This is a genomic window from Pontibacter sp. LHS1, assembly GCF_058932855.1.
Genome location: NZ_JBZYWF010000007.1, coordinates 229,513 through 286,548 on the forward strand (window position 1 = coordinate 229,513; position 57,036 = coordinate 286,548).

Genomic DNA, 57,036 nt, shown 5'->3' on the forward strand with positions numbered 1-57,036 from the left:
CCGAAACCACGCAAGGCGACACACAGGAAACCGGCATAGAAGGTAACGGCTATGTCATGCCTGAAGATACTGCCGGAATGGGTACTACGACTGGTACTACAACGGGTACTACTACTGGTACGACCACAGGTACGACCACAGGCACTACCACTGGAACCACAACCGGCACAACGACCGGCACGACAACTACTGGAGGTACGACTGGCGGAACAACTACTGGTGGTACTACAACTGGCGGAACCACTACGGGAACTACGACCGGTTCTACAACAGGAACGACTACAGGTACTACAACGGGTACTACTATTGGAACAACCACTGGAACTACAACCGGTACTACTACTGGAACAACCACTGGAACTACAACCGGTACTACGACTGGTACGACCACAGGCACTACGACCGGTACGACCACAGGTACTACGACCGGCACCACTACGGGTACTACAACCGGCACGACAACCGGTACGACTACTGGTGGTACCAATACAGGCACAACAACTGGTGGCACCACGACTGGCACAACCTCTGGTAGTACCACAGGCAATTAATTATAACCATATTCTGGTTGCGGCACTTTCTTTATTGCCGCAACCAGAATATAATTCCCACAATTCACTACAACTGATAACAGACTATGAAAAAAAAATGGACCTCACTAACTGCCGGCCTATGCCTGGGCGTAGCTTCTTTGCTGTTAACATCTTGCGGGAACGAGAATCAGCAATCTGTACCGGATAATCAATCTATTGAAACCCGGGACATTAACAGCGACTCGTTGGAAGACAACCGGGTTGAGAATGCCAGTGGTGGTACAGGCACAGATGCCTCCGGCACCACCACAACCGGCACTACAAGCGGTAGCACCACAGGGGGCACCACTATGTAAACAACTGTAATTCAAACAGGTATAAAACTCAACAAAAAAGCGGGAGGCTCATCAGGCTGTCTCCCGCTTTTTTTATATTACAATAGTAACACTTTCAAGCGGACAGAACGCTTCATACAATTTCAAGATTTTCCTGCAGGTATTCAGGAAACAAATAATCTTCTCGGTTCAGAGCTTGTGTAATAGGTTGCATAATAGTATACTTGACCCCTTGCTTCCTTAATTCGTATGAATACAGATTCATATAAAATGCGCTGACCATGAAGCAAGGCAAATCAAAAAAATCATACTTCTTACTTAACCTGATTCTTTTGCTTTTATCTTATATTTTCGCTCCTTCCCCGGTACAGGCCCAGTACCGACCGGAGACCGACTTACAAGAGCTTTTTCGTGATGTGCAGCTCCTGCCTGTTTTCCCGGATTCAAAGACCTTTGCCGATTGTGTGCCTTTGCAGGAACCAGCGCACGTTTTGCAGGCTTACCGAGAGCAACGTGCGCAGCCTGGCTTCGATTTAAAGGAGTTCGTACTGGAGCATTTTCTGTTACCGACGCAGCCTTCTTCTAATTTCACAACCGATACCAGCCTCTCCGTAACAGCGCATATACGACAGCTCTGGCCTGTGCTCACCCGCATGCCTGATGAAAGTGGCGGTTCGCTACTTCCACTCCCCCATGCCTATGTGGTACCGGGAGGCCGTTTTCAGGAAATCTACTACTGGGACAGCTTCTTCACCATGCTGGGGCTGCAGGTAAGCGGCGAAAAAGCCCTGATCCAGCACATGGTCGATAATTTCACGCACCTCATCCATACCACCGGTCATATACCGAACGGCAACCGCAGCTATTACCTCAGCCGCTCCCAACCACCCTTTTATGCGCTGATGCTACACCTGCTCACCCAGGAGATGGGCCCCGATGTGTTGGTGAAATATGCCTCCGCGCTTCGCAAAGAATATACTTTCTGGATGGACGGTGCCGAGCAGCTTAGCCCTGCCAACCCGACTCACCGACGGGTAGTGCTTCTGCCGGATGGTAGCATCCTCAACCGCTACTGGGACGACCAACCGGCTCCGCGCCCCGAAGCCTATAAAGAAGACGTGCATATCGCGCAGGAGTCCGGAAGGCAGCCGGAGGAGGTATACCGCCACATCAGAGCCGCCGCCGAGTCGGGCTGGGACTTCAGCAGCCGCTGGTTCGCTGACAAGCAAAATCTGAGCACGATCCATACCACCGACATTCTGCCTGTGGATCTCAACTCGCTCCTCTTCCACATGGAACTGACACTGGCGGAAATGGCCGAACTGGAGCGCAGCCCTGCTGAGGCGCGTCTGTTCCGCCAGAAAGCCAAGGCCCGGCGCAAAGCGGTGCTCCAGCACATGTGGCACGAGGCAGACGGCTTCTTCTACGATTATGATTTTGTGCAGGGCACCACGACCAACATCCCGACACTGGCTGCTGTTTACCCGCTTTACTTTTGCATGGCGAAGCGCCGCCAGGCTGCTGCCGTGGCCGAACGCCTGCAGAGCGATTTCCTGAGGGCAGGTGGACTAGCTACTACCTTGGTGCACACTGACCAGCAATGGGATGCGCCGAACGGCTGGGCACCGCTGCAGTGGATGAGTATACAGGCACTGCGCAACTATAAGCACGAAGAACTGGCCCGCACTGTCGCAACCCGTTGGATTACCCTCGGCACTGAAGTACACGAAAACACAGGCAAAATGGTGGAGAAGTATAACGTAGAAAACCTCGAACTCGAGGCAGGCGGCGGGGAATATCCTAACCAGGATGGCTTTGGGTGGACTAACGGCGTTTTCCTCAAACTGCTATCGCTATACCCTGAATTACGCCCTATCGCTGAACGACAGCCTGCTATGTTGCAAAGCCGTTAGGCTATACCTGATCTACAGCGCAACTACAGGATAGGTATAGCGTTTTGCAAATCAGGTATAGCTGGCACTTGCTATACCTGATTTGCAGATTGATCCGGAAACTGGCACTCAGTTTGCAACAGGAGCGTTATATCTATAAAATCGCTTATGATGCAGTTTAGACATATCCTTGTAGCTACCACTCTGTTGCTGAGCACTTTCACAGCTTTTGCGCAGGGCGAGACAGCCAACTGGTACTTCGGCAAAGGAGCCGGATTGGTTTTTAGAGGCGATAGCGTGACGGCTTTGCAACATAGCAGACTGCACACCGAAGAGGGCAGCGCTACAATTTCCGACAAAGAGGGTAATCTGCTGTTTTATACCAACGGCATTACTGTTTGGAACAAGCACCACCGCGTGATGCCAAATGGCAATGGGCTGATGGGCATGAAGTCCTCCACCCAATCTGCCCTGATCATACCCAAGCCCGCTTCTGACAGCATCTTCTACATCTTCACGACGGACATACAGGCGCAGTCCAATGGCTTGCGCTACACTGTGGTGAACATGAACAAAGACGAGGGAAACGGCGCCATCACCGCCCGCAACGTGTTCATGATCGCACCGGCTACCGAGAAGCTCACCGCCATACGCCATAGCAACAACCGCGACTGGTGGGTGATCGCACACCGCTGGAACAGCAATGCCTACATGGCCTATCTGGTGACGGCTGATGGTGTGAACATGGAACCGGTGATGAGCAACGTGGGCACGGTGCATGGCGGCGCCCACCGAAAAGCGATTGGCTACCTGGTACCTTCTCCTGATGGCACCCGTCTGGCAGCTGCCTTGTGGGATAGCGACAGCAATTTCGAAGTGCTCCGCTTCGACCGTAGTACGGGTGAGGTATCGGACCCAATCCTGTTAAAAGGCTATGAAGAAGCCTATGGCGTGTGCTTTTCTCCGGATGGGACTAAACTCTACGGCACCGCCAACGGCAAAGGCGGCGGAAAGGCACAGATCATCCAATTTGACCTGCAGGCTGGTGACGAAGCCGCCATTGCCAAGTCTGCTGTAATAGTAGGAACTTCCGGCAGTCCGCGCATCGGTGCTATACAAATGGGCCCGAATGGCAGGATGTATGTGGCCCGTCAGGACAATATTCATCTTGGTGTGATCAACAAACCAAACGCATTGGGCAAAGAGAGCGGCTATGTAGACATGGGACTACACCTCGGTGGACGCAAAAGCGACCTCGGTCTGCCAAACTTCCCGCAAGGTATACGGTCTGGTGCAGCAAGGTCTGCTAATGTGAAGTAAGGTATAAGATAGGGATTAACGGAGCCGGGCAGTTTGTCCGGCTTTTTTGTTTCGTACAAATAGCTGGCTCGGTAACGCATAAATTCTAAATTTGTAATACAATCGATTCTATACCTAAAGCTATACCGCCTTGGCAAAACGTTTCAGCGCTGAAAAGTATGTAGAGGGCATCCTGGCCGGTGACCGGGTCATGTTGAGTCGCGCCATCACACTCGTGGAAAGCCGCCTGGCGTCGGACCTGGAGTTGGCGCAGGACGTTATCAACCAGGTGCTGCCACATGCGGGCAAGTCGGTGCGCATAGGTATAACCGGTGTGCCGGGCGTGGGCAAAAGTACTTTCATTGAAGCTTTTGGCAATCACCTGATTCAGGAGCAGGGCAAAAAGCTGGCTGTGCTTGCCATTGACCCGACCTCACAGCGCACAGGCGGCAGCATACTCGGCGACAAGACCCGAATGGAGTCGCTCTCCATTAATCCGCAGGCTTTTATCCGCCCCTCTCCTGCCGGCAAGTCGCTGGGCGGTGTTACCCGCAGCACCCGCGAATCCATCATCCTATGCGAAGCAGCCGGTTTCGACGCCATCATTGTGGAAACGGTTGGGGTAGGCCAATCCGAAACAGCGGTTCATGCCATGGTCGATTTTTTCCTGCTGCTCATGCTGGCGGGTGCCGGCGACGAACTTCAAGGTATAAAGCGTGGCATCATGGAAATGGCTGATGCGATTGCTATTACCAAAGCCGATGGCGAGAACGCCATGAAAGCCAAAGCCGCTCGCGCCGAGTACCAGAACGCCCTGCACCTTTACCCGATGGCTGCCTCTGGCTGGTTGCCTAAAGTGTCTGTATGTTCGGCGATAGAGCAAACCGGCCTCGACACCATCTGGCAAACCATAACCGAGTATCTGGAGCTAACCCAGCAGAACGGCTTTTTTGAGAAAAAACGTCACGACCAAAACCTGCAGTGGATGTATGAAGCCATACGGCAAGGACTGGAGGATAATTTCTATGCACACCAGCAGGTGAAGGACCAGCTGCCAGGTATAGCCGATCAGGTAATGGAAGGCAGGAAGTCGGCTTTTGCAGCGGCGTCGGAGCTGCTGAAACTGGTGTAGCAAAAAAAAACAGCCGGCACATCACTGCACAGGCTGCTCTTCATCAATAAGTAAACTTATCGGGCCTCTTCTAAAGTAACTTTGGCCCACTTGCAGATACCCCCCAGCGGAGGGTTAAACTTGTATACATTTATTTTGACGGACTGCACAAATGGAAACCGCTCATAGATCTTGTCGATGATCCGGTGCCCCAGGTGCTCCAGCAGGCGGGCCGGGACTTTCATTTCTTCCAGCGCCAGTGCGTACAGCACTTCGTAATTTACTGTCTCACCCAGGTCGTCGCTTTCGGCGGCACGTCTGAGATCGGTTTCGATGAGCAGGTCAATGCCGTACTTATTGCCGATCTTCTGCTCCTCGTCGTAAAAACCGTGGAAGGCGAAGAATTCCATCCCCTCCAATGCAATCTGTCCCATTAGCCTCTGACTAACCTATCTCGTCGAAGAAAGAACCTGCTGGTTTCGGCTGGCGGCTCTGTGCCCAGTCAGCCAGGCTATTGCGCGAAGGCTCTGTCATAGGCGGCTGAATCTCTGGCTGGTCAGGTTTTACAGGCTGTATCTCAGGTATAGGCTGCTCAATTTCAGGACCAGGTATAGTACCCGGGTAGTCCGGCTTTGGCGGCTCGATCTCCGGAGATGGCACGTCTGGCACAGGAGTAACCGGGTTCGGTATTTCCGGGTGCGGCTGCGTTACGTCCGGAGCCGGATCGCCAAATGGCTCATAACCATTGCTGCTGGCAATGGCAGGTGTATTGTTAACAGCTGTGGCCGTAGCCTCAGGCAGTTGTATAGGTCTGTTTGTCGCTGTTTCCATATCTTTCAGGTTACGCAGCAGCTCGGGCTGTTCTACCCGAAGTTCCGCCGCTCTTGAAAGAATACTGGCTGTACTGGCTTTAGGTTTTGACTTTGTTTTCTCAGCTTTCTCCAGCGCCTCGTTAGCCAGATTGCGCAGGTCACGCACCATGCTCTCGAGGTAGGACTCCATGCGCTGATAGTCCTGCTCCAGGGCTTTTACTTCCTGCTGCATCTCGTTAACCATTTGCTCAGCTTGTTTCTTACTATCCTCCAGCACCATACGGGCCTGGTTGCGGGCAGTGTTCAAAAGCTGATCGGCTTGCAGCTGCGCCTCCCGGATCTTAAGCTCCGACGACTTGTTGGCCTGCTCCAGAATGGAGTTACCTGTGTCTTCGGCCGTTTTCAGTGTTTTGTATAAAGAAGATTCCACCTCGCGCAGCTTCTGCGTCTCGCGGTGAGCCGCCTCCAGCTTGTTGCGAAGGTCTTTGTTCTCATCGAGCAACTTTTCCCACTGCTGCGATAAGGTCAGCAAAAAAGCATTTACTTCGTCCTTGTCAAGCCCTCTAAATGCCTTCTCAAATGTTTTTTGTCTGATTTCTAAGGGTGTAATCTTCATGATCCAAACTGAATTTTATATCCCACACCGAAATGGTGCGGTCATCACTACACGAAACTAACTGATTCTGATGAGCCGACCAAAATAATTTGTTGACCGAGGTGCCATGGCTCGCGTTTCGGACTTTGTCAATAACCTTGAGTAGTTTAAAGGTCTGCGCGTCCCATACTTTTATGGACTTATCCATGCTGCAGGTGGCGAAATAGCGTCCGTCCGGGCTGTAGGTTATATGATTGACGGTGTACATGTGGGCGATCACATAGCCACGCTCCTTGTATTTTTCCTGTACCTGCCATACCCGCAGGTGGGCATCGCGCCCCGATGTAAGCAGTAGCGTGCCGTCTGGAGAGTAAACGACTGTAAACACGGAGTTGGTATGTGCCGGCAGCTCATGTTTCAGTTCCATAGTGGTGGCATCAAACACGCGCACCAGGTTATCGCTATACCCGGCAGCCAACTCGTTGGTGGTCTTGTTGTAGGCCAGGCTGCGCACACTTTGGTCCGATTTGCGCACCATGCTGCGTAGTTCGAAGTCATCCGCCCCGACCACGGCTATACCTCCGTTGCCCAGTGCCACGTACACCTGCCCCGTTTCCGGCACATAGGCGATATCAAATATCGGCACTTTGGGCAGGGCTACCGACTTATGGATGGCTTTGCTCTTGAGGTCGATCACTTGCAGGCCTTCCAGGTTCTGCCCGATCAGCAGCAAGTTCCGCTCCGGTATAAACCGCAAGGCGTATACCGAGGTAGTGACCTTTGCTATCAGTTCACCGTTTTCGGGCTGTTGCAGATCCCAGGCGGCCACCATGCCGTCGCTGCCTGCTGAGTAAATGGTGGCAGGCGCAGCACCGCCCTCCAGGGTATACACACAATCGCGGTGACCTGTCAGGGTGGCGACTTTCTGTACTTGTATCTTGCTGGCCATCTCTTCTATCTGTTACGCTTAATTTTAGCTAAATTTACAACAATTGCGGCGAACCCTCTCGTTGCTGACCAAAAATTACCGCTATGCCGCTGCTCCAGACCCGCGAACTTGACGCCCATACCTTGCTGGGTGTGTGGCTTCTCGACGAAGCCCCGGAGGCACTGCGCCCCCTGTTGCCTGCACATCTTATACCTGACGGGGGCCTGAGTCAGGCACACCCGAGGCGGCAGCGCGAATGGCTGGCCAGTCGTGCGCTGGCTTACCAGTTGCTGCAGCAGTTCACCAGCGAGCCGCTGCCTTTGTTGCGCGACGCTACGGGCAAACCGGTGTTTGCAGGGGCTGAATTCCAGCTTTCCATCACACACTCCCCTCGTTTGGCGGCCGTCATTCTATCTAAAAAATACGATGTTGGCATAGATATTGAACAGGTAAGTGCAAAGGCGCTGCGGGTAGCCGACAAATTTCTGACTGAGCAGGAAAAGGTCTTTACCGCTGATGATGAACAGCAGACTTGTTTGTACTGGAGCGCCAAAGAAACTTTGTACAAGATGTACAGCCAAAAACAGCTTATTTTTAAGGAGAACCTTTTGGTGGAGCCGTCGCAGGGCCCTGAAAACAACCTATTGCAGGGGCACGTAATTACCGATAATTTTTCTAAATTGTACCAGATCCATCACGAAGTGCTTCACAACCACGTACTCACTTATAGTGTAGATCGATGATCCAACTTATACTCACCTAAACAAACAAACATGAAATATCTGGCTTCTTTTGTCGTAGCGCTGCTGGTCACGGCCAGTGTATTTGCGCAAGGCAGCTACCAGCTGGGCAGCAAAGTGGCTGACTTCTCCCTCAAGGACGGGCAGGGCAATGCTGTTTCGCTAAGCGATTTTGCGAATAGCAAAACGGTAGTAGTCGTGTTCACGGACAACCAATGCCCGTATGCTAAGCTCTACGAAAATCGTTTGGTGACGCTTTCGAGCACCTATGCGGCTCGTGGTGTGCAGTTTATATTTATTAACCCAGGTGTAGGCGCGGGCGAAGGCAGCGATACCAGACAGGATCTGGCGGCCAAGAATTACAGCTTCCCATACCTGGCAGACGAAGGCCAGCGCATCAGCCAGAAGTTCGGAGCCACTAAAACGCCCGAGGTATTTGTGCTGCACAACACAGGCAGTGACTTCGTACTGAAGTATAAAGGCGCGATAGATGACAGTCCGCAGGTAGAGAGCGGAGTACGCAACAATTACCTCAAAACCGTGATTGACGAAGTGCTGGCCAACAAAAACGTGAGCACCTCTGATAAGCGTGCGACCGGTTGTATGATCAAGCGCTATTAAGCAGATTGTAGCAAGCAGAACATGAGTCTTATTCACTCATTGCTAAAGACATCCCTGGGTATAGCAGAAAATTGATTCGCTATACCTGATACAATAAAAATAACAAAGGCCGATTCCTTACGGGATCGGCCTTTGTTATTTTTATACTGCAAAGCCTGGTAAAACCAGGCTTTGCTAAGCGTTATATCGTCGGATCCTCGTCTGTGATAGCTGTCAGGAGTTTGGTTACTTCCGTTGCCTTTTCCAGGTCGTTGGTCTTCTCAAACGAGAACGCCAGGTTGCGCAACGCCCTCTTTACGATCTCAATGTTAGAGCAGGGCTCATAAAAGATGTCCACCGGATTCAGGTTGAGCTGTACGATGTAATTGTCGATATCCGCCTTCGACAGCATCAGGCCCTTGTTGTACACGTTGATGTAAAACTGCACATCGCCCAACTTGTAGGTCAGGATAAAGAGGTTCGGCAAGTTCACGCCATACACAGGCATCCCCAATCGCTGCGCTATGGTCATGTAGATCACACAAAGCGTGAGTGGGTTTCCGCGCCTTGTCTCCAGCGCCAGGTGCATCATGGAGTTCGACGGTGAATGGAAATTCTTGGTATTGGCCGAGAACTTCTTTTCACGAAACAGCGAGTTGTTCAGAGACTTTACCTGGTCATAAGGGTGCATGTTCTCCTTCATATTCGTCCAGGCGTCGAAGTACAGCTGGTCCAGCCCTTTTGACAGAGTTGCCAGCTCCACATCCGGGTATAGGTAAGTGTTTACCAACCACATGCCCTCGACTAAGTCCAACCCTCCATGCTCTTTCCAGTCCTTGAGACGCTGCAAAAGGCCATCAAATTGCAAATTGTGGATCAGATCTTCGATTCGCTTCTGCAGGTCCGAGTTCAGAGTTTCCTCCCATTCCTCCTCCAGAAACGGAATAATGCTCTCCCCCAGCGACACAATCTTCTGCTCTACATGCGACGCGACCTCATAATCTATATCATCCAACAGCGAGATCAGCGCCTTTATCTCCTTCTTTGTCACAGAAATACTTAAAACTTAATCAGGTAATAAAATATTCATTATTGTACTCCAATCCGTAAGTTTCAGATGTCAATTCTGAAACTTTATTTGAGCACCAAGGCAATCACGTTTGAATGACGCCTACGTTATAAGGCTTCTCGATTGGCGCATGGTTGGCAGCTTCTATACCCATTGAGATGACTTTGCGCGTCTCTAGCGGATCAATGATGCCGTCAATCCACAGGCGGGCTGCAGCATAGTACGGCGACAACTCTTCGTTATATTTAGCCGTTATGCGCTCCAGCAATTCCTTCTCAGCCTCTGGCGTGATTTCCTCGCCCTTGGCTTTCAGGGCTGATACCTGAATCTGTAGCAGGGTGTTGGCTGCCGCTGCACCGCTCATTACTGCTAGTTGCGCCGATGGCCAGGCGTAAATCAGGCGCGGGTCGTAAGCTTTACCACACATGGCATAGTTACCGGCGCCGTAGCTGTTGCCCAGGATGATCGTAAACTTAGGCACTACTGAGTTTGCCATGGCATTCACCATTTTGGCGCCGTCTTTAATAATACCACCGTGCTCTGCCTTGCTGCCCACCATAAAGCCCGACACATCGTGCAGGAACACCAGTGGAATCTTCTTCTGGTTGCAGTTCATGATAAAGCGGGCCGCTTTGTCAGCTGAGTCGGAGTAGATTACGCCCCCCATCTGCATCTCGCCTTTTTTGCTCTTCACGATTTTGCGCTGGTTGGCTACTATACCTACTGCCCAGCCATCGATGCGGCCCAAGCCACAAATCAGCGTCTGGCCATAGAGGTCCTTGTAGGGCTCAAACTCCGAGTTGTCGACCAAACGGTGGATGATGTCCATCATGTCGTAAGGCTTAGTGCGGTCTGCTGGCAGCATACCGTAGATCTCCTTCTCGTCCAACTTCGGAGCGGCAGGCTCCACGCGGCTGAAACCAGCCTTCGGGTTCTCGCCCAGCTTATCGAAAATGGTGCGGATGTGATCCAGCGCCTCTTTATCGTCTTTGCACTTGTAGTCGGTCACACCTGATATTTCGCAATGGGTAGAAGCTCCACCCAGCGTTTCGTTGTCGATGCTCTCACCGATGGCAGACTTCACCAGGTATGAGCCGCCCAGAAATACAGAACCAGTGCCTTCCACGATCAGAGCTTCGTCGCTCATGATCGGCAGGTAGGCCCCACCGGCCACGCAGCTGCCCATGATCGCGGCGATCTGTACGATGCCCATCGAGCTCATCACCGCGTTATTGCGGAACATACGGCCGAAGTGCTCTTTATCCGGGAAAATTTCGTCCTGCATCGGCAGGAACACACCGGCACTGTCCACCAGGTATACGATCGGGAGTTTGTTCTCAATAGAGATCTCCTGGGCACGCAGGTTCTTCTTGGCCGTGATCGGGAACCAAGCGCCAGCCTTTACAGTGGCGTCGTTGGCTACCACCACGCATTGGCGGCCTTTGATGTAGCCTATACCTGTCACCACGCCGCCACTCGGGCAACCACCTACTTCCTGGTACATCCCTTCGCCTGCAAAGGCGCCTACTTCCAGGAACTCCGTTCCTTCGTCGAGCAGGTAGTCGATACGTTCGCGGGCTGTCATTTTACCTTTGGCATGCTCTTTTGCGATGCGCTTTTCGCCGCCGCCCAGGTGTACTTTCTTCAGTTTGCTTTTCAGCTGGAAACTCAGCTGTTTGAGAGAGTCTTCGTTCTTATTGAATTCGATATCCATGAAGGGGTTATTATAAATAAGGGGACTACTTACAATGAAAAATCCGCTTTAGGGGCGGATTTCACAAATATACAATTTTTATAAGATGCACTATTGCCTTTTTGTGGTATCGGCAGGCGCTACTTTAACCGTGTCAGGTGCAGGGCGAGTGAACTCGTCAGGATTTGCATCCTGCATCTCCTTTACCTCCTCCAGCGTGATCACACGGCCCGTAGCATCCACCTTATACCTGTCTTTGCGGCCAATGAGCGAAAACTGCACATAGCGTTTCGGGTAGGCCTGTATATCACGCAGCAACAGGTTGAGCGCCTCTGTGGAGCGGTTCATGTTCTGATACAGCTCCTCGTCGTTCATCAGGCGGCCCAATGAGCCTTGGTTTGAATTGAGTTTGGCGATAGTTGTTTCCAGCTCGTTCACAGCTGAGTTGGCATCGGCTACCAGTTTCTTCACTTCCACCTGCTTAAGCGTATCTGTAATCTCAACCATGTTCAGCGTCAGGCGGTCAATGTTGCGCTGGGTCTGGTGGAGGGCCGATGTCAGTTGGCTTAGATTTCTGGTGATCTGATTGATGTTACGCTGGTTATCGCGCAGTATTTCGTTTACCGCTTCTGTTGTTTTATTGGAATTTGCAAGGATTGACTGCAGGTTGCCCTTTGCCTCGCTATCGAGAAGCCTGTTCACACGGGCCAGGGTAGTGTCTACTTTATCAATCACAGGGACCGACTTGGATGATAGCATATCACCTATACTGGTTTCTTTGAAAGCAACTAGTCGCTCCCCCCCATTGTAAATTTTGCTGTTATTACCAAGGTATAGGGTAATGGCCTTACTTCCCAGAAGATCTGAGTTTCCAAGGCTGGCAATGGTAGAGTCTCCTAGTTGAAGGTCTTTCCTGACTTCTACATCCACGCGGACCATGTTACCGCTTTCGATGAGTAGCGTCATTTCTTTCACATGCCCTACTTGTATACCGTTCAGTAAAACGGGATTGGATACTGTGAGTCCGTCCACGCTTTCGTATATCACATGGTAGGTGTTGGATTTAGAGAAAATCGAGGATCCTTTCAGGAAGTCATACCCGAAATACAGTATCAGAATTGCCACTATACCTAGCAGGGCAACTTTAATTTCTTTCGATAGTTTCACGTAGGTGAGTTTGCTTTTTGCATTAGTTCATGGCCTCCAGCTCTTGCTTATATTCCTTGAAGGCTCGGTATATGCCTGATGCCATATACGTTTGGCCTGTTTTATCGTTAAGGAATTTTTCTTCGGCAGGATTTGTCAGGAAACCTGCCTCAATAAGTACACTTGGCATATAGGATTTCCAGAGCACCAGGAATCCGGCCTGCTTCACGCCTCGGCTTGTGCGACCAACCCGATTTTTGAATTCATTTTCGATCTTTTGAGCGAATCGCAGGCTGTTGTCGATGTAGGCACTCTGGTGCAGGGCAAACATGATGTGGCTCTGTGGTGAGTTCGGGTCAAATCCTCCATATTTCTCTTTGTAGTCATCTTCCTGCAAGATTACAGCGTTCTCGCGCTTGGCTACTGCCAGGTTGCCACTGGTGGTGTGAAGGCCCATCGTGTAGGTTTCGGTACCGAAAGCAGATGGCGGTCCTGCATTGAGGTGAATGGAGATAAACAGGTCTGCATTGTTTTTGTTGGCAATTCCGGCACGGTCGATCAACTCTACAAAGGTATCGTCTTTGCGGGTGTAAACAACTTTCACATCGGGCACGTTCTTTTCAATTAACGCTCCGACCTGCAGCGCTAACTTTAAGGCTACATCAGCCTCATGTGAAACTTTGCCGTTACAGCCTATGTCTTTGCCGCCATGACCCGCATCGATTACTACCGTACGCAGCTTGTATGCCTTACGGTATTCGAGCTTGCTGGAAGAGAGTAGAAGTAAACTTAGGGCCAGAATTGAAATAGTAACAATATTTCTCACAACGCTCGTTAGTTAAAAGCTAAAACAATAACTTTGTACAAAATAAATAAAACTTTAGGGAAGTCTGAAGAAGTTGCGCTACATTTTGATTTTTTTGCTGCTGGTGCAGCTCGCCGTACTTTCTGCCCAGCCTGTACTGGGTCAGCGGGTGCGCCGTCCCACCACGACAGCTACGCCAAAAGACACTGTCAACATCTCGCCGCCTCAGGACTCGCTTGTGGTTCCAGCACCACAGGGCGATATCGAGACGACAATCAATTATTCTGCCAGAGATTCCATCCTCTTTGAGGTAGACCGCAAGGTAGTGCACCTGTACGGTGATGCCAAAATTGACTACGGCACCATGGAACTGGCCGCTGCCTACATACAAATTGACTACGACCTCAACACCCTGACCGCTACCACCCTGATGGACTCCACAGGCCAGGAGACTGGTACTCCGGTATTTAGAGACGGGGCAGAGAGTTATGCGGCCAAGCGTATCGCTTACAATTACAAAACCAGACGAGGCCGGATCTCTGAAGTAGTAACGCAACAAGGCGAAGGGTATATACATTCCGAGGTGGTGAAAAAAAATGAGGCAAACGAGATTTTCGGTCTGCACAACAAGTACACAACCTGTAACCTCGAGCACCCCCACTTCTACATCAGCGCCGGCAAGATCAAGGCTATACCGAACGATAAGATCATGTCAGGTCCTTTTAACCTCGTGATTGCCGATATACCGACACCGCTCGGCTTTTTGTTCGGCCTCTTCCCGACACCGCGCAACAAGCGCTCCTCTGGAGTGATCATGCCGACCTTCGGCGAATCACGTGCCCGTGGCTTTTACCTGAGCAATGGCGGTTATTACCTCGCCCTGAACGACTACATCGGCACCCGCATCACCGGCGATATCTACTCGCTCGGCGGGTACAAAGTGACGGTTGACAATACGTATATCAAGCGCTACTCCTACCGCGGCAACTTCAACATCAGTTACGACTACTTTAAAAACGACGAAGCGGATGTTGCGGATCCGAACCGCTCTACGAACAGCCTGAGTGGTCTTCCGCCTAGCCAGCGAACGGCGTTTATTACCTGGTCGCACAGCCCGGTGCAGAAGCCAGGTCGTGGTCGCTTTACAGCCAATGTGCGGGCAGGTAGCAGCCAGCACAACCGGGTGAACTTCAACAGCCCGAACCAGTACCTGGCTCCGACCTTCAACTCGACGATCACTTACCAGAAAAACATACAGAACACGCCTTTCAGCTATACCGCTACGCTGAGCCAGGGCCAGAACAACGGTGGCTTTACGGCAGACGGCAGACCGGCGCCTACCATCATGCGCTTCACGCTGCCTGACCTTAACTTTGCCATGACGCAGATGAGCATATATGAGCTCATTTCAAAGAACGTACCGACCGGCAAGTGGTATGAAAACTTTACCTTCGGCTATAACGTGCGGGCCCGGAACGAGGTATCGAACCAGGTAGTAGCCCGTAGGCTAAACAATTTGCCAGTTGTTGATGGCACCGCCAGGGATACTTCTTTTGCGCTGAACTTTGACAACCTCGACCGCCTCTGGAAAAATGGTCGTAAAAGCGCCGATCATAACTTCAACATTGGTTTAGGTAACTACAAAATATTCCGCTTTTTCAACCTGACGCCAAACGTGAATTACCGTGAGTCATGGTTCGACAACAAACTCACCTATACCTACGACGACGAGCAGCAGGCGGTGCGCATCGACACGGCAAGCTTTGGCAGGGTATACGAGTACGGCGCCGGCGCCTCGCTTAATACGACCGTGTACGGTACCGTGCAGTTTCCTAAGAGCAAGCGGGTAGAGGCCATCCGCCATACCATGATCCCAAGCATCAGCTATGGTTACCGCCCTAACTTTGGCGACGAGAACCGCTTTGGCTTCACACAGACTACACAGGTAGGTATAGACTCACTGACGAACCAGCCTATTTTCCAGACGCTGCCACGCTTCAACGGCAGTGTGCCCTCGGGAGGTTTACAAAGCAGCCTGAGCATGCAGATTAATAACCGTGTGGAGATGAAAGTGCGTTCGCGCAGCGACTCTACTGCCGCCAAGTCTGAGAAAGTAAGCCTGATCGACAACCTGAACATAGGAGGTTCCTATAACCTGGCTGCTGACTCTATGAGGCTCTCCAACATAAACGTCAGTATGAACACGCGCCTGTTCCAGGTATTCGATGTAAACTTTACCTCTACCTTCAGTCCCTACCAGCTCAACCCGGCAGGTGACCGCGCTATTGACCGCTACATGCTGGAGGGGCCTGGTTTTAAATTGGCCAGACTGACCAACGCTAACCTGAGTGTTCGTGCGAACTTCAACCCGGCGGCACGGTCTACCAACACACCGCCGCCAACTAACCTGCCAGGTATGCTAAACCCTAATGACCAGTTTCTGCCAGATTACGTGGATTTCAACATTCCGTGGACGCTGAATCTGGACTATACCATTTTCTATGCTCCAGCCACTGGTGCACAGACAGAGCCAAGCCTGACACAGAACATTGGTATGCAAGGCACCCTGAACCTGACCGACAAGTGGAAATTCGGCTATATGGCCGGGTATGACTTCACGAACCAGAACATTTCCAACGCCAGCATCGACATCTACCGCGACCTGCACTGCTGGGAGATGAGCATCGGCTGGCGACCATTTGGTCTGATGCGCGGCTACAACGTGACCATCAACGCCCGATCTGCCCTGCTGCGCGACCTGCGCCTGACCAGAAACAGATCAGGTATGAACTTCAGATAAACCCCGAGCAGCCACTCCAGAAAAATGGGTGGCTGTTTTTGTTTTGATTTTTATAAATTTGAATCAAACTCAAACCAGCATCCTATGTCTGTTCATAAAAGCGACGTAAAAAAAGTAACCACGCACCAACTGCAGAATATGAAAGAGCGCGGCGAGAAGATCTCCATGCTCACGGCTTACGACTATTCCATGGCCACCATCCTGGACGCTGCCGGTGTGGACGTGCTGCTCGTTGGTGACTCAGCCTCCAATGTAATGGCCGGGCACGAGACAACCCTCCCTATCACACTGGACCAGATGATCTACCATGCCTCTTCGGTAATCCGTGGTGTGAACCGTGCTTTTGTGGTGGTGGACCTGCCCTTCGGCTCTTACCAGGGCAATTCTTCGGAAGCGCTGCGCTCTACCATCCGCATTATGAAGGAATCGGGTGCACACGGCATCAAGCTGGAAGGCGGTGCTGAGATCAAGGAATCGATCATCCGTATTCTGAGCGCAGGCGTACCGGTCATGGGACATTTGGGCCTGACCCCACAGTCCATCTACAAGTTCGGCACTTACACCGTGCGGGCCAAAGAAGAAGCGGAAGCTCAAAAGCTGATCGACGATGCTCTCCTGCTGCAGGAGCTGGGCTGCTTTTCGATTGTATTGGAGAAAATCCCATCTGAACTAGCCAAGCGTGTGGCCGAAAAGCTGCAGATCCCAATCATAGGTATAGGCGCTGGTCCGCACGTAGACGGACAAGTACTCGTGGTGCACGACATGCTGGGAATCAACAAGGAATTCAAGCCCCGTTTCCTGCGTCGCTACGCCGACCTGCACACAATCATGACCGACGCGGTGCAGAACTACGTGAAGGACGTGAAAAGCAAAGATTTCCCGAACGAGAAAGAAGCATACTAGAGTTAAAAGGTTTGGGAGTAAAAGAATTTGAGAGTTATATCCAGCGCAGCGTCTCTAAGGTATAAATCTTTTATGGTTTGCTTATCTACCGTCTTTTTCAAGTTGTAATTCTCACCGTATAAAAGCTTCTCCTAATTCAGGCGCCCCCAATACTTTATAATTACACTACTTCCCTGATCCATGCCTATTGACGTTCTTTTTGAGGATAACCACGTGCTGGTGGTAAACAAACCGGCTGGCTTGCTGGTGCATGGTGATGAAACAGGCGATGAGTGCCTAGCAGACCTGGCGAAAACTTACATCAAAGAGAAGTATAACAAGCCAGGCAATGTATATATTGGTGTGGTGCACCGTCTGGACAGACCTGTGAGCGGTGTGGTGCTGCTTGCCAAAACTTCCAAAGCCCTCACCCGCCTTAACGAATTGTTCAGAAGCAAAAAAACTGTGAAAACCTACTGGGCCGTCGTGCTCAACAGGCCTGCCATACCTGAGCAGACGCTCGTGCACTGGCTCATCAAGGACAGCAGTCGCAACGTGACCAAGGCTTATGCGCGTGAGAATAAAAGCGGCTTACGCTCTGAGTTGAGTTATCGCCTGACGGGGCAGCATGATAAGAACTACCTGCTGGAGGTTAACCCCGTTACAGGTCGTCCGCACCAGATCCGAGTACAACTGGCCTCTATGAACTGCCCTATTGTCGGTGACCTCAGGTATGGCGCCAGCAAGCCACTACCCGACAAGAGTATTGCCCTGCATGCCCGCAGCCTCCAATTTGAGCACCCTACTCTCAAAACCATGGTTAAAGTTACTGCCCCACTGCCCACAGCCTCTGTTTGGGCTCCTTTCAGGCCGAATGAATAATTTTTGTTAGCGATTAAGGATTGATATGCTCGCTGCATTTAGCAATAACAGTCTTATATACCTTGCAGGAATAGTGTGGCCTCGTTACTTCTCGATATTCCACACTCGTTATTCATTCGTAAAAACTGATATTTATCATCTTTCTGAACTTTTATACCGGTTTTTATTATTTCTATAGAATCACATCGTAATTTTGCGGGGGCTTGGTGACTGCTTTTGTCTCTGCTATACCTGAACTAGTCAACTATCACTTTAATATACTAATCGCTTAATGGCCATACTTATTTTCTTCGTATTGCACTGGTACCTTTCCCTGTTTGTGCAAACGTTTTTTCTGCACCGCTACGCAGCGCACAAGATGTTCACCATGAACCCGTTCTGGGAAAAGGCTTTTTATCTGCTGACGTACATCGCACAGGGCTCTTCTTTCCTTTCGCCACGTGCTTATGCTATTCTGCACCGCATGCACCACGCCTTCTCTGACACAGAACGTGATCCGCATTCGCCGCATTATTCCAATAACGCATTTGCGATGATGTGGAAGACCAAAAACATCTACAACGACGTGCTCAACCACCGCGTGGAGCCGGAGCGTCGTTTTGACGGCGACTATCCGTTGTGGCCAGCACTGGAGAAGATCGGGGATTCGAAGATTTCTCGTATCGGCTGGGGCGTGGCTTATGTGCTGTTCTACATCGCCTTTGCTACGCAGTGGTGGATGTTCCTGCTGTTGCCGCTTCACTTCCTGATGGGTCCGGTGCACGGCGCGATTGTAAACTGGAGTGGTCACAAGTATGGCTACCAGAACTTCGACAACAACGACAAGTCGCGCAACTCGCTTTTCTTCGACTTCCTGACAGGCGGTGAGCTGTTCCAGAACAACCACCACAAACTACCTAACCGCGTGAACTTCGGCGTGAAGTGGTGGGAAGTAGATCCAACCTGGCCAGTAATCTGGACGCTGGACAAGCTGAGCATCATCAAGCTGAAGCCTGTGAAAGTAAATGCTGCCAGACCACCAAGAGCAAAAGCCAACGCTTAATCATAAGAAAGCCCTCCCGCAACGGAGGGCTTTTCTGTTTCTGATAGGTATAGCCGGCACACAACCGTCAATTGCTATAGACCTCCAGCTGTATACCCTGGCACCTCGACAGGTATAGCGCCTGTGCAGCTTATACCTATAGGAGCAGGTTCTGTTACAGCTTTGTACCTGTGCGTGGCTATCCCAAATCAATTTTCAAAAACCTTGCATTAATCGGCACAAAATCACTACCTTTGCGGTTCTAAAAACTGGCGGACGGGTTCCGCCGACTTAACTATTTATATAAAAAATGGCTGTTAAAATCAGACTGGCCCGCAGAGGCCGCAAAAAAGCCGCTATCTACGATATCGTAGTAGCTGACGCTCGATCACCACGTGATGGTAAATTTATCGAGAAATTGGGTACTTACAACCCGAACACAAACCCTGCTTCTATCGACTTCAGCGAAGAGAAGGCATTCCAGTGGTTGATGAACGGTGCTCAGCCAACTGACACTGTAAAGGCGATGCTTTCTTACAGAGGTATTCTGTACAAGAAGCACCTGCAGATCGGTGTTGTAAAAGGCGCTATCACGCAAGAAACAGCTGATGCTCGTTTCGAAGAGTGGAAGAAAGAGAAAGAAGCGAAAATCGAAAGCAAGCGCACTACACTTGGCTCTGAGAAAGAGGCGAAGCGTAAGGCTGCTCTTGATGCTGAAACGAAAGTGAAAGAAGCTCGTGCAGAGGCTATCCGTCAGCGTGAGGCTGCCAAGGTTGCTCCTGCTGCTGAAACTGAAGAAGCTCCTGAGGCATCTGCTGAAGGCGAGTCTACTGAAGAGCAAGCATAAATTAAGGTTGCCATGCATATTGATGACTGCTTTCTGTTAGGACACATCGTCAAAACCCATGGCATCAAGGGGCAGGTTGTCGCGTTTTTTGACGTGGACTACCCCGAAGATTATGATGAATTGGAATCAGTCTTTCTTGAACAACAGGGAAGGCTGATTCCTTTTTTTATTGACAAAATGGAGCCCGTGCAGAAAGGCCGTTTTATTATCCAGTTTGAGGATATCAAGACGATCGAGCAAGCCGAGAAGCTCCGCAATGTCAGCCTATACCTGCCACTCGACGAGCTACCTGAGCTGGAAGAAGGGCAGTTTTATTTCCATGACGTGATCGGATACCGTGTAGTGGACCAGAACCATGGCCCCCTCGGCACCGTGAAAGAGTTTTATGACATGCCACAGCAGCAGCTGATGGCCATGGATTACAACGGTGAAGAAATGCTGGTGCCTGTGATGGACGAAGTGTTTGTAAGAGCCGACCACGAAACCAAAGAGCTGCACGTGAACCTGCCGGAAGGCTTACTGGAGGTATACACCCAGCCCGGCACCCCTGACGACGCTGACGACCGCGACGAGTAGCCCCAATTATCATGCGATTTGACATCATCAGTTGCCAGCCCGACCTGTTGGACAGTCCTTTTAGCCATTCCATTGTTAAAAGAGCCCAGCAAAAAGGTCTGGTAGAAATCCACATCCACGATCTTCGCAATTACGCCATCAACAAACATGGTCAGATAGATGACTATGCCTTTGGCGGCGGAGCAGGTATGGTGATGATGATCGAACCGATTGATAAGCTCCTCACGGAGCTGAAGGCGGAGCGGGAGTATGATGCTGTCATTTACATGACACCTGACGGGCAGACGCTGAACCAGCAGGTAGTGAACCAGTTTTCGCTGATGCGCAACGTGATCATTCTGTGCGGGCACTACAAAGGCGTGGACGAGCGGGTGCGACAGCATTATGTGACCCACGAGATCAGTATTGGTGACTATGTATTGTCAGGTGGCGAACTGGGAGCGGCTGTACTGGCAGATGCCATTATCCGCATTATACCGGGTGTGCTTAACGACGAGTCCTCTGCCCTGACCGATTCGTTTCAGGATGGGCTGCTGGCGCCGCCAGTCTATACCCGACCAGCAGACTACAAGGGCATGACAGTGCCTGATATACTGCTTTCCGGAGACGGGCCAAAGATAGAGCAGTGGCGCTTTGAGCAGGCAGTGGAGCGCACAAGACAGCGCAGACCGGATCTGCTGAACGAGTAGCTTACCTGATACAGAATTACCTCCAAAAGAGCCTTCTAGGCTGATTTGGAGGAGAAGTTTCAAAAACTTACATTTTTTTTCTGCAAAAATTCTTATGTAATAAATAATTACATATCTTTGCAGTCCGAATTTTGAAGAAGATATTTAGCTTTAACAACATAGCCATGAGCGAATTACTTAAATTTATCGAGCAGGAATCTACAGACAAGCGCGCCTCTTTCCCGACTTTCCAGTCTGGCGATACCATCAACATTCACGTGAAAATCCGTGAGGGCAACAAGGAGCGTATCCAGCAGTTCCAGGGCGTTGTTATTCAGCGCAAGAACGTTAACACAAACGGTGAGACTTTCACTGTAAGAAAAGTGTCTAACCAAATTGGTCTGGAGCGTATTTTCCCACTGCTTTCTCCATCTATCGAGAAAATCGAGCTTGTAAGAAAAGGCCGTGTTAGAAGAGCTAGACTATACTACCTGAGAGGCCTGCAGGGTAAAGCTGCACGTATCAAGGAAAGAAGATAATTGAAGAACCTGTTTTCATAAGTTTTCCATAGTTTTAGTAAAAGGAGCCGTTTCTAATCGAACGGCTCCTTTTTTTATACCTGCTCTATGGATCGCACTATACCTGCTTTGGCAAGGCTTGCTATATTTGCAGCTATACCTTCGCTACACCCTTGTTTATCTTCACCCATGAAAACTCTACAGCGCTATACCTTCCTGCTGCTATCTCTGGCCATACTGGCTTCCTGCCAGACAGACTATGCTGCCCTGCCCACTTACAATGGCAAAAAACAGTTGCAGGCCGTGATTGAGGTGCCAGCCGGGAATTCTACCAAGCTGCACTACAACCGACAGACAAAGGCCTTTGAAGCAGAGCAGCAGGCCGGCCAGGATCGCATAATCCCCTTCCTGCCCTACCCTGCCAATTTCGGCTTTATTCCTTCTACCGAGACCAATGCACAGAAGAAACCGCTGGAAGTAATCGTACTGACGGGAAGCGTGGCTACAGGCACAGTAATGGAGGTAATTCCGGTGGGAGTCCTGCAACTGGAGACAGCCGGTGAACTGGATCACAAGATTGTAGCGGTGCCGGCCAGGCCAAGCGAACGAACGATCAACGCCTCTGACTACAACAGCTTCACGGCGGACTACCCTGCCGCTAAAGCTATCCTGCAACAATGGTTTGTGCACCACAACCCAACCGCTAAGAGTAAGTATGTAGGCTGGCGCAATGAGCAGTTTGCAGAGCAGGAAATACAGCGCTGGATGAAGCTGTAGCAGAACGCCTAAAACAGAAAAAGCCTCCGGTCAGGAGGCTTTTTCTGTTTTACACAGGTATAAGCTATACCTTATTTGATGTCACGCAGTTTAGCTCTTACTTCCTCCACAGCCCGCTCCATCGCCTGCACCTGCTGGCGGCTGGCTTCCTGCTGTTTCACGTTCAACTCCACATTCTGCTCCAGCTGACGCAGTTCGTCTGCATTGCGCACCAGTTCTGCCTCCAGCTCTTGTTTGCGCTTCTTGTTCTTTTCAATACTCAACTGCAAGTCGTTGGCCTGCTTCACGACACGATCCTGCTCCTTCTTGGTGCTGCGCAGAACATTCTCAGCTTCGTTTATCTGCAGCAGCACATCTTCCTGGTACAGCTTTCTGCCGAAGTTTTCCATGAACTGCTCCGCTGCGGCATATACCTCAGGCGTGGTCCCTTTATCAAGATGGGTCGTGCCCATATCGAGCGACCACCAGACGTAGCTACCCGTTGCATGCGTGCCTACGGTGGAGATGACACGCACAGGCTGCTTGCTGATACTGATGAGCTTGGCCTCCTCTACCGTGTAAACGCCTTTGGAATGTTTCACCTTGCCCGCCTCCTGCGACAGGTGATCTTTCCAGATCTTCTCCACAAACTTAGGGTCCAGCTGCACGCTCAGCTGTTGTCCGCCGCGCTTTATACCGCTTACTACCTGTTCGCTTTCCTCTACACGCATGACCTGCGCACTCGCCATACCTGATACCAGCAGCATCGCTGCTACCAACAATCCTTTTACTCGCATACTATACTTAGAAATAATGATTAGACAGGGACAATCGTATACCTACGAAAATAGCTAATCCATAGCACATTTCAGATATAAGGAGCAGGATTAATTTAGCCGCTGTTCTGTTTGGGTTTGGGGGCCACGAAGCTTACCTTTGTGAGTTTACAACCCGGGTAGCCCAAAATGTAAATTTGCACGTACGCGAACAATAACATAGGCCCACCTGTTGGAACCGCAATGAAAATAACGATCTGCAGAAAAGAGCACTTTAATGCCGCACACCGCCTGCACAACCCTGCCTGGAGCGACGAGCACAACGCGGAAGTTTTCGGGCTGTGCAATAACCCCAACTTCCACGGGCACAACTATGAGCTTATCGTCAAGCTGACGGGCGCTGTGAATGAAGACACCGGGTATGTGTACGACATGAAGAAGCTGAGTACGCTGGTGAAAGAAGAGGTGATCGATAAGTTCGACCACAAAAACCTCAACCTCGACACAGAGGAGTTCAGGCAGCTGAACCCCACTGCTGAGAACATCGCCATCGTAATATGGGAGCGATTGCGGGAAAAAATAAGCCAGGAATATGAACTGGGGATAACGCTTTATGAAACTGAACGAAACTTTGTTGAATATAATGGATAACCAGGACCTGGGCCAAGAAGCGGAAGAGATGGATGATCACATGATGAGCTCCCTGGAAACGCCGCTGCGCCCTGACGCATTTGACCTTTCTGACGCCGAGAAAATCGTGATCATTGAAAGGCACTTCCGCGAGATCATGCATACCATGGGCCTTGACCTCACAGACGACAGCCTGAAAGGCACCCCTCTGCGTGTGGCCAAAATGTATGTGCAGGAGATCTTTAGTGGCCTGCATCCGGAGAACAAACCGGTTATCCGCCGATTTGAGAATAAGTACAAGTATAACCAGATGCTGGTGGAGCGCGACATTACCGTGTACTCCTCCTGTGAGCACCATTTTGTGCCGATCATCGGCAAGGCCCATGTAGCGTATATGCCTAACGAGCATGTGATCGGCCTTTCCAAGCTGAACCGTATTGTGCAGTACTACGCCCGCCGGCCGCAGGTGCAGGAGCGCATGACCATGCAGATCGCCGATGAACTGAAGCAGGCGCTGCAGACAGAGAACGTGGCTGTGCTGATCGAGGCGGATCACCTTTGTGTGATGAGCCGCGGCGTGAATGATGTAAGCAGCAGCACGATCACAGCGGAATACTCCGGCTTGTTTGAGCAGGACCAGTACCGCAACGAATTCCTGAGCCACATCCGCAAAAAATAAAACTCCTGCCTGGGCAATCCATGGCCCTGCCAGCTGGTTTTGATCGGTGAAAGCAACTTTCAATCAGTCCTTACACGTATAGATATATTTCTATATAAATTATAAAACGATCATTACCTATGGCTGGGAAAATACTCATATCAGGTGGTTCAGGACTGATCGGATCACGTCTTTCGGAGATGCTGATCGATCAGGGCTATGAAGTGGCGCACCTGTCCCGAGATCCCGATAAATTCTCTCACTACAAGACTTTCCGCTGGGACTTAGAGAAATCTTCTATTGATGAGAATGCCATCACCTATGCCGACTACATCATCCACCTGGCGGGTGCTGGTCTGGCTGAGGAGAAATGGACGAAAGAGCGTAAGCGTGAGATTCTGCGCAGCCGGGTAGACAGCACCCAGCTGCTGCTCGACAGCCTTCGCCAAAACGAGCACCACGTCAAAGGCTTTATTTCGTCTTCTGCCATCGGTATTTACGGCAACACAGGCGACCAACTAATGTCTGAGGAAAGCAGCTACGGCGAAGACTTTATGGCTGAAGTATGCAAGGCCTGGGAAGCAGCTGTGTGGCAGATCAAAGATTTAGGTATACGAACCGTCATCCTGCGCACAGGTATAGCGCTGAGCGACAAAGGAGGTGCCCTTCCTCAAATGGCTCGCCCTGTGAAGTTGATGGCAGGCGCTCCGCTCGGCAGCGGTAAGCAGTACATGTCCTGGATCCATATCGATGACCTTTGCCGGCTTTACATCCGGGCCATCGAAGACACCACTTTTGCTGGCGTATACAATGCCGTGGCGCCTCACCCTGTCACGAATCAGGAGTTTACAGAGGCTCTGGCTGAAGCCATGCACAAGCCTTTGGTTTTGCCTAAAGTACCTTCTTTTGCCCTTAACCTCATGCTCGGCGAGATGAGCGAGGTCGTGCTGAGCGGCCAGCGGGTGAGTGCCAACAAAGTGCTGCAGACCGGCTTCACCTTTGAGTATAACTACCTGGACGAGGCGCTGGAGTCTTTCTATAAGAAGCATCAGAGTTGATCACACATGGTTTACCTAAAAGCAGCAGCGCCCGCTAATCATATTAGTGGGCGCTGCTGCTTTGTAGAGATATTATTGCAAAAACTCCGACAGGTCCAGTATATCGAGATCAAGATCAAGTGATGTGGAGTCTGGCTCCGCTTTTGGCAGTACGGTGGTGCAGTTGTACTTCTTGCTGATCTTGACTGTTGGGCCTGGGAAGCGCCCCATGGTATAGCCGAGGTCTTTGTCTTTGTATATGCGTTCCATGAAGAGGCCGTATACCGGCAGGGCCGTTTTGGAGCCTTCGCCCAGGTTAGAAGTACGGAAGTGAATACTGCGGTCCTCGCCGCCTACCCACACACCGGTTACCAGGTCCTTGGTCACGCCCATAAACCAGCCGTCGGAGTGGTTAGAAGTAGTACCGGTTTTGCCGCCTATCTCATTGCCTTTCCAGAGATCGTATTCCCACAGGGCCTGTGAAGTGCCGCCTGGTTCTTCTATACCGCCTTTGAGCATGTGCATCATCAGGAAGGCTGTTTCTTCACTTAATACTTTTTTCTGCTCCGGCACAAACTGCTCGATCAGGTTGCCTTCTCGGTCTTCTATTCGGGTAATGAAACGGGGGGCTGTATGGAAACCGTGGTTCGGGAAAGTACTGTAGGCACCTACCATCTCATACACCGATACGTCACTCGGGCCCAAACCAATAGACGGCACCTTGTCCAGCGGACTGCTTATACCTAACTTGTGCGCGTAGTCTACCACTGTTTCCCAACCTACCAGCTCTGTGAGCTGTGCTGTTACGGAATTTACAGATTTACCCATGGCACGGCGCAAGGTCATAGGAGCACCGGTATAAGCCCAGTCAGCATTGGTAGGCGACCAGCTCTTCTTCTCCCCTTTCTCCACATAATTGATGGTGATGCGCGTGTCTACGATCTTGTCGCAGGGCGAGTAGCCGTTATCGATAGCCGCCACATACACAAAAGGCTTAAAGGTTGAGCCTGGCTGGCGTCGCGCCTGCTTCACGTGGTCATACTTAAAGTACTTGTAGTTGATACCACCCACCCAGGCTTTGATCTCACCAGAGAAGGGGTCCATGGTCATCATACCGCCGTGCAGGAAGCGCTTGTAGTAGCGAAGGGAGTCGAGTGGCGACATGGTCATTTTCTTCTCGCGGGCAGGGTTTTCCCAGGTAAACACCATCATCTCGCGTGGTGTGTTCAGCTCTTTGTTAATGGCGGCTACGTCATCGCCATGCTTCTTCTTGAGGCGGCGGTAGTAGTCCGTGCGCTTGATCGTCTCTTCAATGAAGTTCGGGATCTCGCGGTTCTTTTCGTCCACCCAGGGGTTTTTGCCTTGCCAGTGGTTGTCGAAGCGGCGCTGCAGGGTACGCATCTGCTGCTCCATGGCTGCCTCGGCGTGTACCTGTATGCGGGAGTCGATGGTGGTGTATACCTTCAGGCCATCGCGGTACAGGTCGTAACCGTTCTGCTTGCACCACTCTTTCATGAAGTCGGCCACAGCACCACGGAAGTAGGTAGCTGGTCCGTCGTAATGGTTCTCCACCTTGTACTCCAGCTCCAGCGCCAATTGACTCAGCGAGTCGGCCTCAGCAGCTGTCAGGTAGTTATACTTGGCCATCTGCCCCAGCACGGTATTGCGGCGACGGGTAGCATTCTCAGGGTTGAAGCGTGGACTGTAATAGGTTGGGGCCTTGAGCAAACCCACCAACACGGCCGCCTGCTCTGTTTTCAGGCTGTCAGGAGAGGTGTTGAAGAAGGTTTTAGAGGCGACCTGTATACCAAATGAGTTACTGCCAAAGTCTACGGTGTTGAGGTACATCGCCAGGATCTCTTCTTTGGTATAGCGTTGTTCCAGTTTGATGGCCGTGAGCCACTCCTTTGTCTTGGAGATGACAATGTTAAGGCCAGGTATATGGCCCAGTACGCCCTTCGAATCGTCGGTGCGGGTTTTGTACAGGTTTTTGGCCAGCTGTTGCGTAATGGTACTGCCCCCACGGCTTTCGCCGCGCAGGTTGTCGTATACGGCCCCGAAAATGGCCGTAGGGTCTATACCTGCATGTTCGTAGAAACGGATATCCTCTGTGGCAATCAGGGCGTTGATGAGCGTAGGCGACATTTGCTTGTAGCTAACCGGACTGCGGTTTTCGCGGAAGTACTTACCGATAAGCTGCCCATCGGCAGTATATAGCTCTGAGGCCTGGTCGCTACGCGGGTTTTCCAGCCTGTCCAGACTCGGGGAAGAGCCGAACAGGTAAAAGAAGTTATACTCCACACTCACCAGATAGCCTATCACCACCATCAGCCCCAGTAGGAACAGCTTCCAGGTATAGCCGATCACACTGCCGTACACGGACCTCTTCTTCTTAACCGGTGGCTTTTCTTTTTCTTGCTCTTGCAGCATGTTATATCATCAGGGCAGATTGCCCGTATTTTAACGGAACGCTTCTTTCTAATCTACTGCAAATATACCTTTTGTGTACAAATACTTTCCCAGAAACGCATAAAACTTAGTCAGTGTTATACAGAAGCTGTTATAACTTTGACGCCCCCTGCCTATCTTTGCGCATAGCATTACCTATACCCCCATGCAAGAGCAACTACAGGCAGCTTTCGACAAGATCAAGGGTTTGCCGCTGACCAAGACTACCCGCAACGAACTGGTGCAGTACTTCCACTTCGGCAAGACCAGCTATACCACCCCGCAAGGATTGATTCTGGATGTGGGCCTTTATACCCTCGCCGTAAACTGCCCCTGGACTTTCGAATTGGCTAACGGTGACACCATCAAGCACAATGAGGTTTTCATGCGCAAACGCGAGCCCGGCCTGCCCTCTCCCAAGTTCGACTGGAAAGTACCCGGCGCCAACCTCCGCGATCAGCGGCTGCAGGGTTTGGTGATCAGCAGCCAGGCTCTGGCAATTGAGAGCGTAGAAATTAGAGACGCTTATGGTGTGGCAATGACTTTTGTGAATGGCGACCGACTTGTGCTAAAGCCTGATCTGGACAAGCCGCAGGAAGAATACTGGCAACTGTTCAGCAATACGGAAGATGATTTCAGCATTGGGGCTGGTGCTGCGGGCGTTGTGGAACACAGATAAGTTTCTATACCTTTACCATTATGAAAAAACTGCTACAAACTGCAGGTATAGCCCTGGCACTCAGCCTTTGCTGCACACTATCCACACAGGCTCAATCAAAAGCAAAGCCTGCCGCAAAAAAAGCCCCGGCCGCTACAGCTCAGGAGACACCTAAAAAATCTGGCGAGATGGACATGAGCCAGATGAAGACCTATTACATGGCGCTGCTCAAAAAAGGTCCTTACCAGCCAACTGACACGGCCGAGGTGAACAGCATCCAGCGCGGACACATGGCACACATCCGCCAGATGGCCGCAGATGGTAAACTGGTGATGGCCGGTCCGTTCCTGGACAATGGCGAGCTGCGTGGCATTTTCATTTTTGATGTGGCTACCCTGGAAGAGGCAAAGGCACTGACCGAAGCAGACCCGGCTGTAAAAGCCGGCAAGTTGATCATGGAGCTGCACCCCTGGATGAGCCAGCGCGGCACAACGCTACCGTAGCAACTTTTATAGGCATCGGACAGTATGCGAACAAAACAATCGCTGCTGCCCTTGAACTTCCGTCTGCACCTATTCGAGCTAGAAGACCAGCCCTGGTTTCCGCACATTTTCCGCCAGGGCATGCTCGACTTCCTGCGCTTTATGATCTCGAAGCTCGGAGCCTACGGACCGGCTATACCTCTGCTGGAAGACCTGCTCCGTCGCAGTGGCCAAACACACTTTACAGACCTTTGCTCGGGTGCCGGTGGTGGCATAGCAGGTATACGCGAAGCCCTGAGTCAGCGCATGGGTGTGCCTGTGCGTGTTACTTTATCTGACCGATACCCCAACCTAGGCGCCTACGAGTACCTGCAGAACCAATCCGGCGGGCTGATTGATTTTATAGCCTCTCCCGTTGATGCCACGAAAGTCCCGCCGCAGGTGAAGGGCGCACGCACGATCTTCTCTTCTTTTCACCATTTCAGACCGGAGCAGGCGGTGGCTATTTTGCAGAATGCGGCCGATCAACGGGCTCCTATCGGCATCTTTGAAGGAGGTGGCAAGACCTGGGCCGAACTGATCATCTTTCTGCTTACCTTCCCCATCATCATCCTGCTGGTAACACCTTTTATCCGCCCTTTTAAACTTAGTCGCCTGCTGTTCACGTACCTTATACCAATCATCCCGTTAGGTATACTTTGGGATGGTCTGGTGTCGCTGTTCAGGCTTTACAACCCCAGGATGCTAGACGAGCTGCTGGCTCGAGTAGATACTCCGCCCGGCTATACCTGGCGCAGCGGCATAGTGGGGACCGGACCGGGCAAGCAAGTCATTTATCTGCTGGGATATCCAGAGAATTGATGACTGCTAATTGTTAATTGATTTTTAGGAGGTGGCTCGAAAAGATTAAAACATGAGCCGATAATATATCTCACAAAAGTTGAGAACTGCTTAAATGAAGGATTAACAACCAACAATTCACACCTTGAAACCACTGGCTATACCTGTTATCGGAAAATACAGTAGTGCCCTGACCTTGATGCGGATTCCGTTTTCGGTATACCTGATGCCCGTGTACTGGTTTGCGCTGAGTGTGGTGGATGGCTACACCTTTTGGCGGGCCGCCGCCGTGTTCTTTATTCTGCACGTACTGGTATACCCTGCCAGCAACGGCTACAACTCATACCACGACCGCGACGAAGGCAGTATTGGCGGACTCCGCAGACCGCCCAAAGTCACGCAGGAGCTGTTTCACCTGGTGCTGTTATTTGATGTGCTGGCCTTGCTGCTTAGCTTTTTGCTATCGCCGCTGTTTGCCCTGATGGTTGGGCTATACCTGCTGGTTTCCAAAGCTTACAGCGATCGGGATATCCGGCTCAAGAAATACCCGGTTATTAGTACCCTTGTTGTTACGGTGTTCCAGGGCGCTTTTACTTTTCTCATGGTACAAACCGGGGCTGATCTCGAGCTTGACCTCATCTGGCAATCGCCGAATATCTGGTTTGCACTGGTAAGTACACTCTTTCTCTGCGGCTCATATCCCCTCACACAAATTTATCAGCACCAGGAAGACAGCGAGCGAGGTGACGAAACATTGAGCTTACTGCTAGGTATACGGGGCACCTTCGTGTTTGCAGGTATAGCCTTGGGTGTGGGAGCAGCACTCCTGATCGGGCTATACCTGGCGCTGGGACAACTGCTCAACATAGTGGTCTTCCTGCTTTGTACCGCGCCCATCATTTACTTTTTCCTGAGCTGGGTACGGAAGTCGTGGCAGAACTCAAATGAGGTGAACTTTGAGAATACGATGCGCATGAACAAGATTTCGTCGCTTTGTATCAGCCTCGCTTTCTTCCTGATACTCCTGCTACGCTCTATTTATACTTCTTAGATCCTGTACAGGCTGGCACTTTATAACTAGATAGCCTGATTTCGTATAACAGCAAAAACCGTCGCACCATGAAACTCCTCTACGCTTTAACAGGTGGAATTGCCGCCACCGCCGCCATGACTGCCTTTCTATACCTGCTCTCGTTTGTGACACACCGTGTTATGAAGGTGATCCGGATACTGGGCACCATGCTTACCAACCGCACCCAACCCGACGGCTCTCTCTCGATGGCGACCAGTACCAAGGTATACGGCACAGTCGCACATTACCTGGTCGGGATCATTTTTGCGCTGTTCTACATTGCGCTGTGGCACTCAGAGGTAGGGCTCATAAACGCCTCGTGGGGCTTTCTCTTCGGGCTGGCCCATGGCCTGATGGCGATGTTTATCTGGTATCTGTTCTTCCTGGTGCACCCTCGCCCGCCACTCATTTCCCTTCGCACCTACCTGATCACGCTCATCTTCGCACACATTGTGTATGGTGTAGTGCTCACCTATACTGTCTACCTGCTAGCTAAGCCAACTTATCCATTTTGGAGTTAAGGAGTAGTAAATGGATATTTTGTTTATTCAAAGTTAACTCAATATAAAAAGACCGGCCCCACCGCTTTGCAGCAGTGGGGCCGGTCTTTTTATATAGTAAGGTATATCTTATCCGTTCATCGAGATCAGGAACTCTTCGTTGCTCTTGGTACCCTGCATTCTGTCTTTCAGGAACTCCATGGCTTCTACGGAGTTCATATCGGACATAAACTTGCGCAGGATCCAGATACGGTTGAGTTCGTCGCGATCCATAAGCAGGTCCTCGCGGCGTGTACCGGATGCAGGCACGTCGATAGCTGGGTAGATTCTGCGGTTGGCCAGTTTGCGGTCCAGCTGCAGTTCCATGTTACCGGTACCTTTAAATTCTTCAAAGATCACCTCGTCCATCTTAGAACCTGTGTCGATCAGGGCAGTGGCGATGATGGTCAGGGAGCCGCCGTTTTCTACATTACGGGCAGCACCGAAGAAGCGCTTCGGCTTGTGCAGGGCGTTGGCATCCACACCACCCGACAGGATCTTGCCTGATGAAGGCACTACTGTGTTATAGGCTCGTGCCAGACGTGTAATGGAATCGAGCAGGATCACAACATCGTGGCCGCACTCTACCATACGCTTGGCCTTGTCCAGTACGATGCTCGACACCTTCACGTGGCGCTCGGCAGTTTCGTCGAAAGTAGAGGCGATCACCTCCGCTCTCACGCTTCGGGCCATGTCGGTTACTTCTTCAGGACGCTCGTCTATGAGCAGGATCATCAGGTATACCTCCGGGTGATTTTCAGAGATCGCGTTGGCAATCTCTTTCAGCAACACGGTCTTACCTGTTTTCGGCTGCGCCACGATCATACCACGCTGGCCTTTACCGATTGGGGCAAAAAGGTCAAGTATACGAGTCGAAAGCTGGCTTGGCCTGGTAGTAAGCTTTAGACGTTCTTCCGGGAAAAGCGGCGTCAGGTGCTGGAAAGGAATACGGTCGCGGATTTCCTCCGTGGTACGTCCGTTTACAGAATCCACTTTAAGTAGGGCAAAGTACTTCTCCCCTTCTTTCGGTGGACGGATCTGACCTTTTACAGTATCACCGGTCTTGAGACCAAATAATTTGATCTGAGAAGGAGAAACATAAATATCATCTGGCGAGGCCAGGTAGTTGTAGTGCGTAGAGCGAAGGAAGCCGTAGCCATCCTGCATCAGCTCCAACACACCTTCATTTAGGATTATTCCGTCAAACTCACGGAAGTTATTGCTGTTTGCAGCCGCATTCTGCTGACGGCGCGGGAAATTATCACCGCCACGGTTCTGGTCGCTACGGCTATCGCTGCGGTTGCCTACCTCAGGGCGCTGCTCACGCTGTTCTGCGCGGTTATCGCTTCTCTCGGTGCGCTCAGGACGCTGTTCCGTTCTCTCAACACGCTCTGCTCTCTCTGTACGTTCCGGTCTCTCAGCACGCTCCGGGCGTGCCTCTGTGCGCTCGACACGCGGCTCCTGGCGCTGCTCACGAGGATTGCTGCCTTCGTTGCGGTTGTCGCGACGGGTAGTTGTGCGCTCACGCTGCGGGCCATGGTCTTTTGTTGGTGCAGGCTGTTGTACTAAAGTCGGACTGGTTTGTTCGCGACGGGCTGCTTCGCGTGCAGGTCTTCGTTCGGTTGGCGCTGCGGGGGCAGGTGCCGGTTGCTCTTCGCTGGTAGTAATTGTGTTTTCAGTAGCTTCGGTTTCGCTTACGGCGGCTGTGCTAGGGGAGGACTTTACTTTTTTCGGCAATTGTTCGGGAGGGGTTATGGCTTGCTGATCAAGGATTTTGTAAACCAGATCCTGTTTGCTGAGTTTCTTGAAATTCTTGACACCCAGGTCTTCTGCAATTTCCTTGAGTTCTGAAAGAAGCCTATCTTTCAATTCTTCAATTTTGTACATAAATGTGGTATGGTAGTTAAATTAACCTGCTTGGCACGCTTGGGCGAACGCAGCGAGAGCTTTACTTATAATTCGGAAAATGAATGAATGCGATAGAGTTTTGTGCGGCTCAGGATAGGGCCTGCCATAAATTGCACTGCAATGTTATTGCAATGCTTATTAATTAACAAATATTAGCGGAGTTTTTGTTGAAAATGTTTCAGTTTTTCCTTAAAAGATTTCGTAAATGCCGCTTACAACCTAAAAAAGTATATTTTTGCAGCTATACAAAGACCCAAATTATGCTACAGCTAAACGTTTTAAGAGAGCAGACAGAGCTGGTGGTAGCTGGACTTACCAAGAAAAACTACAAAAATGCCGCTCAGGAAGTGGAAGCCATTGTAGCTCTTGACCAGCAGCGCCGACAGGTGCAAAGCCAGCACGATGAGCTGCAGGCCCGTGCCAATGCAATCTCTAAAGAGATCGGTATACTGATGAAAAACGGCGACCGCGAAAAAGCCGAAGCCTACAAAGCAGAAACATCCGAGTTAAAGCAGCAGACCAAATCGCTGGCTGAGCAGCTATCTGCCATCGAAGAGCAAATACAGCAAGCACTATACAAGTTGCCGAACCTTCCGCATGCAAGTGTTCCTGAAGGTAGAACAGCGGAAGACAACGAAGTAGTTCTCCAACACGGTGAAATTCCGCAATTGCACGAAGGGGCCCTTCCACACTGGGAGTTGATTCAGCAATACGACATCATCGATTTCGAGCTGGGCAACAAGATATCCGGCGCTGGTTTTCCGGTGTACAAGAAGCAAGGTGCCCGGTTGCAGCGTGCGCTTATCAACTTCTTCCTGGACGAAGCTATGAAGGCCGGTTACATGGAGGTACAGCCACCTATCCTGGTGAATGAAGCCTCTGGCTATGGCACCGGCCAGTTGCCTGACAAAGACGGTCAGATGTACCACGCCACTGAAGATAACCTATACCTGATCCCAACTGCCGAGGTGCCGATCACAAACCTTTACCGCGACGTGATTGTGCCGGTGGAGCAACTGCCGATCAAGAACACGGGCCATACACCCTGCTTCAGAAGAGAGGCCGGATCATGGGGTGCCGATGTGCGCGGGCTGAACCGCCTGCACCAGTTCGACAAGGTAGAGATTGTTCAGATTACGCTACCTGAGAAATCGTACGAAGCGCTGGAAGAAATGAGTAGCTACATCCAGGGCTTGCTGCAGAAGCTGGAACTCCCCTACCGTGTGCTGCGTCTGTGCGGCGGCGACATGGGCTTTACCTCTGCCCTCACCTACGACATGGAAGTTTACTCCACCGCCCAGAACCGCTGGCTGGAAGTGAGCTCTGCCTCTAACTTTGAGACCTACCAGTCTAACCGTCTGAAGCTGCGCTATAAAACCGAGTCGGGCAAGACACAGCTGCTGCACACCCTCAACGGCAGCGCCCTGGCCCTGCCGCGTATCGTAGCCGCTATTCTCGAAAACAACCAGACACCGGACGGCATCAACATGCCGAAGGTGCTGCACCCATACCTCGGCTTTGAGAAGATCTCTTAAGAGTTGAAAATTTGCAAATTGCATTATACCTGAAAAAAGAAGCGCCGCTGAATTACCTCAGCGGCGCTTCTTTTTTACTTTACTTTTACCTCAGTTCCTGACAGCTTTTCTTGAGATTTTTGACTGATGATTCATTCTTTGATCATCTTCAACTTTAAAAATTTCCCAAAGCTTCCTGTTTCCAAGTTTCTGAGTCTTTAAACCCCCAACCAAAGAACTACCCAAACTGCTCCAGGTACTGCTGGTAATGGTTCTTGAGTTTGTATTTTTTGAGTGCCTCGGTTTTGGCCTGCTGTATACCTGCTTCGCTGAGAGACGTCTGTGAGAGCAGTTTCTGCAGCGGACTCTCAGATGCTTCACTCTCAGATGTTAGCGTCAGTTCTTCATACCTGGCCAGGAACTGTTCAGACAGGGCTAGCTTGTTTTTTTGCACCAGCACAAAGTTAGCTGACACCAGCTTTTCCAGTCCTTGCTCCAGCTCCTGCAGTGTTAGCACGTCGCCATCCAGGGCATCGATCATCAGCAGCACATCCTGCAGCGTTGCGCCTCCCTCACCGCCCGTTGCAAGCAGCAGGGCATCGAGTAGTTGTTCGTCGGTGGGTTGCCAGTTCAGATTATGTTTGGACATTTCAATTAGTTTTCTGAATATTTACAGTCACCCGTTTCTGCATCCAGATTTACGGGCATTCTACTTGCAAAACTACAGCTATCCTACTTTATCTGAAACAACCTTTTATTATCTCATACACATGCATTTCAAAAACAAAACTGTCTGGCTATACCTGTTGGTAGCCTTCCTTATCTGCCCTACCCTCAGCCAGGCCCAGAAAGTAAAATCAAAACCGGCCAAAGCCACCACGGCCCAAGCACAACCAATTACTTCCGCCAAATCACTGCTTTGGGAGATCAGCGGCAACGGTTTAAAGCAGCCATCCTACCTGTACGGCACGTACCACCTGCTCAACGCCAGCTTCCTGAATACGGTACCGGAGGTGATGGAGCGCTTTATGGAAAGCCGCGGCGTGGTGGTAGAAACAGAGATCGACTCTGCTAAAATGATGCAGCTAGGAGCCAAAATGGTCATGCCGGATAACAAACTCTCGAACCTGCTGAGCAAAGAGGATTACGCACTGGTGAACGAGGAAATAAAGACTCAGTTCGGGTTTGAGTTGAGCATGGCAGACCAGATGAAGCCGATGACACTGCTGCTGATGCTTTCCCTGAAAGATTACCAGCGCATGGAAGTCCTGAAAGAATACACAGGACAGCCACTCGACATGTACTTTGCCAGCTATAACAAGAAGAGCAAAAAGAAGGTGAGCACGCTTGAAACCATGGAGCAGCAGTTTGACCTGCTTTATAATCATCACCCGCTGGACAAGCAGGCAGAGCAACTCGTGTCTTATGTAAAAAACAAAGGAACTGCCATGGAAATGTCTGACAAGCTCGTGCAGCTGTACTTTAACAAAGACCTGGCAGGTATGTGGGTGCTATCGCAGGAATACAACGAATTGACTGGCGGTGGCGACATGGCTTATATGACGGACGACCGAAACAAGGCCTGGATGACCAAGCTACCTGCCATTATGAAAGAACAGTCTACTTTTATAGCAGTGGGGGCTCTGCATCTGCCTGGCGAAAATGGCCTGCTGCAGTTGCTGCAGAGAGCCGGCTATACCGTAAAACCACTGCAGTAAACCAACCACTAGGTATAGCTATACCTGATAAAACAGCATCGCCCGCGCAAGTTTATACCTGCGCGGGCGATGCTGCTTTATACCTTCCTGATCTCTAGTCAGTCTGTGCTATACCTTAAAAGGCTGTCGATCGATGGCGCTGAAATCAATATCGTGCATGCACTTGAAATGACCTTTGGGGCACTTGCTATACCCTATTTTGGAGCATGGACGGCATGGCAGTCCGTTTACCTCGAGCACCTTATACCTGGTCCGGAAAGGGTACATGCCAAATTCAGGTATGGTGTTGCCCCATACGCTGATGATGTCCTTTTGAAAAGCCGCTGCAATGTGCATCAGCCCCGTGTCGTGACTGACCACCTGCTGTGCCTGCCGCACCAGCGAAGCCGAACCAGCCAGGCTATACCTACCGCAGGCGTTGTAGATAACTGTTCCCTGCGCATCACCCGCCGCCTGTATGTAGGCAGCTATTTCATCACCTGTAGCAGCGTCTTCTTTGCCACCGAGCAGGATGATTGGCTGTTTCAGATCCGCACACAGCTCGATGATGCGCTCCGTGGGCAGTCGCTTGGTGTAGTGCTGCGCTCCGATGGCAAAGGCCGTGTACCCCTGCCAGAAGGGCTCCGGCAATGTACTGATGTCTACTTCTTCGGTGGCAGGTATAAAGTAGTCCAGTCCTTTTCCGTCGTCCTGTATACCTAGTGGCGCAGCAGCAGCCAGGTAGCGGTCTACAATGTGCACATCGGGCAGACGGTTTATTTTCAGGTTCACCATCAGCCACTTCGCGTAGTTGAGTTTATCGAAGCTTTTTGATGGTTTGCCAAGTCGGGTTTTGATGATGCGTGTGCGCAGGTTGTTGTGCAGGTCCACCACAAAGTCGAAGTTTTCGGACTTGAGTTGCTGCACCAGTTCGCCCAGGCTGCCGCTCAGCGTGTGCACTTTGTCGATGTAAGGGTTAGGCTCCAATATACCTCTAAAACCCTGCTTCGTGCAGTAATGCACCTCTGCCCCCGGCACCTGCTGCTTAATGCAGCGCACCACCGGCGTAGTTAGCACGATGTCGCCGATAGAGGAAAAACGGAGAATGAGTATCTTCGGCATCCGCTACTTAATCTTCTCCTTCCGGGCCTTAAAATAAGCTTCCACTTCCTCCGCAGACTTTGCATTGAAGGTCATTTCCTTAGTTAGTCCGCCTTTGCGACCAACCAGCACGCCGTAGCGCATGTCGTCGTAGCCGCTGGTGTGGTGCGCATCCGGGTTAATGCTCAGCATCACGCCCTTCTCCAGCGCATAGTGCACCCATCGCCAGTCAATGTCAAGGCGCCAGGGGTTGGAGTTAATTTCGATGATCACATTGTTGGCGGCGCAGGCGTCGATCACCATTTTGTGGTTGATCGGATAGCCTTCGCGGCGCAGCAACAGGCGTCCGGTCGGGTGGCCGAGCATCGTAGTATAAGGATTCTCGATGGCCGTGATCAGGCGGGCTGTGGCCTTCTGCTCGTCCATGTTGAGGTTGCTGTGGATGCTGGCTACGATGAAATCGAAAGTTTTCAGGATGTCTTCTTCATAATCCAGTGAGCCATCTCCCAGAATATCCGACTCTATACCTTTGAATATCTTGAAAGGAGCCAGCTTCTGGTTCAGCTCGTCGATCTCTTTCTGCTGACGCAGCACATCGCCTTCGCGCAAACCACCGGCATATGCAGCCGTCTTGCTGTGATCGGATATACCCAGGTACTGGTAACCCATGTCGCGGCAGTAAGTTGCCATTTGCTCCAGGGTATGGGCGCCGTCGGAGTAGGTGCTGTGGTTATGCAGAATACCTTTTAAGTCGGACACCTCCAGCAGCTTCGGCAGCTTGTTCTCCATAGCCAGTTGCAGCTCGTTGGTACCTTCCCGCAGCTCCGGCACGATGTAGGCCATACCTGCCGAGGCGTAGATGTCCTCTTCAGAACTGTGGCTGCTCTCGCGGGCTACAGTGAGCATGTTCTTGTTGGCTGCAAACACCTGCGTCAGGTGCTCCTGGGAAGCAGAGCGTACGAAGCGTTCGTTCTGGAAGTTAGCCGGACTGGCGAAGCGAATCTCAGTGGCCAGCCCGCTCAGGCTGTGTTTGCCGCGCCATACCATAGGCCCGGAGCTTAGCTCGTCCTGCTGCAGCTCGTCGAGCTTGTTCAGGGCGGCTTCTGCTTCCGTTGGGTTATCGGTGCCTACAACCAGCTCCAGCTTCACTACAATCTCCATACAACGGCGCACATCACCGACCAGCGCTACCTCAGCATCCGGCAGGGTCTGTTGCACCTGTTCCAACAAGGCTTGGGCAGCTGGCTCAGCCTCTGCAAAAAGCAGTTTGCCACGGTTCTGCTGCGTAAAGAGCAGGGCCTGCTTAATATTCTCCTGGGTCTTGGCGCCGAAGCCTTTCAGTTTGCTCACTTTGTCCTGCTCGCAGGCGTCCAGCAGTTCCTCTACGGTTTCTGCTCCCAGCTCTTTCCAAAGGTTACGCACCTTTTTCGGACCGATTCCCTTGATGCGCAGCATCTCTACCACACCCGGTGGCGTCACCGAAAGCAGCTGATCCAGCTCCGTGAAAGAACCGGTTTCATTTATCTCGATCACGCGGGCAGCAATGCTTTTGCCCACCCCTGTTATACCTTCCAGCTCGGCCTGACTTTTAGTTTCAAGCGGCTCTTCTACCAGTTCCAGCGCAGCAGCACCGTTCACGTATGAGCGCACCTTAAAAGGATTCTCATCGTGCAGCTCCATGAGCTCGGCGGCCAGCTTAAACAGCTTTATGATTTTCTTATTTTCCAAGGCAGTGTTGTGTATAAGTACAAAGATAGAAAAAGCCGCCATACCTTTGCCACCACTGCCCGGCGGCCTTTTATATAATGGGGCTTCTATATAAAGCAGGAAATCCCTATCTTAGCTATATATTTAGCTCTTTCTGAAAGAAGCATACAAACAAAAAATATGAAATACGCTTCGCTGTTATGCGTTTTGTGCCTCATGCTGCTGGCCAACACCTGCCGTAAAAAGGCAGAGGCCGAACTCCTGGGCCAAACCTGGTTACACTCTTATGAAGAGGATGAGGATGAGGTGCTTGTGTACCGCCCCAACACCTATGATTTTCCGCCCTCAAGAGGTCGGACCGGCTTTGCGCTGGAGCCCGAAGGCGTGGCCAAGCAATATGTAATTGCCCCTGCCGATGGACTGGAAGAACATATCGGCATCTGGGAGTACAAGGACAAGAACACTATCCTGGTACACATCCAGGGCAACGGCCACCCGGAGCAGCGCTATACCATGGAAGTAGTGTCGCTAAAGGATAATGTGCTCAAGGTGAGAGTAACACCTGATGTGCAGGACTAGCATTTTAAAGATAGCTCATTATGGAAAGGCCCATAGAGAAAGTATCCCTTAGAACTCGCCTGATTACCTATACCTTGCTTCTGCTGGTGGCTATTGCAATGGCCTATTCAGATAACTTTGCAGGATACTCAAAAGGTTTGGCCAACTTCTCCAGAGGTTTTGCAGGAGGGCTTTTGTTAGCCGTCGTCATAGGCGAAGTGGCGCTATACTTTAGAAGACGAAACTATCGTAAATACAAAGCTTAATTTTCAATCATGAGATATACCTTCGCCAGCCTGTCCCGCAAAACAAGACTGATGATCATGGTGCTTATGCTAGTCGCTACACTTGTCATTGTCTACACCGATTACGTGCCGCGCATCTTTGCCGGTTTCACAGGTGGTTTCCTGATCGGCTTGCTATTTGGAGAACTGGGTATTTACCTGAAGCGCATCGGCCGGCTGTAGTCAGAAACTTCTTCAACAGATTTTTTAGATTCGTTTACCTATACCTTACACATGCAATACTGGTTAGTAAAATCAGAACCTGAGGCCTATTCCTGGGCCAGATTTGTACAAGAAGGCCGTGCCTGCTGGGATGGCGTTCGTAATTACCAGGCCCGCAACAACCTGCAGCAGATGCAGCCCGGCGACCTGGTGCTGTTTTACCACAGTGTGTCTGAGAAAGCGATCGTGGGAATGGCCAAAGTGGACAAACCCGCTTACCCTGACCCAACCGCCGACGACCCTAAGTGGATGGCCGTGGACCTGGTGCCCGTGCGTGACTTCAAGGATCCCGTAACACTGGACCAGATCAAGAAAGACCCGCGCCTTGAGAATATTGCCCTGCTGCGCCAGTCGCGCCTGTCGGTGATGCCGCTCAAAGCCGAGGAGTTTGACGTGCTACTCGCCCTGGGCAACTGATCTGGGCGGCCTGTCGCACGCAGGCACAACGTTACTTTACAAAAAAGAGTACAAAGCATTTAACTGCCTTATACCTTCTGCCAGCCGGCAGCCCGAGATTGTAACATGCTATACCTGCGCCCTTTGCTGTTCTGCTTTGCTGTGCTGGCACCTGCCCTGCTATGGGCCCAGGAGCCTAGCCAGCCCGTGCGCCTGGAGCTACCCTATGAGCTCGAAAACAGTCACGTAGAAGTGATGGCCTTGCCAGACAGCAGTCTGCTTGTCTACAGCCGCAAATCCGATACCTGGGCAAAGGAACCTGACTTTACCCTGGAAAAATACGACGCACAGCTGGAACGGGTATGGACAAGCAAGCTAGACCTGAAGCCTGAGTTTGAGTTTATACGCCACTATACCGAGGCCCCCTATACCTATCTCATCTTTCAGGCAGCCAAACCTACACTCTATACCTTTGTGCGGCTCCACCTGGGCAGTGGCGCTCTGACCATGAGCGAGATCGTGCTCGAAAAGGCAGAGTATATCTATGAACTCAATGTACTGCGCGGGAATCATTTCCTGATCACTGGCAACAGCTACGACACAAAGCCAAGCCTGCTATACCTGGACCCTGAGAAACCACAGCCTGTTATGCTGCCCGCACTTTACGGCGACGAGTCTTCTTTCTCAGACCTGCATACCGACCACGTGCACGGCCGTGTAGATGTGGTGCTGGCCGAAACCAACCGCCGGATATCGCGCCTGCAGGTGAAAAGCTTTGACTCCAACGGCAAACTGCAGCAGAACTACTTTATCCTGCAGCCTCAGGACAAGAGTTTGCTTAACGCTGAGATCACTCCCGGCGACACGCTCTCCCGTATGCTCATCGGCACGTATGGGGTACGTGATCTTCGCTTTGTTCAGGGCTTTTTCACGGCGCCTGTCATCTCCAAGATCGTGGAAGGTGAGTTTTACTCGCTGCTGGATCTCCAGAACTTTTTTAAGTACATGAAGCCCCGTCGTGAAGAGCGCACCCGCAAACGTGAGTTTGCCCGCATCGCCGCCGGCAAAGAGCCGTTGCAGCGCTACCGCATGCTCCTGCACGATTTGATCCAGACACCTAACGGATACGTACTGGCCGCAGAGGTTTACTTTCCACAGTACCGTAGCAGCAGTGGCTACTTTGACAGTCGTGTGAGGGGACTGGAGCGGGTTGCACAGGCTTACAAGCGCACGCACGCCATTGCCCTGGGTTTTGATCGGGATGGCATCCTGCTGTGGGACAACACCTTTCCGCTCCGTGATGTGCTAACCCCTGATCTGACACATGCCGTGGAGGTCGCCGGCCTACCGGATGGACGTGTCGTGATGGCCTACCCTGATCGCAGCAAGATCATCTATCGCCAGATGGAGCAGAACAAGTTTACAGATAAGGAAACTTCTGTGGAGCTCCTGCCCTACGAAAAAGAAGAAAAAATACTCACCACAGATATGCCGGGATTGATCCGCTGGTATGGCTCCCATTTTGCCGCCTTCGGTTTCCAGCGCATACGCGTGCCCAATGGTCCCAACCGCACGGTCTTTTACATCAACAAGATCAGTTTCTGACAATTTAGCCATTTAGCTATCTAACAATTTAACAATTCAGCCGAACATCCTATATTTGCAACCAAGACCCCCAGGCCATGCAGAAAAGACTCATCGTAAACCACCAGTTGCTCGAGATCATGGTGATGCGCCTTTGCCACCAGCTCATCGAGAACCATGGTGACTTTTCTGATTCCGTGATCATCGGTTTACAGCCACGTGGACGCCAGGTGGCACAACGCATCCAAAGCACCCTGAAAGCCATTCTGGGCACCACTGTTCCAACCGGCTACCTCGACACCACTTTCCACCGCGACGACTTCAGAAGAAGAGAAACGCCACTGGCTGCCAACGCCACGCACATCGACTTTCTGATCGAAGGTAAAAAGGTGATCCTGGTAGACGATGTGCTCTATACTGGTCGCTCGGTTAGGGCCGCGATGGATGCTATGATCTCCTTCGGGCGCCCGGCCAATGTGGAGCTGCTGGTGCTGATCGATCGCCTCTACAGCCGTCACCTGCCCATTGAGCCAACCTATGTGGGCCGACGCGTCAACTCCCTGCAATCGCAGCGGGTGCTGGTGGAGTGGCAAGGGTCCGACACGCAAGAAGACAATATCTGGTTAGTGACCAAAAACGAAGAATAAAGCACCCATGCAAGAGCTCAGCGTCCGGCATCTACTCGGCATCAAAGACATTACAGCAGAAGATATTCAACTCATTTTCGAGACCGCTGATAACTTTAAAGATGTTCTGAACCGGCCCATCAAGAAAGTACCCTCGCTGCGTGACATTACCATTGCCAACGTCTTCTTCGAGAATTCTACCCGCACCCGTCTTTCCTTTGAGTTGGCCGAGAAGAGACTCTCTGCTGATGTGATTAACTTCTCCTCCAGCAGTAGTTCTGTCAAGAAAGGCGAAACCCTCCTTGACACGGTTAACAATATACTGGCCATGAAAGTGGACATGATCGTGATGCGTCACTCCAGCCCGGGTGCGCCGCACTTTCTGAGCCGCCACATTGACGCCAACATTGTAAACGCCGGCGATGGCACCCACGAGCATCCTACCCAGGCCCTGCTCGACTCCTTCTCCATTCGTGAAAAGCTTGGCGAAGTAGCAGGCAAGAAAGTAGTCATTATTGGAGACATCCTGCATTCGCGTGTAGCCTTATCTAACATCTTCGCCCTCCAAAAACTCGGTGCCGAAGTGATGGTATGCGGCCCAGTTACACTGCTACCCAAGTATATCAAAGAGCTTGGCGTAAAAGTGGAATTTGATGTTCGCAAAGCCCTTGCCTGGTGCGATGTAGCAAACGTACTGCGCATTCAGCTTGAACGCCAGCAGATGAAGTATTTCCCATCCCTTCGTGAGTATACACTCTATTATGGCATCGACAAGAAAATGCTCGACAGCCTCGACAAAGAAATCGTGCTTATGCACCCCGGTCCTATCAATCGCGGTGTAGAACTTAGCTCCGATGCCGCTGACTCCCATCATTCCATCATTCTCAATCAGGTAGAGAACGGCGTTGCCATCCGTATGGCGGTGCTATACCTGCTGGCTTCGAAGAAGTAAGTTTACGCCCTTCAATTTCATTTGTCATCAAAGTTCTTGAGGTGCAGCGGCATTGCTATTACTAAGCAGGCATTGCTGCTGAATAAATGATCTGAACAAAAACAAAAAGGCCCCGCAGAGCAATCTGCGGGGCCTTTTAACGTTTAACCTTAACGGCTAGTTATGTTACTCCAGATTCAGTTGCATATCCGGCGTGTTCATCTCGAAACCGACACGTCGGTTCTGAGCACGGGCTGCTGCAGTTCTGGCTTTAGAAAGTCTGGTGTTAACTTTCACGATCGGCTGAGTCTCACCATAACCTCTTGTCACCAAGCGGTCTGGGTTCTGTACACCACGCTGGATCAGGTAGTCCTTCACAGCTTGAGCTCTTTGCTCAGACAGTGCCTGGTTGTACTCTTCTGAACCGATGTGGTCAGCGTGACCTTTGATCAACAGTACGTGGTCAGGGTATTTCTCAAGCGCTACCACGATGCTGTCAAGCAGCTGACGGTAACCGTCCTGTACGCGAGCCTGGTCGAACTCGAAGCGAACTTTCTCTTCGATCAGTTTCTTAGTACGCTCGTCAAGCTCAGGGCAACCTTTCGTTTCGGCAGTACCTGGAGAGTTAGGGCAAAGGTCTTCGTTATCTGGAACACCATCACCGTCAGAGTCAACTGGGCAACCATCGGCACCTACCTGAACACCACGTGGTGTGTCTGGGCACTTGTCATCGATATCTGGAACGCCGTCACCATCGCTGTCTGGGCAACCTTGTGTTGCAGCAGTACCTGGTTCATCTGGGCAACGATCGTCTTTGTCAGCTACACCGTCACCGTCACGGTCAGGGCAACCACCAAGGTTAGCTACACCAGCTTCAGTTGGACATTCGTCCTGGTAATCCGGCACACCGTCACCGTCAGTGTCAATAGGGCAACCGTCTTTGTCAACTTGTACGCCAGTTGGAGTATCCGGGCACTTGTCTCTTCTGTCAGGCACACCGTCGCCGTCAGTATCTTTAGCTTTACCCAGGTTTATGCCAAGGCCGATGTTGTGCTGCAGGAAGCGGTCGTTGATGTTTGACTCGATATTGTCGTAGCGGTCATTGCTAGTGAAGTGAGCTCTTGTTTCCAGGAACAGGCTGATGTTTTCAGAGAATCTGAAACGCAGACCGGCACCACCAAAAGCAGCTGCTGCAACGAAGTTATCTTCATAGGTACCAGTTGGCGAAGTACCTTCTGGTCTTACAAAGTGAGCACCGCCACCAACTGATAGGTATGGACCGATAAAGGCATCCTCTTTCAGGATGTTGCCATACATTTTCAGTCTCAGGCCGAGCATCGCCATACCGATTTTGGTATCCATAGTGGATCCGAATCTGCTAAATTCGGTGTTACCGTAGCTCAGGTGCAAACCGGCATCAAAAGACGGGCTCAGGTATTGATTCAGCGATACGCCGCCTCCCCAGCCCATTTTGTCTTTCCACCAGTTGTTTCCTAAATCACCTTTATATTGGAGCGCACTTCCATAAATCTGGAGGTTTGTCCGTTGGTCAGCATTTTGCGCAAGTACCTCTGTATTGGCAGACAGCAGGAATACAAGTGCAAAAGCAGTTGTGAATAGTTTCGTTAGAGTTTTTCGCATAATTTTAAAAAGTATATTTTGATATGACAATACGTACATATTTTCAGGTAAGTTTTTTTATATTTCTATAAAAAAACAGACGGAACGTATATTATGATACGTCAGGCGGGTAGTCATTGCATTGTTGTAGTTTATATCCATAAGCAAAAGCATTTTGTTAATGTATAAAAAAATGGCCTTAGCAGCTTAAATTCTAAATCTACTCCGATGCGATGTTTGCACTGCTTTTCCTGATAGTTACAAAGCCGCATCTCTTTGTTTTCAACCCTCATTACGAGTTGTGGGTTGTATGCTCAACATTAATTAATGCAAAGCATCTGTTTTTTAACGTAAATACAATAAAAAAGGCTGCGAGTAGTTATATGTAAACCCTTACTACGCACGCCATTAGCGCTTTTGCATCAGCCTTTCAATGTCATCGGCCTCCAGCGGAATGTTTTTCATCAGGTCCACTGGCCCGCTACGGGTAATCAGTATATCATTCTCAAGCCTCACCCCTATACCTTCTTCTCTGATGTAAATACCTGGTTCGCAGGTGAACACCATTCCTTCCTCAAAAGGCCGGTATTTACTGCCCACATCATGCACGTCGAGCCCTAAATAATGGGAGGTGCCGTGCATAAAATATTTCTTGTATAGCGGATTAGACGGATCCTGGTTGCGGACATCGCTTTCGTTGAGCAAACCAAGCCCGATCAGCTCATTTTCCATTACCGTTCCCACAAAGGCATGGTACTGATCAAGCGAATTGCCGGGCACCAGCATTTGGGTGGCAGCTTTCATCACGCGCAGTACCGCCTCGTATACTTCACGCTGGCGCTTGGTAAACTTGCCATTCACAGGCACAGTGCGCGTCATATCAGCAGCGTAGTTGGCATACTCGGCCCCAAAGTCCATCAGCAATAGGTCACCGTCTTTGCATTCCCGGCTGTTGTCGGTGTAATGCAGGATGCAGGCATTCTCACCCGATGCGATGATCGGGCTGTAAGCCGGGCCGCGTGAACGGTTGCGCAGGAATTCGTGGTATATCTCCGCCTCCACTTCATACTCCATCACTCCGGGCTGAATAAACTGCAGCAGTCTACGGAAGCCTAGTTCTGTGATATCGCAAGCTTTGCGGATAAGCTCTATCTCTTTCTCAGATTTGATCGCACGCAGCTGGTGCATGATAGGAGCGCTGCGTTCGTAGCGGTGCAGTGGGTATACCTGCTGGCACCATTTAATGAAACGGGCATCGCGCGTCTCCACCTCTACCACGGCACGCAGGTGCTCGTTGGTGTTCAGGTATACGTGCTCGGCTTCAGCCATCAGGCTGTTGAACACTTGTTTAAAATCCTTCAGCCACAGCACAGTGGCTATACCTGAAGTTTCGCGGGCCTGCTCTTTGGTAAGCTTATACCCTTCCCAAACCATGATGTGCTCGTTCGACTCGCGTACAAACAGCACTTCTTTCATGCGCTCGTCACGGGCGTCCGGAAAAAGCAAAAGAATGCTTTCCTCCTGGTCTACTCCCGAAAGATAGAAGAGGTCGCTGTTTTGGCGGAACGCCATGGTGCCATCCGCATTGGTTGGCATCACATCATTAGCATGAAAAACAGCAAGAGAAGAAGGCTTGAGCTGCCGCACAAAATTGCGTCTGTTATGGCAGAACAGCTCCTTGTCGATGGGCTGGTATTTCATAGTTTTGTAGGTATAGTAGCTTGGCACTGTGGTTCGTCAGGTTTATAGGTCTGAAGAACTTGCACTGCAAATGTAGCACTTTTATCGCAAGTCCAAACACCTTTATAGAAAAAACCTAATATAACAGGTGCTGTAGGCCCAGGCGCAATGCTTCGCTAATCATACTGTAATCGCTGTCCTAACACCCTTATGCGGTGCATGATGTGAGCACTTCCAGCAGCTGCCCGGTACGGATATCTTTTGCACATTTAAAATGCCCCTCCGGGCAGGATTTATATCCGTGCAGGCCACAGGGGCGGCAGTAAAGTGGGTCTTCTTTTTCGACTACAGCTGCGAAACTTGCCAGTGGCCCAAAGCCAAAGCGTGGCACCGTAGAGCAGAAGATGGCGCAGGTAGGAGCATCCAGCGCAGAGGCCAGGTGCATGGGACCGGAGTCGTTCACGTAGTTGAGCACCGCGTCGCGCATGAGCGCCGCCGACTGCAGCAGGTTGAGCTGTCCGCACAGGTTCTCTACCCGCTGGTTGTTGGTCTTGCCGATGATCTCCTGGCAATGCGCCTTGTCGGCCGGAGCCCCGAGCAGGTATACCTTATACCTGTCGCCTAGCTGGTCGAGCAGCTCCACCCATTGCTCCAGCGGGTATTGCTTCGTAAACCACACTGAGGTAGGCGCCATGCAGATAAAAGGCTCCTGCTTCAGCGGCTGCACCTTGGCAAAATCTTCAGAAGAAGGGTATAGCCTGGGTTTGGCTGGCTGCCCGTCGGTGAGACTAGCGATGAGCAGGTGGTTGCGTTCTACCTCATGCGTCCCCGAGTTCACATCGTGGGTATAGCGACGCGTGAAAAAGCGCGAGAAAGGATTTTTGTCAAAGCCAACTGTCTCCCGCGCACCGGAGAGGGCGGTGAGTACACCTGTGGCTCCGAAGCGCTGCAGGTTCACGACCAGATCGTAGCGCTCCTGCCGAATCTGCTTCAACAATTGGAGCAGGCTCTTGTACTTACCTTCCTGTTTGTTCCAGATCAATACTCGTCGCAGCAGCGGGTGTCCTTTCAGCAACGATTCGTTGCCTTTGCGCAGCAAAAAATCGAGCTGTGCCTGCGGGTAGTGGGCATGCAGTTTTTCTACCAGGCCAGTTGCCAGCACCACATCGCCCAGAAAGGCAGTCTGTATGATCAGGATCTTTTTCATCAGGTATAAGCTGCCGCAAAGCTACAGCAATGCAGCTAGACTTGAAAGTCAGAATGCTGCAGGTATAGACCGGCACTTCCTTTCACGGAAAAGAACAAAAATATTTTTCTTCTTAGCCACAGGAGCGTTAGTTTAGCAGTTCTTTTAGCCACGCTTACCCGTATGAAAGCACTATTACACCCAACTAAACTTCTTGCATCCGCCCTCCTTTTCCTGACCACAGGCTGTGTGTCTACTTACATGCCCAATGTACCCAATGTGCCCATCTTCACCGAGAAGGGCGAACTGAGTGCTGCTGGCCACATTACGCCAAAGGGCAACATCACTTTTAACACGGCTTACGCTGTTACCGACAACATCGGGGTAATGCTGAACGGCTCTATGCTGAACCAGGAGCGTAAGAAGCGGGATTTCCGTCACAACCTGGTCGAGGCGGGTGCTGGCTACTTTACTACCTTCGGACCGAATCAGAACCGGGTGCTGGAGGTATATGGTGGCTTTGGCGGTGGCAGCAGCGACCGCACCGAGAAGGAAGAAAAAGAAGGTGTGATGACCTATACCCGTCGCGAAGCTGGTTTCAGCAAATATTTCACGCAGGTTAACTTCACTTCCAAGAAGAAAAAATCACTAAGAATCCTCGGTAACGAATACCCACTCAACTACGGCACCGCTCTGCGGGTGAGCTATGTCAATATGAACAAGCACCTGCTCAACGGGGTGGAGCAGCCTAACGAAGACAACATTTTCCTGGAGCCGATTTTCTATACCCGCATGGTGCTCAGCCCTTCAGTACAGTTGCAGTATACCAGCGGCAGCAACTTCGGATTGCGCAACCGCAAGGCGCTCACGGCAGGCTATTCCGTGTTTTCGCTGGGCTTTGTGATCAACGTAGGCGGTCGTAGCCTCGACCGCTAACATTCGAAAGGCAAGCGGCCAATTTTGGTAATTTTGCGTATCTTTGCAGGCTAATTGCGAACTGAATGCTTGATTATCATATTCATACATTGCCGAACGGTATTCGTATCGTTCACAAACAAGTACTACATACCAAAATTGCGCACAGCGGCTTTATCCTGGACATAGGCAGCCGCGACGAGCAGCCTGAACAGCTGGGCCTGGCCCACTTCTGGGAGCACATGGCTTTCAAGGGCACCGCCAAGCGCAAGTCATTCCACATCCTGAACAGACTGGAGTCGGTGGGCGGCGAACTCAACGCCTATACCACCAAGGAGAAGCTCTGCTTTTACAGCTCCGTCCTCGATAAACACTTCGAGAAGTCTTTCGAACTACTCACTGATATCACGTTCCACTCTGTTTTCCCTGAGAAGGAAATAGAAAAAGAACGCGGCGTGATACTCGAGGAGATGGCCATGTACCTGGACACACCGGAAGAGGCCATCGTAGACGAGTTTGACAATGTGGTGTTCGACGGTCATCCGCTTGGCAACAACATACTGGGCACAAAAGAGAGCGTATCGGGCTTTAAGAAAGACGATTTCCAGCGCTTTATCAAAGACAACCTGAGCACTGAGGCCCTTGTGTTTTGCTCGGTAAGCAATCTGCCTTTTGAGAAGGTGGTGAAGCTGGCAGAGAAATACCTGGCTGACATTCCGCACATCAGCAGGCCACGCCAGCGTATTGTCTTCGAACAGTACACACCTAAGACGGTGACATTCGAGAAACCGATTTCCCAGGCGCATTGCGTAATTGGCTCCCCGGCATATGCACTTAACGATGAGCGCCGTATACCTTTCTTTATGCTGGTGAACCTGCTGGGTGGCCCGGGCATGAACTCGCGTCTGAACCTGGCTGTGCGCGAAAAGCACGGCCTCGTGTATACCATCGATGCCAACTACGCTACATACATAGACACAGGTCTGCTGTCGATTTATTTCGGTACAGAGAAAAAGCAGCTGAAACGCACCACTTCTCTTGTGCTGAAGGAGCTGAAGAAACTCCGCGAAAAACAGCTGGGATCCCTTCAACTGCACACTGCCAAAGAACAGCTAATGGGTCAGCTGGCTATGGCCGAAGAAAGCAACATGGGCCTGATGATGATGATGGGCAAGAGCATCCTCGACCAGGGCCACATCGACACCCTGAACGAGATTTTTGACCAGATCAAAAATACCACCGCCAAAGACCTGATCGACATTGCCAACGATGTGCTGCGTGAGGAGAAGCTAAGCTTCCTGAATTACGTACCTAATTAATTACTGATTGCTGATTGTCTGATGTTCACCTAATTTCAATCAGTCACTCTGCAACAGAAGCAGTCAATAAGAGGCCATTAACTATCAACAATCATCACTTAACAATTCACGACATGGAATTCCTAGACGAAGAGCTACAGCAGTACGCAGAGGAGCATACCTCACCGGAGTCGGAACTGCTGCACAAGATAAACCGCCAGACGCACCTGAATGTGATGAAGCCGCGCATGCTGTCTGGTCATATGCAAGGGCGCCTGCTCTCCATGTTCTCCCACATAATCCGCCCGAAACAAGTCCTGGAAGTGGGCACTTATACTGGCTACTCCGCCCTTTGCCTGGCTGAGGGCTTGCAGGAAGACGGCACGCTGCACACCATCGACATCAACGAAGAGCTGGAAGACATGGTGCGGGGCTATATCAAAGAGGCAGGCTTGAGCGAGAGCGTGAAATACTACATCGGCAATGCGCTGGAGATCATCCCAACCATCGATGCGACCTTTGATCTGGTGTTTATCGATGCTGACAAGTATAATTATGCTGCTTATTATGACCTGGTGATCGACCGGGTACGCTCCGGCGGCTACATCATTGCCGACAATGTACTTTGGAGCGGCAAGGTGCTGGAGAAGTACCGCAAGAAGCTCGACGAAGACACGGCAGCCCTCCTGGATTTCAACAAAAAAGTGCAGGATGACCCGCGGGTAGAAAACATTCTGCTGCCTGTGCGGGACGGGTTGATGGTAGCCCGCAAAAAGTAACCCCACTACTTTTCCACAGCAAAAAATTTCTATAAAATAACTTCGTTCTAAGCTTTAGAATGCGGGGTAAATTGCGTTAATTTTGCAAGAGTATATCTATATAGAGAACACACTATACCTTAAAGAGTTATCAACATCTGTTTCAACATATACTGTAGCCTTTTTGTGGATAGCTTCGCTTATTTTACCTGTTTACCTTTATGAAGAGACCATTACCATTATTGCTGCTCCTGCTTCTGCCACTGTTTGCTATGGCACAAACTGTCACCGTGCCTCACAACCTGTATTTCGGTGACATTCACCTGCGCATTTCACCCAAGGCGCAGGAAGAGATCCAGAAAAAAGTAGACGCCCTGCACCGCAGTCCGAAATACTTCCAGATGAAGGTGGAGCTGGCCGATGCCTACTTCCCACTGATCGAGCGTACTTTCCAGGAAGAAGGCGTTCCGGATGATTTTAAATACCTGGCCCTGCAGGAAAGCGGACTTCGCGGCGATGCCGTGTCAACCTCCAATGCGGTTGGTTACTGGCAGTTCAAGAAAGAAGCTGCCCTGGACTTCAACCTGCGCATGGACCACATCGTGGATGAGCGTCGGCATATTGTAGAGGCCAGCCGCGGTGCTGCCCGCTATTTTAAGCGTAGCAATAACTACTACAACAACTGGTTCAATACGCTGCTCTCCTACTACCATGGTTACTCTGGCGCCAAAGCCTATACCAGGGAGTCGGATAAGGGGAGCAAAAAGATGGACATAACCGAAAAATCTGACCCATACCTGCTGACTTTCCTGGCGCACAAGGTAGCCTACGACAGCTTTATCGGAAAGAGCGCTCCGCCAGTGGTTTCACTGCGTGAGCTGCGCGCCACTCCCGGTCAGAGTCTGGCCGACATTGCATTAGCCCATGAAACCGATCCCTCTGAGCTGGAGAAGTATAACAAGTGGCTTTTGGGAGGCACCATACCTGCCGACAAAGACTATTATGTGATGCTACCAGTTCGCCATACAACCGAGCCAGGCATAGTGGCGTCAACTGAGCCGGTTCGTACAGCACCTGCCCGCCAGACGGCTGCCGCACCGGCAGCAGGCAGCATCATCAAGCGCAACAACCTGAAAGCAATCGTAGCCGGCAAAGGCGACACCAAAGACAAACTGGCACTAAAAGCTGGTATTACAACCCGCAAACTTCTTCGCTTCAACGACATGCGCGACTTCGACAAGTTTGAGGAAGGCGAAGCTTATTACATTGAGGCCAAACGACTGAATGCTGACACAGAGTACCATGTGGTGCAGCACGGGGAGACCATGCAGGAAATTGCCCAATTCTATGGCATCCGCATGGATTATCTGCAATTCAAAAACCGCATGAAGCGTGCCGAAGTACCGGTACCGGGCCGCGTGCTCTGGCTCCAGAAGCGTCGTCCGGCCAAGGTAGCCATTGAAGTGCGTGAGTTGAAGTCCGTGCCTGCCAGCAGCAAACCAGTGATGGCTGCAGCTGAAAATACGCCTCAAACCACCACCGCTTCTGCCAGACAAACGAAGGCAGAACCTGCATCAAAAGAGCCTGCGGCGCAGAAAGATGATTTCCTGACCCGCTTCAAAAGAAGCTGGAACAAACTGAAAGGCCAGGCAACGGAGCCTGAGCAACAGGAAACACAAACGGCTGCCACAACAAAGCAGGCAGAAGAAACAGCTACTCCTGCCACACCTGTTAAAGAAACAGCACCAGCCACAGCCAAAGAGGAAACGACAGCCGAGGTGGCAACTACTACGAAGAATGATTCGGTGCCTGCACCGGCTATGAAGGCACCTGAGCAGGAGGTAAAAGCTGCGGAACCTAAACCAGAGCAGAAGGCGGCAACACCAGCAGCTACTGAAAAACCAAAAACTGCGGCGCTATACCCTGGCAAGAAAGCTCAGGAAACCGAAGAGCAGAAAGAAGTACTTCAGGAAGCGCAGACCGAAGAGACGGAAGAGGAAAATGCGGAATGGGCAGCGGGTCTGAGCGAAGATGTATTTGTTGGCTTCTCTGGAAACGAGGAAATAGAAACAGAAGAGGAAGTAGTAAAAACGGTTGAAACTGCCAGCACAGCACGTGAAACCCAAAAGACTACGCCTGCCAAAGCTGAACCAGTTAAAACAGCAGCTGCCAGGCCTGAGCCAGTTAAAAATGCGCAGGCCAGCACACCAGCTAAAGAAAAGGCGGCTCCAGCAAACAAGCCTACCCGCCATGTAGTGAAGCAAGGTGAGTCCTTGTGGGCTATATCAAGACTGTACGCTGTGACTGTAACCGATATCACGACCTGGAACAACCTGGGTGATGCTCCAATCAAGATCGGTCAGGAACTCATCATCGCAGAGCCCCTCACAGTACCTGAGGAATCTGCCCCTAATGCTGCGGCGAAGTCAGAAGCGCCAACTGCGGAAGAAAAAACTGAGATCCATACGGTAGCATCCGGTGAGTCACTTTACGTACTTTCACGCAAGTATAATGTAACAGTGAACGAGCTGAAGGCATGGAACAACCTTTCCAGCTCAGCGCTATCTATCGGGCAGCAATTACGCGTAACGGCTCCAGCTGAGGCAGCCGGGTCAAATGAAGACCTGGAAGAGGCTCCAGCAGAAACGTTTTCAGGCGCCAGCACCCAACACACGGTAGTATCCGGCGAGAGCCTTTACCAGATCTCCCGCAAGTATGGCGTCACCATCAAGGACATCATGGAGTGGAACGGCAAATCAGATTTCAACGTGAAGCCCGGCGATAAACTGACAATAAGGAAAAAGTAGTCTTCTGAAGGAGTATCAAACCACAAGAGCCAGCTGTTGCAGCTGGCTCTTGTGGTTATAGGGTATAGCTGCACCTAGCGCTTCCCCGGAGGGGCCGTTAACTTGCTCGCAGTACGAAGTCCAGTGGCAATTTCCGGCACGATGCCCAGGCGCTCGTAGATCGGCTGCACCATCTGTCGTAAGCGGCTCAGGTTCCAGGCGAAAGGGATGACACTGATCGCACACAGCAAACCACAGCCCAGCAAGGTATAGGCCACTCCTATTTGCTCTGCCACAGAGCCGGCCAGCATACTTCCCAGTGGGGCCATCCCCATAAAGGCAGTGGCATAAAGGCTCATCACACGGCCCCGTTTGTCATCATCCACCAGTGTTTGCAACAGGGTGTTGCAGGAGGCCATGGTCACGATCATACCAAAACCGGTAAACAGCATTAATATCAGTGATAGCCAGAGTATCGTGGAGAAAGAGAACGCCATCAGCGCCGTACCGAACAAGGTCATGGTGAACACGATCACCTTACCAAGCCCGATTACCGACTTGCGTTGTGCCAGAAACAGCGCACCGGACAAAGCTCCCAAACCGGATGCGCCCATCAGGTAACCTAGCGTATTGGCACCACCCTGCAGTATATCGCGGGCAAACACCGGCAGCATCACACTAAAAGGCATTCCGAACAGGCTGATCAGGCCAACAATGAGGATAAGCGCCCGAATGGGTGGAAAGCCGAAAGCATAGGAAAAGCCATGGCGAAGTGACTCCCACACGTTGCCCTGACGCACTTCTTTCACAAAAGGCTCCAGTCGCAGCATCAGCAAAGAGGCCAGTACGGCAATGTAACTCACAGCATTGATCAGGATACAGACACCCTCTCCTACCCAGGCAATCAGCAACCCTGCTATGGAAGGACCAACCAGACGGGCCATGTTGAACATAGAGGAATTGAGAGCGATGGCATTGCTGATGTCTTCGCGTCTTTCGACCAGCTGCACCACAAAAGCCTGCCGGGTGGCGATATCGAAGGCGTTGATCGTGCCAAGCAAGGCCATGAGCACCAGCACGTGCCATACCTGTACCGTGTCGGTGAGTACCAGCGTAGCCAAGGTGCCTGCCTGCAGCATCGACAGAAACTGCGTGACCAGCAGCACGTGGTGGCGGTTGAACTTATCGGCCAGCACACCGGCGAAAGGCCCCAGCAAAAAGGAAGGGATCTGGTTAGCAAAGGTCACAGCACCTAACAGAAACACCGAGTCGGTGAGGCGGTATACCAGCCAGCTAATGGCGATCTGCTGCATCCAGGTGCCGATGAGCGAAATTCCCTGACCCGTAAAGAACAGCCGGTAGTTGCGCGAGCGCAGTGCCCGGAACATGCCCCCTAGCCTCCCTGAATCTTCCGCTTCTGCCATACCTGTTTTACGCTTTTACCTGTTCGTGCATTAAACATGCTTACGGGTTGCCCCATGCCCAAAGTTTAAACAATTCTTTTAATCGCCGGCTAAATCATCACCAAAATGTGAACGGCCTCTTATCTGCTTTTGTACAATCGCCTGTTTGAGCTGCCGTATACCTTCCGCAGTCGCTAGGTTTTATTTATATTTTGTAACTTTAAGCTTCATCAACCATTACCCGAGTACATGAATGACCTTTTAGAGAGAGTCTATTTCCACAATACTGTTCAAGACTACCTGATTGCCTTTGCTATCATCCTGCTGGGCTCGCTGCTCATCACCATTTTCAGGCGTTCCGTTCTGATCCGCATCCGAAAGTGGACCGAGAACACCAACAATAACATCGACGACTATGCGGTGCAGAGTTTTGCCCGCTTTGGTGTTCCGATCGTGCACTTTATCGTCATATACCTCGGCATCACCTCCCTGAATCTCACCCCGAGAGTTGCCGGTATCTTCCAGATTGCGGTCACAGTGGCTGTTACCTTTATGGTGATCCGGTTTATCACGACCACGCTGGTGATGCTGGTGCGCTCTTACTTCAAAAGAAAGCACCATGATCGCAGCAATGCCAACGAGATTGGGGCCATCAGTCTGATCATTAACATGGTGGTGTGGTTTATAGGCCTCGGCTTCCTGTTCGATAACATGGGCTACGACCTGACCGCCATTATCGCCGGTTTGGGTATAGGCGGTATAGCCGTAGCGCTGGCTGCGCAGAACATTTTGGGAGACTTGTTTAACTACTTCGTCATCTTTCTGGACCGGCCTTTTGAGGTGGGCGATTTTATTGCGCTTGGCGACAAGAGCGGCACCATAGAACATATTGGAGTAAAGACCACGCACATCAAAAGCCTGACCGGCGAGCAGCTGATCATCTCCAACTCCGACCTGACCAGCTCGCGTATCCATAATTACAAGCGCATGGAGCGCCGCCGCATACAATTCGGCATTGGCGTGACCTATGAAACGCCCGCTGATAAAGTAGAGGCTATACCAGAAATCATCAAAGAGATTATCACGGCACAGGAACTGGCTGAGTTTGACCGGGCACACTTTTCCTCTTACGGCGACTCCTCCCTCGATTTTGTGATCGTATATCATGTGCTCTCTTCCGATTTCAATAAGTACATGGACACGCAGCAGGCCAT

The 57,036-nt window shown here is 51.2% G+C and carries 55 protein-coding genes (2 of these 55 cut by a window edge); 38 read left to right on the plus strand and 17 right to left on the minus strand.

All coding sequences use genetic code 11. The features are described from left to right. The 5 genes from AC5FXQ_RS15060 to meaB all read left to right on the plus strand — a co-directional run. Positions 1–551, plus strand: the 3' portion of a protein-coding gene (locus tag AC5FXQ_RS15060) for a hypothetical protein (protein WP_493603248.1). It extends 103 nt beyond the left edge of the window; only the last 551 of its 654 coding nucleotides appear in the window; its start codon lies off the left edge, out of view; its stop codon occupies positions 549–551. 86 nt (positions 552–637) lie between these two features. Next, positions 638–889 (plus strand): hypothetical protein, encoded by a 252-nt coding sequence (locus AC5FXQ_RS15065; protein WP_493603249.1) that lies wholly within the window; start codon positions 638–640, stop codon positions 887–889. Positions 890–1,200: 311 nt separating this feature from the next. Further along, positions 1,201–2,781, plus strand: coding sequence for an alpha,alpha-trehalase TreF (gene treF / locus AC5FXQ_RS15070; protein ID WP_493603250.1), 1,581 nt, complete (start codon positions 1,201–1,203; stop codon positions 2,779–2,781). A 147-nt stretch (positions 2,782–2,928) separates the two neighbouring features. After that, entirely contained in the window at positions 2,929–4,080 is a 1,152-nt protein-coding gene (locus AC5FXQ_RS15075) for a TolB-like translocation protein (RefSeq protein ID WP_493603251.1), read from the plus strand. A gap of 130 nt (positions 4,081–4,210) precedes the next feature. Beyond that, a complete protein-coding gene (meaB, locus tag AC5FXQ_RS15080; RefSeq protein ID WP_493603252.1) occupies positions 4,211–5,191 on the plus strand; it encodes a methylmalonyl Co-A mutase-associated GTPase MeaB in 981 nt (326 codons plus the stop codon). A 56-nt stretch (positions 5,192–5,247) separates the two neighbouring features. On the opposite strand, the gene folB is transcribed toward meaB, so the two are convergent. Genes folB through AC5FXQ_RS15095 form a run of 3 tightly spaced genes read right to left on the minus strand, consistent with a single transcriptional unit; the run spans position 5,248 to position 7,526 of the window. Further along, the gene (folB, locus tag AC5FXQ_RS15085; protein ID WP_196114369.1) at positions 5,248–5,604 is read right to left on the minus strand and encodes a dihydroneopterin aldolase; all 357 of its coding nucleotides are present in this window, start codon (positions 5,602–5,604) and stop codon (positions 5,248–5,250) included. Positions 5,605–5,614: 10 nt separating this feature from the next. Further along, positions 5,615–6,598, minus strand: a complete 984-nt coding sequence (locus tag AC5FXQ_RS15090; protein WP_493603253.1) for a DivIVA domain-containing protein — start codon at positions 6,596–6,598, stop codon at positions 5,615–5,617. Continuing rightward, positions 6,558–7,526: a WD40 repeat domain-containing protein gene (locus AC5FXQ_RS15095; protein WP_493603254.1), complete on the minus strand. Its 969-nt coding sequence runs from the start codon at positions 7,524–7,526 to the stop codon at positions 6,558–6,560. Before AC5FXQ_RS15095 ends, AC5FXQ_RS15090 begins: the two co-directional genes overlap by 41 nt. An 83-nt stretch (positions 7,527–7,609) precedes the next feature. Here AC5FXQ_RS15095 and AC5FXQ_RS15100 point away from each other — a divergent pair, with 83 nt between their 5' ends. Both AC5FXQ_RS15100 and AC5FXQ_RS15105 read left to right on the plus strand, forming a co-directional pair. Continuing rightward, positions 7,610–8,248 carry a 4'-phosphopantetheinyl transferase superfamily protein gene (locus tag AC5FXQ_RS15100; RefSeq protein ID WP_493603255.1) on the plus strand — a complete coding sequence of 213 codons (639 nt, stop codon included), beginning with the start codon at positions 7,610–7,612 and terminating at the stop codon, positions 8,246–8,248. 30 nt (positions 8,249–8,278) lie between these two features. After that, the gene (locus tag AC5FXQ_RS15105) at positions 8,279–8,866 is read left to right on the plus strand and encodes a thioredoxin family protein (protein ID WP_493603256.1); all 588 of its coding nucleotides are present in this window, start codon (positions 8,279–8,281) and stop codon (positions 8,864–8,866) included. A 181-nt stretch (positions 8,867–9,047) separates the two neighbouring features. Here the strand turns inward: AC5FXQ_RS15105 and AC5FXQ_RS15110 are convergent, their stop codons facing one another. The 4 genes from AC5FXQ_RS15110 to AC5FXQ_RS15125 form a co-directional block, all read right to left on the minus strand. Continuing rightward, entirely contained in the window at positions 9,048–9,896 is an 849-nt protein-coding gene (locus AC5FXQ_RS15110; RefSeq protein WP_493603257.1) for a transglutaminase-like domain-containing protein, read from the minus strand. Positions 9,897–9,999: 103 nt separating this feature from the next. After that, positions 10,000–11,628: an acyl-CoA carboxylase subunit beta gene (locus AC5FXQ_RS15115; RefSeq protein WP_493603258.1), complete on the minus strand. Its 1,629-nt coding sequence runs from the start codon at positions 11,626–11,628 to the stop codon at positions 10,000–10,002. Between the two features lie 90 nt (positions 11,629–11,718). Further along, positions 11,719–12,774 (minus strand): MlaD family protein, encoded by a 1,056-nt coding sequence (locus AC5FXQ_RS15120; RefSeq protein ID WP_493603259.1) that lies wholly within the window; start codon positions 12,772–12,774, stop codon positions 11,719–11,721. Positions 12,775–12,796: 22 nt separating this feature from the next. Next, a complete protein-coding gene (locus AC5FXQ_RS15125; RefSeq protein WP_493603260.1) occupies positions 12,797–13,579 on the minus strand; it encodes an N-acetylmuramoyl-L-alanine amidase family protein in 783 nt (260 codons plus the stop codon). A 73-nt stretch (positions 13,580–13,652) separates the two neighbouring features. Between AC5FXQ_RS15125 and AC5FXQ_RS15130 the strand changes: the two genes are divergently transcribed. From AC5FXQ_RS15130 to AC5FXQ_RS15170, 9 genes are all read left to right on the plus strand, one after another. Next, positions 13,653–16,358 carry a putative LPS assembly protein LptD gene (locus tag AC5FXQ_RS15130; RefSeq protein WP_493603261.1) on the plus strand — a complete coding sequence of 902 codons (2,706 nt, stop codon included), beginning with the start codon at positions 13,653–13,655 and terminating at the stop codon, positions 16,356–16,358. Positions 16,359–16,442: 84 nt separating this feature from the next. After that, positions 16,443–17,261, plus strand: coding sequence for a 3-methyl-2-oxobutanoate hydroxymethyltransferase (panB, locus tag AC5FXQ_RS15135; RefSeq protein WP_076420585.1), 819 nt, complete (start codon positions 16,443–16,445; stop codon positions 17,259–17,261). A 180-nt stretch (positions 17,262–17,441) separates the two neighbouring features. Next, on the plus strand, positions 17,442–18,122 hold the full coding sequence (locus AC5FXQ_RS15140) for an RluA family pseudouridine synthase (RefSeq protein WP_493603262.1): 681 nt from the start codon (positions 17,442–17,444) through the stop codon (positions 18,120–18,122). A 271-nt stretch (positions 18,123–18,393) separates the two neighbouring features. Further along, complete coding sequence (locus tag AC5FXQ_RS15145) at positions 18,394–19,164, plus strand: acyl-CoA desaturase (protein ID WP_493603263.1); 771 nt, start codon at positions 18,394–18,396, stop codon at positions 19,162–19,164. Between the two features lie 289 nt (positions 19,165–19,453). Further along, entirely contained in the window at positions 19,454–19,990 is a 537-nt protein-coding gene (locus AC5FXQ_RS15150; protein WP_493603264.1) for a 30S ribosomal protein S16, read from the plus strand. A gap of 12 nt (positions 19,991–20,002) precedes the next feature. Continuing rightward, on the plus strand, positions 20,003–20,566 hold the full coding sequence (gene rimM / locus AC5FXQ_RS15155; RefSeq protein WP_493603265.1) for a ribosome maturation factor RimM: 564 nt from the start codon (positions 20,003–20,005) through the stop codon (positions 20,564–20,566). A gap of 11 nt (positions 20,567–20,577) precedes the next feature. Further along, positions 20,578–21,255, plus strand: a complete 678-nt coding sequence (gene trmD / locus AC5FXQ_RS15160) for a tRNA (guanosine(37)-N1)-methyltransferase TrmD (RefSeq protein ID WP_493603266.1) — start codon at positions 20,578–20,580, stop codon at positions 21,253–21,255. A 164-nt stretch (positions 21,256–21,419) separates the two neighbouring features. After that, on the plus strand, positions 21,420–21,773 hold the full coding sequence (rplS, locus tag AC5FXQ_RS15165; RefSeq protein ID WP_007657440.1) for a 50S ribosomal protein L19: 354 nt from the start codon (positions 21,420–21,422) through the stop codon (positions 21,771–21,773). A gap of 168 nt (positions 21,774–21,941) precedes the next feature. Continuing rightward, complete coding sequence (locus AC5FXQ_RS15170; RefSeq protein WP_493603267.1) at positions 21,942–22,529, plus strand: inorganic diphosphatase; 588 nt, start codon at positions 21,942–21,944, stop codon at positions 22,527–22,529. A 71-nt stretch (positions 22,530–22,600) separates the two neighbouring features. On the opposite strand, the gene AC5FXQ_RS15175 is transcribed toward AC5FXQ_RS15170, so the two are convergent. Next, positions 22,601–23,305 carry a DNA repair ATPase gene (locus tag AC5FXQ_RS15175; RefSeq protein WP_493603268.1) on the minus strand — a complete coding sequence of 235 codons (705 nt, stop codon included), beginning with the start codon at positions 23,303–23,305 and terminating at the stop codon, positions 22,601–22,603. Between the two features lie 222 nt (positions 23,306–23,527). On the opposite strand from AC5FXQ_RS15175, the gene AC5FXQ_RS15180 reads away from it, so the two are divergent. From AC5FXQ_RS15180 to AC5FXQ_RS15190, 3 genes are all read left to right on the plus strand, one after another. Then, positions 23,528–23,935: a 6-pyruvoyl trahydropterin synthase family protein gene (locus tag AC5FXQ_RS15180; protein WP_493603269.1), complete on the plus strand. Its 408-nt coding sequence runs from the start codon at positions 23,528–23,530 to the stop codon at positions 23,933–23,935. Then, the gene (gene folE, locus AC5FXQ_RS15185) at positions 23,898–24,593 is read left to right on the plus strand and encodes a GTP cyclohydrolase I FolE (RefSeq protein WP_370583167.1); all 696 of its coding nucleotides are present in this window, start codon (positions 23,898–23,900) and stop codon (positions 24,591–24,593) included. The genes AC5FXQ_RS15180 and folE overlap by 38 nt, the downstream gene beginning before the upstream one ends. A 119-nt stretch (positions 24,594–24,712) precedes the next feature. Beyond that, on the plus strand, positions 24,713–25,630 hold the full coding sequence (locus tag AC5FXQ_RS15190; RefSeq protein WP_493603270.1) for a TIGR01777 family oxidoreductase: 918 nt from the start codon (positions 24,713–24,715) through the stop codon (positions 25,628–25,630). Between the two features lie 72 nt (positions 25,631–25,702). Here the strand turns inward: AC5FXQ_RS15190 and AC5FXQ_RS15195 are convergent, their stop codons facing one another. Continuing rightward, positions 25,703–28,039, minus strand: coding sequence for a penicillin-binding protein 1A (locus AC5FXQ_RS15195; protein ID WP_493603271.1), 2,337 nt, complete (start codon positions 28,037–28,039; stop codon positions 25,703–25,705). 184 nt (positions 28,040–28,223) lie between these two features. Here AC5FXQ_RS15195 and AC5FXQ_RS15200 point away from each other — a divergent pair, with 184 nt between their 5' ends. The 5 genes from AC5FXQ_RS15200 (at position 28,224) to AC5FXQ_RS15220 (ending at position 31,630) form a co-directional block, all read left to right on the plus strand. Further along, a complete protein-coding gene (locus tag AC5FXQ_RS15200; RefSeq protein WP_493603272.1) occupies positions 28,224–28,736 on the plus strand; it encodes a hypothetical protein in 513 nt (170 codons plus the stop codon). A 20-nt stretch (positions 28,737–28,756) separates the two neighbouring features. Further along, positions 28,757–29,218, plus strand: a complete 462-nt coding sequence (locus AC5FXQ_RS15205; RefSeq protein WP_493603273.1) for a YciI family protein — start codon at positions 28,757–28,759, stop codon at positions 29,216–29,218. A 24-nt stretch (positions 29,219–29,242) separates the two neighbouring features. Further along, a complete protein-coding gene (locus AC5FXQ_RS15210) occupies positions 29,243–30,058 on the plus strand; it encodes a class I SAM-dependent methyltransferase (protein ID WP_493603274.1) in 816 nt (271 codons plus the stop codon). Positions 30,059–30,182: 124 nt separating this feature from the next. Further along, a complete protein-coding gene (locus AC5FXQ_RS15215; RefSeq protein ID WP_493603275.1) occupies positions 30,183–31,088 on the plus strand; it encodes a UbiA family prenyltransferase in 906 nt (301 codons plus the stop codon). Between the two features lie 68 nt (positions 31,089–31,156). Beyond that, the gene (locus AC5FXQ_RS15220) at positions 31,157–31,630 is read left to right on the plus strand and encodes a hypothetical protein (RefSeq protein WP_493603276.1); all 474 of its coding nucleotides are present in this window, start codon (positions 31,157–31,159) and stop codon (positions 31,628–31,630) included. A 108-nt stretch (positions 31,631–31,738) separates the two neighbouring features. Here AC5FXQ_RS15220 and rho read toward each other — a convergent pair whose 3' ends face one another. After that, positions 31,739–33,535: a transcription termination factor Rho gene (gene rho / locus AC5FXQ_RS15225; RefSeq protein WP_493603277.1), complete on the minus strand. Its 1,797-nt coding sequence runs from the start codon at positions 33,533–33,535 to the stop codon at positions 31,739–31,741. A 281-nt stretch (positions 33,536–33,816) separates the two neighbouring features. On the opposite strand from rho, the gene serS reads away from it, so the two are divergent. Then, positions 33,817–35,091: a serine--tRNA ligase gene (gene serS, locus AC5FXQ_RS15230; RefSeq protein ID WP_493603278.1), complete on the plus strand. Its 1,275-nt coding sequence runs from the start codon at positions 33,817–33,819 to the stop codon at positions 35,089–35,091. 217 nt (positions 35,092–35,308) lie between these two features. On the opposite strand, the gene AC5FXQ_RS15235 is transcribed toward serS, so the two are convergent. After that, positions 35,309–35,719, minus strand: a complete 411-nt coding sequence (locus AC5FXQ_RS15235; protein ID WP_493603279.1) for a hypothetical protein — start codon at positions 35,717–35,719, stop codon at positions 35,309–35,311. 121 nt (positions 35,720–35,840) lie between these two features. Here AC5FXQ_RS15235 and AC5FXQ_RS15240 point away from each other — a divergent pair, with 121 nt between their 5' ends. Then, positions 35,841–36,788 carry a TraB/GumN family protein gene (locus tag AC5FXQ_RS15240; protein WP_493603280.1) on the plus strand — a complete coding sequence of 316 codons (948 nt, stop codon included), beginning with the start codon at positions 35,841–35,843 and terminating at the stop codon, positions 36,786–36,788. A 108-nt stretch (positions 36,789–36,896) separates the two neighbouring features. On the opposite strand, the gene AC5FXQ_RS15245 is transcribed toward AC5FXQ_RS15240, so the two are convergent. Next, positions 36,897–37,889 carry a glycosyltransferase family 9 protein gene (locus AC5FXQ_RS15245; protein WP_493603281.1) on the minus strand — a complete coding sequence of 331 codons (993 nt, stop codon included), beginning with the start codon at positions 37,887–37,889 and terminating at the stop codon, positions 36,897–36,899. Between the two features lie 3 nt (positions 37,890–37,892). Continuing rightward, positions 37,893–39,638 carry a DNA polymerase/3'-5' exonuclease PolX gene (polX, locus tag AC5FXQ_RS15250; RefSeq protein WP_493603282.1) on the minus strand — a complete coding sequence of 582 codons (1,746 nt, stop codon included), beginning with the start codon at positions 39,636–39,638 and terminating at the stop codon, positions 37,893–37,895. 117 nt (positions 39,639–39,755) lie between these two features. Between polX and AC5FXQ_RS15255 the strand changes: the two genes are divergently transcribed. The 7 genes from AC5FXQ_RS15255 (at position 39,756) to AC5FXQ_RS15285 (ending at position 44,197) form a co-directional block, all read left to right on the plus strand. Further along, positions 39,756–40,154, plus strand: a complete 399-nt coding sequence (locus tag AC5FXQ_RS15255; protein WP_493603283.1) for a hypothetical protein — start codon at positions 39,756–39,758, stop codon at positions 40,152–40,154. 20 nt (positions 40,155–40,174) lie between these two features. Continuing rightward, the gene (locus AC5FXQ_RS15260; RefSeq protein ID WP_493603284.1) at positions 40,175–40,399 is read left to right on the plus strand and encodes a hypothetical protein; all 225 of its coding nucleotides are present in this window, start codon (positions 40,175–40,177) and stop codon (positions 40,397–40,399) included. Between the two features lie 9 nt (positions 40,400–40,408). Beyond that, a complete protein-coding gene (locus AC5FXQ_RS15265; RefSeq protein ID WP_493603285.1) occupies positions 40,409–40,600 on the plus strand; it encodes a hypothetical protein in 192 nt (63 codons plus the stop codon). 51 nt (positions 40,601–40,651) lie between these two features. Beyond that, positions 40,652–41,056, plus strand: a complete 405-nt coding sequence (locus AC5FXQ_RS15270) for an EVE domain-containing protein (protein WP_007656233.1) — start codon at positions 40,652–40,654, stop codon at positions 41,054–41,056. A gap of 105 nt (positions 41,057–41,161) precedes the next feature. Then, complete coding sequence (locus AC5FXQ_RS15275; protein WP_493603286.1) at positions 41,162–42,640, plus strand: hypothetical protein; 1,479 nt, start codon at positions 41,162–41,164, stop codon at positions 42,638–42,640. Positions 42,641–42,717: 77 nt separating this feature from the next. Beyond that, complete coding sequence (pyrR, locus tag AC5FXQ_RS15280) at positions 42,718–43,266, plus strand: bifunctional pyr operon transcriptional regulator/uracil phosphoribosyltransferase PyrR (RefSeq protein ID WP_007656227.1); 549 nt, start codon at positions 42,718–42,720, stop codon at positions 43,264–43,266. 7 nt (positions 43,267–43,273) lie between these two features. Continuing rightward, on the plus strand, positions 43,274–44,197 hold the full coding sequence (locus AC5FXQ_RS15285; RefSeq protein WP_493603287.1) for an aspartate carbamoyltransferase catalytic subunit: 924 nt from the start codon (positions 43,274–43,276) through the stop codon (positions 44,195–44,197). Positions 44,198–44,362: 165 nt separating this feature from the next. On the opposite strand, the gene AC5FXQ_RS15290 is transcribed toward AC5FXQ_RS15285, so the two are convergent. From AC5FXQ_RS15290 to AC5FXQ_RS15300, 3 genes are all read right to left on the minus strand, one after another. Then, positions 44,363–45,817, minus strand: coding sequence for an OmpA family protein (locus tag AC5FXQ_RS15290; RefSeq protein ID WP_493603288.1), 1,455 nt, complete (start codon positions 45,815–45,817; stop codon positions 44,363–44,365). 387 nt (positions 45,818–46,204) lie between these two features. Next, positions 46,205–47,497, minus strand: coding sequence for an aminopeptidase P N-terminal domain-containing protein (locus tag AC5FXQ_RS15295; protein WP_493603289.1), 1,293 nt, complete (start codon positions 47,495–47,497; stop codon positions 46,205–46,207). Positions 47,498–47,684: 187 nt separating this feature from the next. Next, on the minus strand, positions 47,685–48,683 hold the full coding sequence (locus AC5FXQ_RS15300) for a glycosyltransferase family 9 protein (RefSeq protein ID WP_493603290.1): 999 nt from the start codon (positions 48,681–48,683) through the stop codon (positions 47,685–47,687). A 162-nt stretch (positions 48,684–48,845) separates the two neighbouring features. Between AC5FXQ_RS15300 and AC5FXQ_RS15305 the strand changes: the two genes are divergently transcribed. The 4 genes from AC5FXQ_RS15305 to AC5FXQ_RS15320 all read left to right on the plus strand — a co-directional run bounded on the left by AC5FXQ_RS15305 (position 48,846) and on the right by AC5FXQ_RS15320 (position 54,440). Beyond that, positions 48,846–49,598, plus strand: coding sequence for a hypothetical protein (locus AC5FXQ_RS15305; protein WP_493603291.1), 753 nt, complete (start codon positions 48,846–48,848; stop codon positions 49,596–49,598). Positions 49,599–49,663: 65 nt separating this feature from the next. Further along, positions 49,664–50,896, plus strand: a complete 1,233-nt coding sequence (locus tag AC5FXQ_RS15310; protein ID WP_493603292.1) for a M16 family metallopeptidase — start codon at positions 49,664–49,666, stop codon at positions 50,894–50,896. Between the two features lie 113 nt (positions 50,897–51,009). After that, the gene (locus AC5FXQ_RS15315) at positions 51,010–51,654 is read left to right on the plus strand and encodes an O-methyltransferase (RefSeq protein ID WP_493603293.1); all 645 of its coding nucleotides are present in this window, start codon (positions 51,010–51,012) and stop codon (positions 51,652–51,654) included. Positions 51,655–51,854: 200 nt separating this feature from the next. Then, a complete protein-coding gene (locus AC5FXQ_RS15320; RefSeq protein ID WP_493603294.1) occupies positions 51,855–54,440 on the plus strand; it encodes a lytic transglycosylase domain-containing protein in 2,586 nt (861 codons plus the stop codon). Positions 54,441–54,514: 74 nt separating this feature from the next. On the opposite strand, the gene AC5FXQ_RS15325 is transcribed toward AC5FXQ_RS15320, so the two are convergent. Next, entirely contained in the window at positions 54,515–55,843 is a 1,329-nt protein-coding gene (locus AC5FXQ_RS15325) for an MFS transporter (protein ID WP_493603295.1), read from the minus strand. Between the two features lie 228 nt (positions 55,844–56,071). Between AC5FXQ_RS15325 and AC5FXQ_RS15330 the strand changes: the two genes are divergently transcribed. After that, a protein-coding gene (locus AC5FXQ_RS15330; RefSeq protein WP_493603296.1) for a mechanosensitive ion channel family protein crosses the window boundary here: on the plus strand, positions 56,072–57,036 show its 5' portion. Its footprint extends 121 nt past the window's final position; the window shows 965 of its 1,086 coding nt (coding positions 1–965); the start codon lies at positions 56,072–56,074; the stop codon falls past the right edge of the window.

What these genes read in the sequence shown, in the direction of transcription:
- AC5FXQ_RS15065 (WP_493603249.1), top strand. Translation starts at nt 638, where the DNA reads ATGAAAAAAAAATGGACCTCACTAACTGCCGGCCTATGCCTGGGCGTA.
- AC5FXQ_RS15075 (WP_493603251.1), top strand. Translation starts at nt 2,929, where the DNA reads ATGATGCAGTTTAGACATATCCTTGTAGCTACCACTCTGTTGCTGAGC.
- folB (WP_196114369.1), bottom strand. Translation starts at nt 5,604, where the DNA reads ATGGGACAGATTGCATTGGAGGGGATGGAATTCTTCGCCTTCCACGGT.
- AC5FXQ_RS15090 (WP_493603253.1), bottom strand. Translation starts at nt 6,598, where the DNA reads ATGAAGATTACACCCTTAGAAATCAGACAAAAAACATTTGAGAAGGCA.
- AC5FXQ_RS15095 (WP_493603254.1), bottom strand. Translation starts at nt 7,526, where the DNA reads ATGGCCAGCAAGATACAAGTACAGAAAGTCGCCACCCTGACAGGTCAC.
- AC5FXQ_RS15100 (WP_493603255.1), top strand. Translation starts at nt 7,610, where the DNA reads ATGCCGCTGCTCCAGACCCGCGAACTTGACGCCCATACCTTGCTGGGT.
- AC5FXQ_RS15105 (WP_493603256.1), top strand. Translation starts at nt 8,279, where the DNA reads ATGAAATATCTGGCTTCTTTTGTCGTAGCGCTGCTGGTCACGGCCAGT.
- AC5FXQ_RS15115 (WP_493603258.1), bottom strand. Translation starts at nt 11,628, where the DNA reads ATGGATATCGAATTCAATAAGAACGAAGACTCTCTCAAACAGCTGAGT.
- panB (WP_076420585.1), top strand. Translation starts at nt 16,443, where the DNA reads ATGTCTGTTCATAAAAGCGACGTAAAAAAAGTAACCACGCACCAACTG.
- AC5FXQ_RS15140 (WP_493603262.1), top strand. Translation starts at nt 17,442, where the DNA reads ATGCCTATTGACGTTCTTTTTGAGGATAACCACGTGCTGGTGGTAAAC.
- AC5FXQ_RS15145 (WP_493603263.1), top strand. Translation starts at nt 18,394, where the DNA reads ATGGCCATACTTATTTTCTTCGTATTGCACTGGTACCTTTCCCTGTTT.
- AC5FXQ_RS15150 (WP_493603264.1), top strand. Translation starts at nt 19,454, where the DNA reads ATGGCTGTTAAAATCAGACTGGCCCGCAGAGGCCGCAAAAAAGCCGCT.
- rimM (WP_493603265.1), top strand. Translation starts at nt 20,003, where the DNA reads ATGCATATTGATGACTGCTTTCTGTTAGGACACATCGTCAAAACCCAT.
- trmD (WP_493603266.1), top strand. Translation starts at nt 20,578, where the DNA reads ATGCGATTTGACATCATCAGTTGCCAGCCCGACCTGTTGGACAGTCCT.
- rplS (WP_007657440.1), top strand. Translation starts at nt 21,420, where the DNA reads ATGAGCGAATTACTTAAATTTATCGAGCAGGAATCTACAGACAAGCGC.
- AC5FXQ_RS15170 (WP_493603267.1), top strand. Translation starts at nt 21,942, where the DNA reads ATGAAAACTCTACAGCGCTATACCTTCCTGCTGCTATCTCTGGCCATA.
- AC5FXQ_RS15175 (WP_493603268.1), bottom strand. Translation starts at nt 23,305, where the DNA reads ATGCGAGTAAAAGGATTGTTGGTAGCAGCGATGCTGCTGGTATCAGGT.
- AC5FXQ_RS15180 (WP_493603269.1), top strand. Translation starts at nt 23,528, where the DNA reads ATGAAAATAACGATCTGCAGAAAAGAGCACTTTAATGCCGCACACCGC.
- folE (WP_370583167.1), top strand. Translation starts at nt 23,898, where the DNA reads ATGAAACTGAACGAAACTTTGTTGAATATAATGGATAACCAGGACCTG.
- AC5FXQ_RS15190 (WP_493603270.1), top strand. Translation starts at nt 24,713, where the DNA reads ATGGCTGGGAAAATACTCATATCAGGTGGTTCAGGACTGATCGGATCA.
- AC5FXQ_RS15195 (WP_493603271.1), bottom strand. Translation starts at nt 28,039, where the DNA reads ATGCTGCAAGAGCAAGAAAAAGAAAAGCCACCGGTTAAGAAGAAGAGG.
- AC5FXQ_RS15200 (WP_493603272.1), top strand. Translation starts at nt 28,224, where the DNA reads ATGCAAGAGCAACTACAGGCAGCTTTCGACAAGATCAAGGGTTTGCCG.
- AC5FXQ_RS15205 (WP_493603273.1), top strand. Translation starts at nt 28,757, where the DNA reads ATGAAAAAACTGCTACAAACTGCAGGTATAGCCCTGGCACTCAGCCTT.
- AC5FXQ_RS15210 (WP_493603274.1), top strand. Translation starts at nt 29,243, where the DNA reads ATGCGAACAAAACAATCGCTGCTGCCCTTGAACTTCCGTCTGCACCTA.
- AC5FXQ_RS15220 (WP_493603276.1), top strand. Translation starts at nt 31,157, where the DNA reads ATGAAACTCCTCTACGCTTTAACAGGTGGAATTGCCGCCACCGCCGCC.
- rho (WP_493603277.1), bottom strand. Translation starts at nt 33,535, where the DNA reads ATGTACAAAATTGAAGAATTGAAAGATAGGCTTCTTTCAGAACTCAAG.
- serS (WP_493603278.1), top strand. Translation starts at nt 33,817, where the DNA reads ATGCTACAGCTAAACGTTTTAAGAGAGCAGACAGAGCTGGTGGTAGCT.
- AC5FXQ_RS15235 (WP_493603279.1), bottom strand. Translation starts at nt 35,719, where the DNA reads ATGTCCAAACATAATCTGAACTGGCAACCCACCGACGAACAACTACTC.
- AC5FXQ_RS15240 (WP_493603280.1), top strand. Translation starts at nt 35,841, where the DNA reads ATGCATTTCAAAAACAAAACTGTCTGGCTATACCTGTTGGTAGCCTTC.
- AC5FXQ_RS15245 (WP_493603281.1), bottom strand. Translation starts at nt 37,889, where the DNA reads ATGCCGAAGATACTCATTCTCCGTTTTTCCTCTATCGGCGACATCGTG.
- polX (WP_493603282.1), bottom strand. Translation starts at nt 39,638, where the DNA reads ATGGCGGCTTTTTCTATCTTTGTACTTATACACAACACTGCCTTGGAA.
- AC5FXQ_RS15255 (WP_493603283.1), top strand. Translation starts at nt 39,756, where the DNA reads ATGAAATACGCTTCGCTGTTATGCGTTTTGTGCCTCATGCTGCTGGCC.
- AC5FXQ_RS15260 (WP_493603284.1), top strand. Translation starts at nt 40,175, where the DNA reads ATGGAAAGGCCCATAGAGAAAGTATCCCTTAGAACTCGCCTGATTACC.
- AC5FXQ_RS15265 (WP_493603285.1), top strand. Translation starts at nt 40,409, where the DNA reads ATGAGATATACCTTCGCCAGCCTGTCCCGCAAAACAAGACTGATGATC.
- AC5FXQ_RS15270 (WP_007656233.1), top strand. Translation starts at nt 40,652, where the DNA reads ATGCAATACTGGTTAGTAAAATCAGAACCTGAGGCCTATTCCTGGGCC.
- AC5FXQ_RS15275 (WP_493603286.1), top strand. Translation starts at nt 41,162, where the DNA reads ATGCTATACCTGCGCCCTTTGCTGTTCTGCTTTGCTGTGCTGGCACCT.
- pyrR (WP_007656227.1), top strand. Translation starts at nt 42,718, where the DNA reads ATGCAGAAAAGACTCATCGTAAACCACCAGTTGCTCGAGATCATGGTG.
- AC5FXQ_RS15285 (WP_493603287.1), top strand. Translation starts at nt 43,274, where the DNA reads ATGCAAGAGCTCAGCGTCCGGCATCTACTCGGCATCAAAGACATTACA.
- AC5FXQ_RS15290 (WP_493603288.1), bottom strand. Translation starts at nt 45,817, where the DNA reads ATGCGAAAAACTCTAACGAAACTATTCACAACTGCTTTTGCACTTGTA.
- AC5FXQ_RS15295 (WP_493603289.1), bottom strand. Translation starts at nt 47,497, where the DNA reads ATGAAATACCAGCCCATCGACAAGGAGCTGTTCTGCCATAACAGACGC.
- AC5FXQ_RS15300 (WP_493603290.1), bottom strand. Translation starts at nt 48,683, where the DNA reads ATGAAAAAGATCCTGATCATACAGACTGCCTTTCTGGGCGATGTGGTG.
- AC5FXQ_RS15305 (WP_493603291.1), top strand. Translation starts at nt 48,846, where the DNA reads ATGAAAGCACTATTACACCCAACTAAACTTCTTGCATCCGCCCTCCTT.
- AC5FXQ_RS15310 (WP_493603292.1), top strand. Translation starts at nt 49,664, where the DNA reads ATGCTTGATTATCATATTCATACATTGCCGAACGGTATTCGTATCGTT.
- AC5FXQ_RS15315 (WP_493603293.1), top strand. Translation starts at nt 51,010, where the DNA reads ATGGAATTCCTAGACGAAGAGCTACAGCAGTACGCAGAGGAGCATACC.
- AC5FXQ_RS15320 (WP_493603294.1), top strand. Translation starts at nt 51,855, where the DNA reads ATGAAGAGACCATTACCATTATTGCTGCTCCTGCTTCTGCCACTGTTT.
- AC5FXQ_RS15325 (WP_493603295.1), bottom strand. Translation starts at nt 55,843, where the DNA reads ATGGCAGAAGCGGAAGATTCAGGGAGGCTAGGGGGCATGTTCCGGGCA.